Genomic DNA, 56,180 nt, shown 5'->3' on the forward strand with positions numbered 1-56,180 from the left:
AGCGTTGCCGACCAGAGCGTCGTCGGGACGCTGCTGCAGGACGAGGACGATCCGGCACTGGCGGCGGCAGGCAAGCGCATGCTCGCCTGCGCGGCAGCGGCCATGCGGTCGCCGCGCTAACGCGGCAGCAGCGGCGGGCCGCCGTCGCCCAGCCGGAAGGCGTCGACCACGCGCAATAAATCATGCGCCTGGTCCTGCATGCTTTGCGCGGCGGCGGCCGATTGCTCGACCAGGGCGGCATTGCGCTGGGTCAATTCGTCCATTTCCGTGATGGCATTGTTGACTTCCTCGATGCCCTTGCTCTGGCGCTGGCTGGCCGCCGTGATGTCGTTCATGATTTCCGTCACCTGCTGAACGGAGGCGACGATATCGCCCATGGTGCGCCCGGCGCTGTCGGCCAGCTCGCTGCCCGTTTCTATCCTGGCAACGGAATCCTCGATCAGCTGCTTGATTTCGCGCGCCGCCGTGGCCGAGCGCTGCGCCAGGCCCCGCACTTCCGTGGCGACGACGGCGAAGCCGCGCCCCTGTTCGCCCGCGCGCGCCGCTTCCACGGCCGCGTTCAAGGCGAGGATATTGGTCTGGAAGGCAATGCCGTCGATGACGGCGATGATGTCGACGATGCGCCCGGAACTGGCCTTGATCGACCCCATCGTCTCGACCACCTGGCCCACGACGCGGCCGCCTTCCAGCGCCACGTTCGAGGTCGACAGCACCATCTGGTTGGCCTGATGCGCATGGCTGGCGTTTTCCTTCACGGTATCGGTCAGCGCATGCATGGACGAGGCTGTTTCCTGCAAGGAATGCGCTTGCGACTCCGTACGGGCCGACAAGTCCGCATTGCCGAGGGCGATTTCGCTCGCTTCCACCGTGATGGTGGAGCCCGCCTGGCGTATCTCGCCCAATAAAGTGTTCCAGTTTTTCAAGACGGTAGCCAGCGCCCGCGACAGCTTGCCCACCTCATCGTCGCTCCGGGCGTCGATGTGCGTGGTCAGGTCGCCGGCCGCCAGGCTTTCAGCGGCGCGGCACGCCTCGTCGATGGGGCGCACGACGGAGCGCGCCACCCAGGTGGCAATCAGGGCCAGCAGGGCAAAGCCGACAGCCATGGTGCCCAGCGACAGCCAGCCGGCGCGCTGGCCCGCATTTTTTGTCTCTTGCAGCGCGTCGACCGTGCGGTGGTCGAGGTTGAGCAGCACCTGGCGCAGTTGCCCGCTCACTTGCTGGTAGTGCCCGGCGGCATTTTGCATCGCCGCCACGCCCGTATTCGGGTCCATCGAGGCCAGGTCCAGCGCCTGCGCCACGCTGGCACGGTAGCGCTCGACACCGGGCAGCGCCTGGCCCGCTTCCGTGGCGGCGCCCGAGAATTGCTTGAGTTCCTTCAAGCCTTGCGCGATGGCATTGAGCTGGCGATCCGTTTGCGCGCCGAACTGCTTGAACTGTTCGTCCGACAGGCTGGCGGCGATGGCGATCTTCGCATACACGTCGGCGTGTACCTGACCCAGGGCAATGGCTTGCTGGTTGGCAAGCCGCTCGGCCGTCAAGGTCACGTCTTTCAAGTCGCGCATGCGGCTTTCGTTTTGCTGCATGGCGAAATAGGACAAGGCCCCCATGGCCAGCAGGCAAGCCAGCGCGACCACCGGGACGATCAACATCTTCTGTGCGATTTTCACATGAGGCCCATATCGTTGAGAAATTCGTTGAGAGATCGGTGTGCCATCCCGGCGCTGGCGGCGCGGCGGCAGGCTACAGGTAGATGCCGCCGCAGACGACGGTCTCGGCGAGTTTCTCGCAATACATCACCTTCGGCTCGATCTTCTTGGTTTCCGGATTCGTGAATTTGTATTCCTGCCAGAACGTGCCCTTGCTCTTGGCCAGGTCGACTCGTTCCTTCACAAAAGCCTTGCCATCAATATCCTTCAGCTCGATCAAGTTCTTGCCGACCATTTTCGGATTGGCGCCATGCGCAACCACCGTCCCGTCGAGTTTATAGACGACCAGGTACAGGTCGTGCAGGATGAATTGCGGCGACTTGGCCGTGATGTCGCCATACGCCTTGGCGTCGCCGGCGCTCTTGATGTAGGACACGCCTTTCTTGACCATGGCTTCCGCGTCGGCGCGCGTGGCGCCGCCTTCGGCAGCGCTGGCGATACAGGGCAGCATGCCGGCGGCAAGCATGACCGACAGGCAAATGGCAGGGGCGAACTTGGGCATGAGAATCTCCTTCACATTGCGGCAGGGGAAAGCCGGCGGGGAACCGGTGCGGTGAGGCGGCGCCTATCGAAGTGCCGACGTTTCATAGTAGCGCGATGCCAGCAGACATGCGCTGGTGCAACAGATTTTTTTTGAATGGGGCGTTTTTGCAACGTTGCGTGCACACGGCCGCAATCGCATCCACAGAGGGAAAGTGAGAGCGCAGACTAGCGTATCGATAGTGTGGTGCGGGCGCCGCGTTACCAGCTGGCCGGGTCTTCCGCCGCCGCGCGCGCCAGGTCGTCGTGCCAATCTTGCTGCACCAGGCGGTAGATATCGGCAAAGAAGGCGCGCGGATCGGCCATTTCATCCCACAAGGCAGGCAGGGCATTCGTGCTTTCCGGGTCATGTTCGAGGATGGCCTGGAAATCATAGCCGGGGTCTTGCAGCGCCTGCGCCAGCACGGCCACCAGCGCATGGCGGTGGCGATAGCTGAGTTCCTTGTATTGCGACGTGATGTCGCGCCGTATCAGGGCAGCGCGCTGCGCCGGGTCGTTCATGTCCCAGCGGTCCAGTTCCACGCCCAAGGTTTCTTCACGATCATACACGTCGAAGGGGCCGAGAAAATGGTGGAGCGTAGGAATGTAGGGAGCATCGCTCCAGGGGCCGCGCAGCATGGGACTCTTTCGTTTGATTGCTAAATGATCACGCGCATTCGGGCAAGGCCCAACTTTCGTCGCCCATGTCCGTCGGGTAGATGGCGCGCGTCTGGTTCTGGCCCCAGCGGGCATGGTCGAGGATGCCGTCTTCATGCATGTCCAGCACCCATTCCGTGCTTTCCAGCAAGGTGCCATCCTTGTGGTAGACGCGAAAGAAGGTGGAAGTGCTCAGGGCGCGCACGATGTTCTGCGGCACGCCGTTGCCGTAGTGGGGTACGTAGGTATTGATCACGCACGTGCGCTGATCGTTCCATTCCTGGGCATACACGGTGGCATTGCGCGCCGCGCTGACTTTGATGAAGAGCCAGCCTGCCAGCATGAGGATGAGCAGGAAGGCGGCGGCGATCAGACCGGTTTTCTTGAGTAGCTGCATGAGGTCATGGCATGGCCAAAAAACGAAGTTGCCGCATTGTATGTCAAGAGCAGATATGCTTGCCGTACGGCACGTACAGCAAGCATATCCCCGCTAATTGCCGGTAACTTGGCTATTTCCCCACCGCCGTGTGCAGGGTATTGGCCATGTCCAGATGATGTTGCAACGCTGGCAAGGTCTTCGCGGCAAAGGCCTTGATGTCGGGATCGCTCGCCTTCTGGCTGGCATCCGTAAACAGTTTCACCGCCTCCTTGTGCGCCGCCACGCCGATGGTGGCCGCATATTCCTTGTCAAACTGCGCGCCTTCCAGGCGGCTCAGCTTGTCGATCTGCGCCTGGTGCTTCTTGCCGGGCTGGTCGCTGACCTCAATTTGCTTGCTGCTGGCCAACTGTTTCAGCTCGTCCGCCACTTTCGTGTGATCGGTGACCATGGCATCGGCGAATTTCTTCACTTCCGCATTGCTGCTCTTGCTTTGCGCGACTTTGCTGGCGGCAATTTCCGTGCTGCCTGCGTCGGCGGCCTTGCTGAGGAATTGCTTGTCATACGCGCCCGGCGCCGCGGCGGCGATGCTGTTGATGGCGATGCCGCTCAATAAGGCAACGGCGGCGCCGATGGCCACGCTTTTGAAGGACGGGGCACGGGAGCTGGTGGTCGGGATAGGCATGGGAAATCCTTTCGAGTGTGGTTTTTTCTACAAGCTGATGACAATGTTAAGCCAGCAGCCTGCGCACACCCATAGGACAGTCGCGATCATGCCCGTAGGATTAGTCCTGTTCGTTAGCGCACAGTTCGACTTGCTTCAGGGCAAATAAGGCGGCAATGCCGGCATCGCGGCGCCACGCGGGCATGCCGATATCGAGCCATTCCGCCATCGCGTCCAGGTGCGACGGTTCCGAGACGCTGTGTTCGAGTTCGTCAAGCACCGTGTCGCGGTCGATATACAGGCTGTCCAGCCACGCGTCGAATGAAGGCGCCAGTTCCATCAGGCCATGGGCGCGCTTGCCTGTCCAGTCCGGTAACTCCTGCACATACGCCAGCACGCGGCCGCCGCCTTCCTCCGTCAGATCCAGATAAACCATGGAATTGCCGCCATCGCGGGCGAACGGCAGGATGCGCACCGGCATGTCCGTATGCTTGCGCGCCGCGCGGATTTCGCCGACCAAGGTTTCGTCGCAGAAATCGCCTTCGTCGGCGCTGAAAAAGGTATTGAAGCCCATTTTTTCCACGCCGCCATTGCCGTCCGGCACATCGCAGGTGTAATCAAACCAGGCGCCGTTGGCCGCTTGCAAGAACGCCAGGAAGGCGGGCGGCAACGGCGCTTCCAGCAAGGCTTCGATGGCGGCGAGCTGCTGCGCCGTGGGGGCGGGCTTGGCGCCCTCGAGCGCCAGGTGGCGGTATTGCGTGTAATAAGTCATTGATTATCCTTGTAGTTTCCTGCGGCCGCCACGCCATCCTCGCAGCCCGTCTCCACCTTGGCCAGCGCATCGACGAGTCCGGCCCGCAGCACGGCCATCGAGCGGGCCTTATCATCGATCTGGGCGATTTTCGTTTCCAGCATGGCCCGCTTGGTTTGCGCATCGAGCGCATTTTCCTGCCAGACGGCAATGACCTCGGCAATTTCCTTCAAGGTAAAGCCCAGCGCCTTGGCGTGGCCGATCAGCTCGATCCGGCGCAAGGCTTGCGCCGAATATTCCTTGTAGTTATTCGTCAAACCCGGCTGTGGCGCTTCATCCAGCAGCCCCTGGCGCTCGTAAAAGCGCACCGTGTCCTTGCTGACGCCCGTCAGGCGGGTGATTTCTCCGATACGCATCGATTCCCCTTGACCGTGGACTAAAGTCTACAGTTTACAGTAGAAACACTTTCAACTACACACCGCTGCCATGACCGCCATCAACTACACCAACCAGACCGTGCTGATCACGGGCGCCTCGTCCGGCATCGGCCGCGTCTTTGCGGAAACCCTGGCCGCGCGCGGCGCGCATTTGCTGCTGCTGGCCCGCTCCGGCGCCGTGCTCGACAGCCTGGCCAAGGAACTGTCCCAGCGCCACGGCATCCGCGCGCACGCGCTGGTGGCGGACTTGAGTCTGCCAGGCGCGGCCGCGCAGGCCCATGCGCAGGCTTGCGCGCTGGGCATGCCGCCCGACGTACTGATCAATAACGCGGGTTTCGCCACGCACGGCCGCTTCGAAAGCATCGATCTGGCGCGCCAGGCGGCTGAAGTCACCGTCAATTGCACGGCCCTGATGGAAATGACGCACTGCGCCTTGCCGCACATGCTGACCCAGGGACGGGGCGCCATCATCAACGTGGCGTCCACGGCGGCCCTGCAGCCCGATCCCTACATGGCGGTCTACGGCGCCAGCAAGGCTTTCGTGCTGTCGTTCTCGGAAGCGCTGTGGGCGGAAAACCGCAGCCGCGGCGTGCGCGTGCTGGGCTTGTGCCCGGGCGCCACGGAAACGGCTTTCTTTGACGTCGTGGCCGCGCCCGAAGCGGCCGTGGGCAAGCGCATGGCGCCGCAAGCCGTCGTCGACGAAGCGCTGCGCGCGCTGGACCGGGGCCGCAGCAGCCACGTGGCGGGCCGCCCGAACCGGCTGCTGGCCTGGTTGCCGCGCTTGCTGCCGCGCCAGACCGTGCTGGGCATCGTGGAAGGCATGCTCAAGCCGAAGGCGGCCTAGGCATCAAAAGATCATGGTGGCGAACATGGCCAGCACGGCCGTCGCCATGACGATGGTCGACAGCCAGCCCAGCGCCCGCAGGCGGCGCGAAATGGTCAATGTGCCCATGATGGCGGGGCGCGAGGCCATCACCATCATCAGGGCCATGATCGGCACGGAAATGACGCCGTTGATGACGGCGCTCCAGTACAGGGCCTTGATGGGGTCGAGTGGCGAAAAGCACAGGGCCGCGCCGATCACGGTGGCCGTGACGATGATGCCGTAGAACTTCTTGGCGGCCCGGGGCGCCAGTTCCAGGCTGTTTTTCCAGTGAAAGGCGCCGGCCATGGCGTAGGCGGCCGAGCCGGCCAGCACGGGAATGGCCAGCAAGCCCGTGCCGATGATGCCCAGGCTGAACAGGGCAAACGCGAAGTCGCCCGCGATGGGGCGCAGGGCGGAAGCGGCTTGGGCGGATGTATCGATGTGCGTGATGCCTTGCGCGCCCAGGGTCACGGCCGTCGTCAGCATGATGAAGAAGGCCACCAGGTTGGAAAAGCCCATGCCGATGGCCGTGTCCATCTTGATGCGCTGGAATTGCCGTGGCGCCTGTTCCGGCGCGCGGCGCAAGGCTTGCGCGCTGGCATCGGCCTGCAAGTCTTCTACTTCCTGCGAGGCTTGCCAGAAAAACAGGTAAGGGCTGATCGTGGTGCCGAACACGGCCACGATCATGGTGACCGAGGCGGCCGACCAGGCGAACTGTGGCCAGACCGTGCGCAGCGCCACTTCGCCCCAGGGAATGTGTACGGTCAGCACGGTGGCCACATAGGCCAGCAAGCCCAGGGTCAGCCATTTCAGGATGCGCACGTACTGTTGATACGGAATAAAGACTTGCAGCAGCAGCGACAGCAGGCCAAAGCCGGCGGCATACAGATGCGTGGGGCCGCCGATGATCAGGGTCAGGGCATCGCCCATGGCGGCCACGTCGGCGGCGATATTGATGACATTGGCCAGCAGCAACAAGCTGACGATGGCGTACAGCAAGGATTTCGGATAGTGGCGGCGGATGTTCGTTGCCAGCCCATGCCCGCTGACCCGCCCGATCTTGGCGCTGATGACCTGGATGCCCAGCATCAGGGGAAACGTCAGGCACACCGTCCACAGCATGCCGAAACCGAACTGGGCGCCCGCCTGCGAATACGTGGCGATGCCGCTGGGGTCGTCATCGGCCGCGCCCGTAATCAGGCCGGGGCCCAGCTTGCCCAGCCAGGTGTCGGATGGGTCGGCCTGGCCGCTGTCGGTCTGCATGCGTCGCTCCTGCGTGATGGAGCGAGCAGCGTATCACAGGCGGGCGGCGTGCAGAAGGGGCGCCGCCCGGGAAACTCGCGTCTCAGTAGCGCGCATCCTTGGGCTTGCCGCCCTTGGGCCAATCCTTGACCTTGTCGGGGAAGTCCGGACGGGGCATGTGCGTAAAATATTCGGCCACGTCAACGGCGTCCTGGTCGGACAGGTTTCCTTGGCCCAGGGGAAACTTCTGGCCATGGCCCATCACCATATTGGCCTTGACGAAGCCGGCCGCCGTGTAGGTGCGGGCCATGCCGGCGCCAATGTTGAAGGAACGCTCGCCCCACAGCGGCGGGAAGGCGACGACGCCGTTGGCGCCCTTGATGCCTTCGCCATTCGCGCCATGGCAAACGGCGCATTGCTCGGCATACACTTTTTTGCCATGCACGGGATCGGGCAGCAGAGCCCGGTCGATCTTCGCCACGCCGCGTCCCGCCACCTTGTCGCCCGCCTGCGTGGCGCCCTTCATCCAGTCGATGTAGGCGACCATCGCCTGCAAGTCGGGGCCGTCCACGGGCAGAGGCTTGCCGTGCATGGAGCGGCGGAAGCAGCCGTTGATGCGCTCTCCCAGGCTGATGACCTTGCCGGCGCGCGGCGCTTCCGACGGGAAGAAGGCGGAAATGCCGAGGAAGGGCGAACCGCCGGCCACCGTGCCGCCATTCAGGTGGCAGCTGCTGCAATTGAGGTCGTTGCCCACGTTTTGCGGCAGGCGGGCGCGCGTTTCCGTCATCAGTTGCATGCCGTGGATTAACTGACTGGCATTCGGATCGGCCGTCAGGGCGGCGAAGCGGGGCGTGACGAAGCCGCCCGCGTCCGGCGCCTTGAGCTTAAGCTCCTTGCGCACTGTGGCGATCTGCGCGGGTGTCACCGGTGCGCCCTGGTTGCCCCACTTGCCGCGCACAAAGGTGAGGATTTCCGCCAGTTCCGTGTCCGACAGGCGGTCATACGCGGGCATGCCGAAGGAGCGTGGCGAGTGCTGCGTGACGGCCGACTGCCAGCCCGTCAGCGCGATATGGATGACGGTGGTGGCGTCCTTCGACTGCACCGAGTCGTTCTGCGCCAGCGGCGGGAAGATGTTGTCCACGCCACGGCCGTCGCGGCGGTGGCAGGTGGCGCAAAACTGCAGGTAGCCCAGGCCGCCCCGCGTGTTGTACAGCGCATCGTTGCTGGCCGCCACGACGGGCGCCGTTTTCTTCGGCGGCGCGGCCGCCCCGTCCTTGGCTGGCAAGCCGTGCAGGTAGTGCGCCAGCGCGTCGAGGTCGGCATCCGTGAAGTATTGCGTGCTGTGCGTGATGACTTCCGTCATGCTGCCGGCCGCCGTGCCGAAACTGTTGCGGCCCGTTTTCAGCAATTGCACGATGTCGCCCGGCGTCCACAGATTGCGCAGGTTCACCGCATGCCAGCCGTCGAAGGTAAAACCGGACAGGTAATGCTTGCCGCTGCCGCCATCCTGGCCCATGGTTTTTTCCTGGAAAGCCACGCCGCGCGGCGTGTGGCAGGAGCCGCAATGGCCCAACCCTTGGGCCAGGTAGCTGCCCCGGTTCCACTGGGCCGACTTGGCGCTGTCGGGCTTGAACGGCGCGTCTTCGAGGAAGACGGCATTCCACAGCGACAAGCCCCAGCGCATGCTGAACGGCCATTTCATGTCCGTTTCGCGGTTTTGCTGCGCCACGGGCACCACGCCCCGCTGCAGGTAGGCGTACAGCGCCTGCATGTCGTCGGGCGTGATCTTCGCGTAGGAAGGGTAGGGCATGGCCGGGTACAGATTGTGGCCGTCCGCCGCCACGCCCTTGCGCATGGCGCGGTCGAACTGGGCAAACGTGTACGTGCCCAGGCCCGTCTTCGCGTCCGGCGTGATATTCGTGCTGTAGATGGTGCCGAACGGCGTTTTCAGTTCCAGGCCGCCGGCCATGGCGGCGCCGTTCGGGCTGGTGTGGCAGGCCACGCAGTCGCCAAGGCGGGCGACATATTCGCCGCGCTTGATCAGCTCGGCCGAGGCTGCGGGCATCCTGGCGGGCGCGGCGGCGGGTGCCGCACTGGCGTTGGCGCAGAAGCCCAGCATGCCCAGAAGCATTGCCGCCAGCCAGGCAGTGATCGAAAAGGAAAAAGCGGGAGGGCGGCGCAAACCGCGGTGCAGGATGGAAATGGCGTTCATGGTGACCCTTTATTATTACGCGCAAGCTTACGCAGTCGTCACCACGGCGAACATTGGGAATTTCTTTCGAGCAACTAGGTAATCTTCCCTAGTGTTTTATAGCGGGAAATCGTGTAGCGGCGCCTGCAAGCTGGCCAGGATGCGTTCGCGCAGCCAGCGGTGCGCCGGGTCCAGGTGCATGCGTTCGTGCCAGACCATGGCCATTTCGTAGTCGGGCAGGGCGACGGGCGGCTCCCATGTGCGCAGCGCGCCCAGCGCATTCTTCAGCAGGCGCGACGGCAGCAGGGCCACCATGTCGGACGCTGTCAGCAAGGGCGGCACGATCAGGAAATGCGGCACGGACAGCACCACCTTGCGCGTGCGCCCCAGCTTTTCCAGTGCCGTATCGACGTTGCTGCGGAAACCGCCGCCGTTGGGCGAGACGACGATGAATTCCAGCGCGCAGAACTGGTCGAGGTTGGGCGGCGATTGCAGCAACGGGTGGTCGTGGCGGCCCGCCAGCACATAGTGTTCAGTGAACAGCGTGCGGTGGCGCAAGCCGGGCGGCGCTTCTTCCTGCGCCAGGAAACCCAAGTCGACCTGGCCCGTTTCCAGGTCGTGCGCCATGCGCGCCGGCACGGCTTCGAACACGGCCATGCGCGACAACGGCGCCTGCGCGCGCAGGGCGGGCAGCATGGGCAGCAGGATCGCATATTCGGCGGCGTCGGCCGCCGCCAGGTTCCAGCGCACCTGGGCCGTGGCCGGATCGAAGGCCGCTTCGGGTTGCAAGACTTGCTCCAGCTGGGCCAGCACGGCTTGCAACGGTGCCAGCAGGGCCAGCGCCCGCGCCGTGGGCAGCATGCCGCGCGGACCGGGCAAGAGCAGCGGATCGTCGAAGGCCGCGCGCAGCTTGCCCAGTTGCACGCTGACGGAGGGCTGGCTCAGGTGCAGTCGCGCGGCCGCCCGCGTGACGTTGCGCTCGATCAGCAGGGCGTTGAGGGTCAGCAGCAGGTTCAGGTCCAGCTTGCGCAAATTGTCCATGACTATACCTTGTATATCAACTATTCATTTCCGCTATGATAGCGCAAGCCCTACAGTGGTTCCTGTGACTTTTACTCTTCACCTTTTACAGGAACTAACTGATGCAACTCCATGAATATACAAGCTTTGATGGATTAGGACTGGCCCAGCTGCTGCGCGAGGGCGCCGTTTCCGCTGCCGAATTGCACGACGCAGCCCTGCGCGCCTGCGCCGCCGTCAATCCGCAGATCAATGCCGTGGTCGAGCTGTGGCCGGCCGATGTATCACAGGTGGACGGCACCGCGCCATTCGCCGGTGTGCCATTCCTGATCAAGGATGTGGCCGTCACGATGGCGGGCCAGCGCAGCGAAGCGGGCAGCCGCCTGGGTGCCGGCCATGTCGCCGCGCTGGACTCCCACCTGATGACGCAGTTCCGCGTCGCCGGCCTGGCGACGTTCGGCCGCACGAGCACGCCGGAAATGGCCTTTGCCACCACCACGGAACCTGTGCTCTACGGCGCCACGCGCAATCCGTGGAATGTCCACCTGAGCGCGGGCGGCTCCAGCGGCGGCGCGGCGGCGGCCGTGGCGGCCGGCATCGTACCGCTGGCCCACGCGACGGATGCGGCCGGGTCCATCCGCGTGCCGGCCGCCTCGACGGGCCTGTTCGGCTTCAAGCCCAGCCGTGGCAGGGTATCGAACGGCCCCGCCATGGACGAAATCTTCAGCGGCCTGGGCGTGCAGCTGGGCGTGAGCCGCAGCGTGCGCGACAGCGCCGCCTTGCTCGACTGCGTGCAGGCAATCATGCCGGGCGAACCGTATGTGACGAGCGCGCACAATTTCACCTGGCTGTCGCAGGTAAGCGTGGCGCCCGGCAAGCTGCGCATCGCCGTGCAGCGGACCGCCAGCAATGGCGCCCGGCCCGTACCCGCTGTCGATGCCGCGCTGCAAGACACCGTGCGCCTGCTGGAAAGCCTGGGCCACCACGTGGAAGAAGTGTCGCCCGCGCTGGGCGTGTCGTGGCAAGCCTTCGTACACGCCAATGCCGGCATCTGGTGCGCCAACCTGGTGCCGTGGATCGATGGACTGGCGCACGAGAGCGGGCGGACCGTGTCGCTCGATACGCTGGAACCGGCCACGTTGGCCTGCTACCGCTACGGGCAGACGGTGTCGGCCGTCGATTTCGTGGCCGCCCTCGACGTGCGCAACACCGTCACGCGTCAGGCCGGCGCCTTGTTTGAGCAGTACGACGTGCTGCTCACGCCTACCATGCCGGATATGCCGTGGCAACTGGGGCGCTATGGAGAAAAGGAGGAACAGCTCGATGGGCTGGGCTGGACGGCGCGTCTGTTCGAGCATTCGCCGTACACGCCGCTGGCCAACGTGGCGGGCTTGCCGGCCATGTCCGTGCCGCTGGGCATGTCCATTGATGGCTTGCCGATCGGCATGCAGTTCATGGCCGGGTATGGTCAGGATGGAACCTTGCTGCGCCTGGCGGGCCAACTGGAGCGGACGGCGCCATGGCTTCCAAGGCGGCCGCCTGTGTGGGCAGGCAAGGTGCAAGCACGCCTTGCGGACGGCTGAAACCGGCCACCATAGCGGCTTTGGACAGCGACAAGAAGCCGGGGTCGGACCCGCCGGGTCCCACCCCAGTCCTTGTTCTTGGGTGAAAGGTATCAGGTGGGCATCGTAGTCAGCTGCGCCGCGCCCCGGCCTTCCATACGGAAACGAAATCGTTCCCACAGCCGGTCGTGGAAGGGCAGCACGATCACGTTGCAGATGGGCTCGACCACGGCCAGCAAGCCGCCGAAGGCCATGGAACCCGTGGCCCAGTACATGACGCTGAAAGCGACGCCCATGTGCATGGCCGTCTGGCTCAGCTTTTCACCGGCCAGGGCGGCAAAGCCCAGGCGGCTGGCCGCATAGCGGCGGCGGATCGCGTGCCAGGCTTTTTCATGCCACGGCAGCAGGCCCACATTGATGATCGGTTCGATGATTGCGGCCAGGCCACCGAGTGCCAGCGAGCCCGTCAGCAAATAGGCAAGGCCGAAGGCGATCGACATGTGCGTGCACACCTGGCTGAATGTTTTGATGGCTGTGAACAAGGGACGCTCCTTTCTGTTGAATTCGCTTATCCTTGATTTGGATAGTAACGATTCTCATTTACAAAAGGAAGTGAAATATTTCAACCGGATCGATAGATTTCATCTATTGATTTGGAAATATCAATTACCCATGCTGCAGGAGTATCCCGCTGCAGGCATCGCCGTCAGCGTATAGCCGTCGCCTGCGACCAGACGGCTTGCCAGCGCCCATCGCGCCACTCATAGCTATCCATATGCCAGTAGCGGGCGCGCGGCACGGCGTGTCCGCCAAAGACGATTTCCAGTTGCGCCGAGTAACGCAGGATGGCGGCCGTGCCGTACAGGCGCACGCTGATCGCGTCCGGCTCCCAGCTCAGATAGCGCATGTGGCCGGAGGCGATGGCGCCCAGGTAGTGTTCCCGTGACAGCATGCTGCCGATGGGCGTGATCAGCTGGAAGTCGTCGGCATGCAGGGCGCGCGCCGCCTGCGTATCGGCGGCCACGAGGGCGCGCAAACGGCAGCGTTCCGTATGGCGCAGCAGGTCCATCTGCTGTTCTTCAGTCGGTGCGGCATTGAAATCGTGCATGGCAGTCCTGTTCGGGTAGGTAATTGACATTTTGACGGTTTTTGTCCAAAAGTCATGTTGACACTATATGCTCAAAGTGTCAACATGACTGGATGACGACCGATACCCTGAAAAGCCAGCTCATCCTCGATGCGGCCCTGGCCGTGTTTTGCCGCTACGGCTACCGCAAGACGTCCATGCTCGACATCGCGCAGGCGGCCGGCATATCACGCGCGGCGCTGTATTTGCACTTCAAGAACAAGGAAGACGTGTTCCGCGCCGGCTCCGAACGGGCCCATGCCACCGTGATGGCGCACGTGGCGGCGGCGATGGCCGAGCCCGCTCCCGTTCTTGCGCGCATCGAAACGGCCTTGCTGGCATTCCAGCAAGGCTTGATGGCGGAAATTTCCGCCAGCGCCCACGGACAGGAATTGTTCGACGCCAACATGACCCTGGCCGCCGGCATCACCTTGACGGCGCGGGCAACCTTGGTGGCGGCGCTGGCCAGCGCGCTGGAACAGGCCGAAGCGGCGGGCGACATCGCGCTGCGCCGGGTGGACGCGACTGCCGCGCAAGTGGCCGCCTTGCTGGTGGCCACCATGGATGGCATCAAGCACACGCAGGGGGGAGGGGAGGCGTTTCGCCACGGCATTGCGCTGCAGGTGCGCGTGCTGGGCGCGGCGCTGCTGCGCATGTGAGCGGCAAAGCCCGCATGCGCAGTCGGGCAATGCCGCTTACGGCAAGGTTTTCAGGACATTCTTCGTCGGCACGGAGAAGTTATAGCCGTCGTGGCGGTCCCAGTTGATTGACCACGTCATCACGCCGCGGAAGTCCGGATACGCCTGCAGAGGCTTGATGGTGCCGCAGTTGAGCAGGCGCGTCAGGCAATTCAGGGCGTTGCTGACGTCGGCATTCGTCGTGAAACCGGAACCAGCCGAGCTGCGGCCCGATGGCACGCCGAAGCCCACCTGGTCCGGACGCAAGCCGGCGAAGGTGTTGCCGCCATAGTTAAAACCCTCGATCAGCATGCGCGCCGTGGCTACCAGCTGGTCGGCCGAGCCCGCCTTGATGGCACCCGTGGCGTACGGCGTGTAGATGTCGCCATTGTTGTAGTACTGCGGGTGCAGCACCGTCAGCTCGCTGCGCAAGGCATTGATGATGGGAATGTAGGCGCCCCAGATGCTGCCGTAGCTCGTGTAGCCCCCTTCCACGTACACCCATTCCGGCGCCATCGACAAATAAAAGCTGCTGCCGACCTTGGCTTTCAGGTTTTTCACGGCGATCGGCAGATAGGTCTGGATGGCCGCGCCCTGCGCCACGCCGTTTTCCAGGTCCAGGTCGATGCCGTCGAAGCCGTACTTGGTGATGATGGCGTACAGACTGTTGGTGAAATTCGTCGCTTCGGCCGTGTTGCCGACGGAAACGGAACCGTTTTGCCCGCCCAGTGACAGGATGACTTTCTTGCCTTTCGCGCGCTTGGCGGCCACGTCGGCGATGAACTGCGCTTCCGTGCCCGCGCCCGGATCGATGGTCAGGCTGACATTGCCGCCGCCCGCGTTGTCGCCGAACGAGACGACGATCACGTCCCAGTCGTCGCTGACCTGGCTGATCGGATACGTGGCGCCGCTGGGGTTGGTGAAGTTGTGCCAGTAGCCGATCAGCGCGTGCTTGGCCAGGCCGGTAGGCGTCGGTGTCGGCGTTGGAGTTGGAGTCGGCGTTGGAGTTGGAGTCGGCGTTGGAGTCGGGGTAGGTGTTGGCGTCGGTGTTGGGGTTGGTGTCGGGGTGGGCGTTGGGGTAGGAGTCGGTGTCGGCGTACCGCAGTCTCCCACCACCGTCCATGGCTGGCCGCTGCCGGCGCCGCCGCTGCTGGTCGACGGGTTATTGCCTTGCGTCCACCAGTTGGCCGTGTAATTGACGTTGTTGTAGCTGGCCTTGCCGCCGCCATTGTAGGCGGTGCCGCTGTTCCATGGCGTGTAGCAGGCGACCGCTTCGGTGGCGCCGGCCAGCAGCTGGCTTGCGCCGGCGCTGGAGCCGTCGCCCCCGCCGCAAGCGGCCAACGTCCCGCCGAAGAGGGTAAGGATGAGGGTATTCATGACTGTCCGGTTCATTGCGTCTCCTTGTGTATTTTTTTCATGGCCGAGCCGGTTTATCACCGTCCGATTTTTCAGAGTGCAAGCATTGCAGGTGGTAGTCAACTGGTTTTATTGTTTGTGCAAGATCACAATACCAGTTGCGGACTTTCCCCTTCGGATGGGCGATGCGGGCCATACCAGTGCCTATTTTCCTGTGCGCTGGTATGGTGCCAGGAATGGTGCCGGGAGCAGGGCGGGGAAGGGAGGATGACTCTCTCAGCGGCTGCGGTATTGTTTCCTGGCGCAAATCGGCATGCGGCACGCGACACGTCCAGCAGCGACAGAAAGCGGCGGCAATGCGCTAAAAGAAGCGCCGGGCGTGGATGCGAATGGGTCATACGGGTCTCCTGATCGCTTATCCTATGTTGAGACTTCTCATTCAACATAGTCGGCAAGCACCTGATTTCATTGAAATTACAAGGCCAGCAATCTACCGCTGGACAAGGCGATGGGCTGGCGTTCATGGCGCGTTTTTGTCCTTTTTTCAAGCGCACCGTGTTCCTTTCGTTAAAGAAAGCCTGTAACTTCCTGCATGGCAGCGTGCAATGACGAAAGCGATAACGATGAAAAAGATATTGATACTGGGTGCAGGCGGACAGGTGGCGCAGTGGGTCATCCGCGCCTTTGCGAGCCGTAAAGACTTCGCCTTGACGCTGTTGCTGCGCAATCCCGGCAAGCAGCCAACGCCAGTCCCGGCCAACGGCAACGTGCTGGCCGGTGACGTGCTGGACCAGGCTTTGCTGCGGCAAACGATGCCCGGTCACGACGTGGTCTACGCCAATCTGGTGGGCGACGACATGGAACAGCAGGCCAACAGCATCATTGCCGCCATGCGGGCCTCGGGCGTCGAACGCCTGATTTTCGTCCTGTCGATGGGCATCTACGATGAAGTTCCCGGCAAATTCGGCGAGTGGAACAACGCCATGCTGGCCGAAGACCTGAAACCATTCCGCCGCGCCGCCGACGCCATCGAAGCGTCGGGCCTGGCATACACCATCGTGCGTCCAGCCTGGATGACGAACGAAGACGAAGTCGACTACGAACTGACCACGCGCCACGCGCCATTCAAAGGCACCGTGGTCTCGCGCCGGAGCGTGGCAGACCTGATCGCCAGCATCATCGAAACGCCAGACCTGCACCGGCACGCCAACCTGGGCGTGAACAAACCGAACACGGACGGGGACAAGCCGTATTTTATGTAGCTGGTGAGCCACCGGCGACAGCGACGCGCAAAGGGCCAAAATCGCATTTGCGATTGTATAAGTTGCAAAACGGGGGATTTGACAAATTCATCCATAACTTCGCATAATTTATATTATGTAAAACGAAGGAAAGAGGCGGAACATACTTTTAGTAGTTCTAACCTACCAATGTGATTTATCACACGCTCGTCAGCAGGTCGCAATTTTTGCTAAGACCACAATCTGCTGACGCTACCTCCTGGATGCCCTAACTAGCAAAAACTATTAGTTTTGAAAAAAGTTCAGTCAATTCAGATTTTTCAACATCTCCCTCGCGATACTGCGACCGCCTAATAATCTGTTCAGCCGTCATGCTAGGCCAGAACCGATCAATAACATCATCTGGCTTCATGCCTACAGCATTTCCAATTATTTTTTTAGCGTCACAAGTGTCTGTAAAAAATACTCTATGACCAGTTTCTGAAAAAATCATATCCGCACATAGGTAATTTTCGACCTCACGCTTCCGTGTTGAATGAAAAGTTCTTCCTTTGCTTTCAACCTCTTCTTGGCGCTTTTTTATAGATTTCACTTGACTGGGATCACCACCAATATCTGAATCTAAAAATACGCACCACGGCAATCCAAGATCATCTGCCAGATTTAAGGTAACCCAATGCTTCACACTGCCGCAACCACCAATTAAAATAGGTACAATTCCAACTTCTTCCAAATTGGCAGGTATGTGACCTGCATCTTTTAAAATCCTAGCAGCATGACGCAAAAATGTCACATCTGACTTGCCTTCCACTAAGACTATTGCCTTCGCACGTTCCATACCAGTTTCTGGTAGAATTCCCAGACTTTCGGCAGCGGATTTTAAGACCTCGGGTGAAGGCATTTTTATTATAGGAACCCCATTGCTATCCTTTGTTACATATCTAATTCCCTCCGTCGGCATTAAGCCAGCAAGTGCCGGAACGTGGGTTGTAACTATAATTTGCCGGTTTGGCTGATTAGCAAGCGTTAAAAGAGCTTTCATCAACATCATTTGATAATTAGGATGCTGAGAGGTTTCTGGCTCCTCGATTGCATAGATAACGTTACGCTGAGAGCCGATCGCCAATTTTTCTGCTTCCGCACGGAAGAAATTTAACAAAATTAGTCGACGCACACCGCTTCCACGTTTATTTATTGGAATTCCATTTTCTCCGTCCAGAGTAAAATTAAAAGTCCATTTAGGCTTTTCCTTAAAACGAGGGGTAAGTTCATTCGCTAATTCTGGTGCCATTTCCCTTAATTTATCTAGTGTCCGAGATGCTACATCTAGTACGCTTGCCTCAACCTGTTGTTCTAATGCGGCAATTTGAACGTTGAGTGCACCGAGAGCATCTTTCACAGCCTGTTGTAATGGATTTTTAGCCTCAGCATCACCATCACTGCTTTCTCGATCAGCCTTAAAAAGTGCAAATGTCGGCAAATGATCTTGAATTTTTCCCCAAATCGATTTGCTATCAGTAGAAAGAGATTTTTCCACATCTAGAAGAGTTTGCTTACATTCCAACATAGGTTCACTTGCACGAATCGCCAGTCGCCATAATGAAGCAACACGCTTGTCTTCCACTGCATCAGCGACGCCGAGTGCCTCAGCAATCTTTTTTAAATCCGCAATTTTTAGACTTAAAAGCGTGCTGATAACCTTATCTGCTGGATGGTTACACAAAATCGATGTGCGCTCAATTTTTCCTGTATTTGCTTTAAAAGACTTTACTATTTCCAAATCGCCATCGGCATTAAGCAAATATTCTTGAGCAAGGGATGTCTTAACTTTTTCATCCAGAACAAGCAATTCAGGAAGTTCATTAAAGGTACAAGCTATTTCAAATTGTTCCATCCCTTCTTGAAGACTAAAGCAATTCATATCATTTTTGTCTGCCTTCGCACCATCTGTATCAAAAAAAATGGCGAGTGCTTCCAAAATAGTTGATTTTCCATAATCATTTCTTCCAACTATGCCGGTCATAGCTTCATCTATTGGAATAATAGTGGCAGCGCGGTACCCTCGGAAATGACTTAACTTTATTGACTTTAAACGCATTTCTCTCCCCATTCCTATAATTTAAAAACTTAGCCAAATTAGCGATCGTACACTGAGTAAACTAAACGATGAATCTACTTAGTTGTTTTTTTAAAAAAGTCTCTTTTCCGCAACAAGTGACATATTTATAGAAATTCACATCATATTATGTTGCAGCAACTCAAAAATTAAGATACCGATCATTATTTATTAAAGTCGCCACGTTTGGCGCGCTCACAGAAACCATGACACCGAATTGCATCTTTAAAGCAACGCTCACATACACGTTGTCGCAAACAGTACCGAGCCTGTTGTATAGCCCATTTTGGAACACCAAGCATATACATAAAGTCGCCTAGAACACTGGTTCGGTTGACTGCCCGCCAGTTTGTCCGCCTGGAGTTACGAATAATCCAGTACTGATTGCGAAACTCATCCTCAATTTGCTCCAGTATCCGCAGTGTATTAGCGTCAAAATTTGCCATATCACTTCCCTCCTCCCCGTCTATCAAGGTGGAGTAACTTTCAGAACGGACAATCGCCCAGCGCTTGGGCAATCCGGGTGCAGTCGCCAGGTACACGACGCCGAGATTGTTGTTGCACCAGGTCTGCAGGCCGTCCATGCAATGACCTGATAGCGCCTGGAATGCGACTTGCGCAGCGCGCAGCATGTTTGTACAAGACGGCACCCGCCATACATCCACTTCAGGCACCACGATGCCCCTGGAGCGGAAGTAGCGTTTCTGGTCGAGCGCCCTGCACTGCGTTTCCTTGTCGCAATACTTTGTCGCGCTCATTGAAGAACAGGCTCTTGGCGCTTTGCATTTTCATGTGGCCGTCAAGTTCGTGGCACAGCATGTTTTCTCTGTAGGTGACTGTGGAGTGTGGCCATGCGATCAGTACCGGCTGGAAGCCGCCCGCCCGATGCTGCCTAATTTTTTATACAACACATTGCGCAATATATTGTATTCTTGAGTCTCATCGGGGAGAAACATCAGAATGCGCTATCACTCATGTCTGCTTCAAGCGCTGTCGGCGCTGTCCGTCATTTGCGCATCGGGCGCTTTTGCCGAGGTGCCGGGCATCTCGCGAGACGAAAAAGACGCGATCATCGCCTCCCTCAACAGCACCTTGAATACGAACTACGCGTTTCCGGACATCGCGCGAAAAATTGCGCCGGTGCTTCAGGAGCGTCTGAAAAAGGGAGATTATGACTCGGCGGCGACGAAGGCAGAGTTTGCGAGCAAGCTGACCGACGATCTCATCAAAGTCAGCGGCGACCTGCATTTCTTCGTGGGTGCCGACGCAAAATGGATCGCGGAATTCAAGGCGAAAGCCAACCCGGCGCTCAAGGCCAAGATACGAAAAGAAGAATTGAGCAGGTTGGAAGAGACCAATTTCGGTTTCGACGAGGTCGCTCGCCTGAAGGGCAATATCGGTTATATACGGTTCAGCTATTTTGCCGATCCCGAGCTTGCCTATGATACGGCCGCGTCCGTTATGCGCTTCGTCGGCAATACGGATGCCGTCATCATCGATTTGCGATATAACAATGGCGGACATCTGGAAATGGCGCAATTCCTGGCCAGCTATTTCTTCTCCAGCGAGAAAGACCAGCTGCTCTTCGACTATTATTACAATGAGGATGGCAAGCGTATCCAGCGAGGGCAATGGGTGCTGCCGGGCCTGCCGGGCAAGCGCATGGTGGACAAGCCCGTCTATATCCTGACCGGCTCCACGTCGTTTTCCTCCGCAGAATGGTTTTCCTATGCGATGAAAAAGCTCGGGCGGGCGACGCTGATCGGGGAGCGGACCGCCGGCGGTGCGCATCCGGTTGCGCGCAAGCCGCTCAACGACGATTTTTTCGTGCAAGTGCCAATCGGCCAGATCCAGGACTCCGTGGACCATGGCGATTTCGAAGGTGTTGGCGTGCAACCCGATATCCCTAGCCCCTCTATTCGCGCCCTTCCTCTGGCGCACAAGCTGGCGCTTGAACATCTGTCCAAGACCGATGACGCCAGGCGAACCGAACTTGCCTGGCTGCTCCCGACCCTGACGGCAGCGATCGAGCGCCCGCACGTCGATGCCGCGATGTTGGCGAAAGCCGCCGGAAAATACGAAGGCCGCCAGATCATCCTGGACAATGGCACGCTTTACTATCTCTGGCGCGAACGGTTCCGGGTCGCGCTTGAGCCGATCGGTCCCAACCTGTTTGCGGTGGAAGGCGTGTCGGATTTTCGATACCGCCTGACTACCTTGCGCGGAAAAGTGACGGAGCTGGAACGCGTGAACAAGGATGGCAGCATCCAGAGGTACAAGCGCCTTGACTAAAAAAACCCATCAACCGGCCCCGATCGATGACGCCGTGTTTCTCGGCCGCGCTGTCGAACGGCTGAGCGTCCTGATCGCCGAGCAATCCAAGACTGTCTTCGATACGATGGGGATCGTCATCCCGGTTCGTTCGTGTTCGCTGATGACTGTCCTGGCAACGCTCGGCACGGCCTCCGCTGCGGATCTGGCGCGCGAACTCGGACATTCGCACCAGCTGGTCATGCAAAAGATACCAAAGCTGCTCCGCCTGGGCCTCGTACGGTATCGGAACGATGACAATGATGCCCGGCGACGACTATTGGAGCCCACGGAGGAAGGCTTGTCGCAGCTCGCGAAATTCGAGCAGTGCACGGTGCTGATACGGGCGGCCTATGCCGACCTGTTTGCCGAGGTGGGAGACGTCAGGCAATTCGTGGACCGGGCCGCCGATGCGCTCAACGAGAGGCCGCTGGACAAGCGCATCCATTCCCCGGCGCGTTTGACCTGACGCACAAGCAGTTTTGTCTTCAGTTTTTGCTGGCTATCCCCATGCTTTCCATGATCCTGGCCGTATTATCCTTGCAGTCCAGCTCATCGGGTTTTGCCTCGATCATCTGAATCAGCGACAGCAGATGGGCCTTGTTCTGCGCCAGCCGCACTTCCAGCGACTCGATATCGGCGATCTTCTTCTTGAGCGCCACCATCAGCTCATCATGTTTCCATGATGAAATATCCTCCGGCAAGACCTGCCTGATTTCGTCCAGGGAAAAGCCCGCCTGCTGGGCGTCGGTGATGATGGACAGTACCGCCACCGCTTCCAGCGGATAGTCGCGGTAGCCGTTCGATTGCCGGTCCACGGCTTTCAGCAAGCCCTTGGCTTCATAGAAGCGTATCGTGGACGCCGCCAGGCCGCTGCGCTTGGCCAGTTCGCCGATTTTCATCTTTTTTCCTGCTCCCTTATTGTGGTGTGTTATTCCGCAGGGCCGCGAGCAGCGCTTGCGCCACTTCCTTGCTCGATCCGGGGTTCTGGCCCGTGACGAGGCGGCCATCGGTCATGACGAAGCTGCCGAACGGGATGAAGCCTTTATCATATAGCGCTCCCCTGCCCTCGAGCTCGCTTTGCAGCAGATAGGGTACCTGATCCTTGATGCCGGCCAGCGATTCCTCCGTATTCGAAAACCCCGTCACGCGGCGCCCTTGTATCAGCGGCTTGCCGTTGTCGTCCTGCAGGTCGAGCAGGCCGGCGGCGCCATGGCAGACGGAAGAAACGATGCCGCCGTTGCGGTAGATCGCCTCGGCAATGCGCTTGAGGTCCTGGTTGCCCTTGAAATCCCACATCGTGCCATGGCCGCCCGTGTAGAAAATAGCCCGGTAGCCAGCAGGATCGATGTCGGCCGCCGCTCGTGTCGACGCCAAAGCCGCCATGAAAGCGCGATCTTTCAAGTGGCTTTTTGCGGCGGCATCCATATACAGCCATCCCAGGCTGCGCTCATCGAGCGGCACGGCGCCGCCGTTCGGGCTGACGAAGTCGACGCCATAGCCGGCGTCCTTCAGCGCGTCATACACATGCGTCAGCTCCGTGAGCCAGAGCCCGGTATGGTCGTTTCTGCTCGGATACTGGGAATGATTGGTCATGACCACGAGTACCGTACCTGGTTCCCGCTTTGGCGACGCCGGTTCGGCAGCGACGATCTGCATGAACAGCAAGGGCATGAGCGCGAGGAAAAGCTGCTTGAAAACTGACATGGGATCGTCCTCCTGATGATTGAGTGGCCTGCGCCATGTGATCCACTATAAGCTTAAAGCCAACTTGAATGTCAAGTGACAGATGGGCGGTGACAGGATTTTGTTGTCTCAGGCTGCTGCGTTTCTTCCAGCCCGTGTTGCGAACGGTACACAGGCAAAAAAAGTGCGTTTTAGAGCTTGACCTTCAAGTTAGCTTAAAGCTTATCGTGAGGTCATCGCAACCCTGGAGATAAGCATGAAGCCTTTTACCCCACTGACGCTGCCCAATGGAAGCGTCATTCCGAACCGCCTCGCCAAAGCCGCCATGGAAGAGAACATGGCTGACAACGATCACGCGCCCTCACAGGAGCTGATCCGCCTGTACCAGTCGTGGGCCGACGGTGGCGTTGGCTTGATGATCACTGGAAATGTGATGATTGACCGCCGCGCCATGACGGGACCGGGCGGCGTAGTGCTCGATTCTGCGCAATTTGGCGCCCGCTTCGGGCAATGGTCGCGCACTGCCCGTTCACGCGGGGCGCAGATCTGGATGCAGATTAACCATCCCGGACGCCAGATGCCGGCCGCCATGGGACAGGAAACCATCGCGCCTTCGGCCGTGCCCATGGATATGGGCAACTTTTCCAAGCAGTTTTCCGCGCCGCGGGCAATGACGGAAGCCGACATTGCCGACGTCAAGCAGCGCTTCATCGATACCGCCAAGCTGGCGGAGCAGTTCGGCTTTACGGGCGTGCAAATCCATGCCGCGCACGGCTACCTGCTCAGCCAGTTCCTCTCCCCTATTACAAATAAACGCACGGACCGCTGGGGCGGCTCGCTCGAGAACCGGGCACGGCTGCTGGTGGACGTCGTCAACGGGGTGCGGCAAGCCGTGGGCAAAGGCTTTGCCGTCGCCGTGAAGCTCAACTCGGCGGATTTCCAGAAAGGCGGCTTCAGCTCGGAGGACGCCAGGCAGGTGGTTTCCATGCTCAACAGCCTGGGCGTGGACCTGATCGAATTGTCCGGCGGCAGTTACGAAGCCCCTGCCATGCACGGCCAGACCCGCGACGGCCGCACCTTGGCCCGCGAAGCGTATTTCCTGGAGTTTGCCAAGGACATCGCCACCGTGGCCACGATGCCCATCATGGTGACGGGCGGCATACGCCGCTACCCGGTGGTCGAGCAAGTGCTGGGCAGCGGCATCGCCATGGCAGGGATGGGAACGGCGCTGGCCATCGACCCGCACTTGCCGAAAGCATGGCGTGCCGATCAATCGGCCAGCCCCTTGCTCAGGGCAATTACCTGGAAAAACAAGGTGCTGTCGTCGATCGGCTACATGGCGATGGTCAAGTATCAGTTGCGGCGCCTGAGCCAGGGCAAGCCAACGAAGCCCAATGTGGCACCGGCCCTGGCGCTGGCGATGCAGCAATGGGAAACCGCCATCAGGAACCGGCAGTATCGCCGCCGCATGAATAGCGGCGTGTGAATTGAATTTTTTAAATCCAACATAAAAGGTGCAAGCAATGAACATGAAAATTGCCGCGGCGGTATCCGCATTGATATGGAGTGCCGCCGCCGTCCCGTCGCGGGCCGACAGTCCTGCCGAAAACAAGCAGGTCATCATCAATATCGCCGGCCATGACGTGCCGGTGGCGGCCGGCGGCCTGTATGACCGCTATCGCTCGAACCCGCCCTTGTCGGTGATTGCGGCGGAAGCGCCAGACGTGGACTTGAGCTGGTTCAAGGGAATCAAAAAAGAAAAGGTCGCCATCGGCTTTGACTCGTATTCACCGAATTTTTATTATAAAAACAGCAAAATCACGGCCGTCTTCACGGCCGACCTGGCAAGGCTGAAGGAACTGATGCCGGAAGATATACTGAAGCAGGTGCAGCCATTGCAAGTGTGGCCGGGCCGGGGCGCGGTGGCGTTGACGGCCTACGCGTATGAATACTGCGACAACGACAGCTACAATGAAATTTCCCTGGCGATCGTGACGAACAAGCCCGGCACGTCCAGTTTCGGCCCTTTCACCTTGCTGGGACAATCGCTGTCCAACGATTTCTGGGGCTATGTGCTCAAGCTGCCCGTGAACACGGAACTGGCCAGGGTGCGCGGCGTCGTAGGCTACAACCTGCCCAAGTGGCTGACCGGCATCGAGCGCAAGGAAACGGACGCCGCCGTCTCCTTTGAAGTCATGGATAGCGCAACGGGCAAGCTCGATTTTGTCTTCGCGGGGAAAAAGCTGGACGGCCTGTCGCACCAGGCCGAGCTGGTGACGAACAGCTTCACCAACCAGGATGACGCCGGCCAGCTCACTTATGGCTATGCCGTTTCGCGCCAGCTCAGCCATGCAACGAGCACGAGCGCGGAAGCGGTCGGCCTGACACTGGGCGACGGCAGCTTCTCCAGCTATCTCAAGTCATTGAAGCTGGGGAAGATGATGAAATATGAATATGTGCCGGAATTTCAAAATGCGCTGTATGCGCCGAAACCATTAACAGAGCTCGGTGCCGAAAAATGATTTTTTGAAATGGCGCCAGGCGGGCAGCAACGGGACGCTTACTCCTCCTGTAGCTGCAATTCCCAATACCCCACGTCGATCCACCGGCCGAATTTACGGCCGACCCGCTTGAACATGGCCGCCTTCTCGAATCCCAGGCGCTCATGCAAGGCGACGCTGGCGTCGTTGGGCTGTGCGATGCCGCCGATGACCACCTGCAGTTGTCGCCGGCGCAAGTCCTCGATGAGCGCGCTGTACAGCTGCCGGCCGATGCCCTGCCCCACGCATTCGTGCGCTAGGTACACCGTCGATTCGACGGAAAAACGATAGGCGCTGCGGGCGCGCCAAGGCGTCGCGTAGGCGTAGCCGAGTATCCTGCCGTCGCGCTCGAAGACATACCACGGCAACTGTGCCCCCACAGAGGCGATACGCTGGGCCATTTCGTCGGTGTCCACCACCCGTTCTTCGAAGGTGATGGTGGAGTTGCTGACGTAATGGTTGTAGATTTCTATGATCGCGGCGGCGTCGGCGGTGGTGGCAAGTCGTATCATCAGGCCAATCCTGGTCGAAGGGTGGCAAAGACAGTTTATTTGCGCGGCATCTCGTGCGCCATGGCCGCCGCGGCAAGGGCGCGCGCATCGAGCGGCATGGATTCCTTGCGCTCGCTGTAGCGGCTGGTCAGGTAATCGGAGCGGTCGCGCACGACCAGGGTGAATTTATACAATTCTTCCATGACGTCGACCAGGCGGTCGTAGTACGGCGACGGTTTCATGCGGTCGTTGTCGTCGAACTCCTGGTAGGCCTTGGCGACGGACGACTGGTTCGGGATCGTCACCATGCGCATCCAGCGGCCCAGCACGCGCAAGCCGTTGACGGCGTTGAACGATTGCGAGCCACCCGACACCTGCATCACCGCCAGGGTGCGCCCTTGCGTGGGACGCACGCTGCCCATTTCCAGCGGCAGCCAATCGATCTGCGACTTGAACACGCCCGTCACGGCGCCATGGCGTTCCGGACTGCACCAGACCTGGCCTTCCGACCACAGCGACAAGGCGCGCAGCTCCTGCACCTTGGGATGGTCGGGGCTGACGCTGTCGACCATGGGCAAGCCATGCGGGTCGAAGACCCGTGTCTCGGCGCCGAAATGCTGGAGCAGCCGCTGCGCCTCCAGGGTCAGCAAGCGGCTGAATGAACGTTCACGCAGCGATCCGTACAGCAGCAGGATGCGTGGCGGATGCGTGGCCACCGCCGGCGGCGCCAGTTTATCGAGGGTCGGCGTATCGAGGTGGGCTGCGCTGATGTTGGGCAAGTCATGCATGGTGGTTTCCTTGTTTAATAATTCCATGATAGTCGAATTATGGAATTAATGTAAGCCTGTTTTATAGCAGAACGGATTCCCCTCTCCCCGTATAAGTTGATGTATATCAATCATTTTTTGTATCGTGTGCAGCAGAATATGACCATGCGCAAGTCGCTATCCAATAGACGATTGGTCCGCGTCTGCGCCCCGCACTACTCCGTACATACTTCAAAGGAATACCATGATCCCCACTACCATGAAAGCCGCCGTTGTCGAGCAACTGGGCCAGCCGCTGGTGCTGCGCGACGTACCCGTGCCTGTGCCCGGTCCCGGCCAGATCCTCGTCAAGACGGAAGCATGCGGCGTCTGCCACACGGACTTGCATGCGGCGCGCGGCGACTGGCCCGTCAAGCCGACGCCGCCATTCATTCCCGGCCACGAAGGCATCGGCGTGGTGGTGGAGTTGGGCACGGGCGTGACCGAGGTGCGGCTGGGCGACCGGGTCGGCGTGCCCTGGCTCTATTCCGCTTGCGGCCATTGCGAACATTGCCTGGCAGCCTGGGAAACCGTGTGCGCCGAGGCGCAGTTCGGCGGCTACACGAAAAATGGCGGCTTCGCCGAATACATCCTGGCCGACCCGCGCTACGTCGCGCATATTCCGGCCGGTCTTTCCGCCGTGCAGGCGGCGCCCATCATCTGCGCCGGCGTAACGAGCTACAAGGGCATCAAGGAAACGGGCGCGCGGCCGGGCCAATGGCTGGCCGTGTCCGGCATCGGCGGACTGGGCCACCTGGCCATCGAATATGCGGTGGCGATGGGCTTGCGCGTGGCGGCCGTTGACATCGATGAAGGCAAGCTCGAGCACGCACGCGCCCTCGGCGCCGAAGTGACGATCAATGCGCGCCAGGGCGACCCCGTGGCAGCCTTGCGCGAAGCGACGGGCGGCGGCGCCCATGGCGTACTCATCACGGCGCCGTCGATCGATGCCTTCCAGCAAGGCGTGGCGATGACGCGCAAGCGCGGCACCTGCGTATTGGTGGGCTTGCCGCCGGGCGACTTCCCTACGCCGCTGTTCGACGTCGTCGCCAACTGCGTAACGATACGCGGCTCTTTTGTCGGCACCCGCCAGGACATGGCCGAGGCGTTGGCGTTTGCCGCCACAGGCAAGGTCACGGCCGGCATCGAATTGCAGCCGCTGTCGGCCATCAACGAAGTCTTCAGCCGCCTGGAACATGGCAAGGTTGCCTCGCGCGTGGTGCTCGATTTCAGCAGCAGCTGAGCGCGACTCCCGCCGCGCGGCCGGTGTGTCCTATGGTGCGACGGCAAGCAATTGCCGTTGTTATCATGGCATTTCATAAAAGACACAACAAGGACACCGCGATGAAAAAAACCCTCTCCGGCCTGCTGGCCTGCGCCGCCCTCGCCTGGCCGCTTGCGGCCGGCGCGGCCGACCAGGCTCCATCCGCGCTGCCCGGACATTATTACCTGCAAGGCGTGATGGAAACGGGTTCCGAGCTGCTGCTGAAAAAGGACGGCACCTTCGAATGGGTGCTCAGCTACGGCAATACCGACCAGCAAGCCAGCGGCGAGTGGCGCGTTGCCGGCGACACGGTGACCCTGGTGACGGGCAACAGCGGCAAGGAGCCGCAGTTCCGCGTGTTCGAGGAAGCGGAAATGCGCATCCAGAAACCGGCCGAAGCGGGCCTGTGGGTGGCCATCGTCGGCTTCCCCAAAGTGGGGCCGATGGCCGGCGTGGAGGTAAAATTCGAGGCGCAAAGCGGGAAGACGGCCACGGCGGTAAGCGTGGCGAACGGCGACGCCATCGTCCGCATGCCGGCGTCGGAACGCTGGGTGCGCGCCGGCTTGCGCCGCCAGGGTTCAACAGCCGACTATCAATGGCTGGCCGTGCCGGCGGCGCGCGCGCAGGAACGCATCGCCGCGTTCGCCGTCACCGACGCGCAGTGGCTGCGGGGCCAGGCATTCCAGAAGCTGGCCTTGCGCGTCGTCGATGGCGGTCTGAAAGTCGACGATGCGGACAATGGCCTGTCCAGGGGCTTGTACGCCAAACCGGCATCGAAGCAGTAGCCCTCAATCTACCTCATTCCATTGCGCAAACGCCTTGCACCTGGCCAGCAATATCGGCCAGGGCAGCGCTGTTTTGCGCCCACGCACGCCCGTGCGCCGTTGACACCCTGCGCCGTCTGTCCTATAGTCGCCGGGTTAACGACAAATGAGAATGAGAATCATGTTCACTTCTATCAAGAGATGGCTGGTCTGCTATCCGCTCGTGGCTGCCAGCCTCAGCCTGTTACTGGCCGGAGGCGCGCAGGCGCAGGCGGCCGATCCTGGCGCCGGCGCCAAGCAATTGTGGCAATTGATTGACTACGTTGCCGTCGATTACAGCGGCGCCGTCGAGCACGGCAAGGTGGTCAGCGAGGCGGAATACGCGGAAATGCTCGACTTTACCGACAACGCAACGACGCAGATCGCCGCCCTGCCCGCCCACGCATCGCAGGCGGCCATCGCCGCCGCCATCGCCGACCTGCGCAAAGCCGTCGTGGCCAAGGCCGATGGCGTGGAAGTCAAGCGCCTGGCGCACCACGCGAATGACTTGCTGATTGCCGCCTACCCGATACCCGTGGCGCCGAAAGTGCTGCCGAACCTGGCGCGCGGCGCGGCCCTGTATGCGGCCCAGTGCGCCTCTTGCCACGGCGTGGCCGGCGGCGGCGATGGTCCGCTGGCGGCAAGCCTGGAGCCGAAACCGATCGCCTTCACGGATGGCGAACGGGCGCAGTCGCGCAGCCTGATGGCCCTGTACCAGGTCATTTCGCAAGGCGTGGCGGGCACCTCGATGGCCAGTTTCGGCCAGTTGTCCGAAAACGAGCGCTGGGACCTGGCTTTCTATATCGGCGGCATGTCGCACGATGCGGCGGCAAGCGCGCGCGGCGAAAAACTGTGGCAGGACGATCCGCGCAGCAAAAAACTGTACGCGGACCTGGCCGCCGTGACGACCGTGACGCAGGAAGCTGCGGCCGCCAAGCTGGGCGCGGACGAGGCGCAAGCCTTGACGGCATACCTGCGCAGCCATCCTGACAAGGCCGAGGCGCACAAGCCTGCCGGCCTGGCCCTGTCGCGTATGCGCCTGGAAGAAAGCCTCGCCGCCATGCATGCGGGCGACCGCGCGGCCGCCACGCGCCTGGGCCTGTCCGCCTACCTGGACGGTTTCGAGCCGATCGAGCCGATGGTCGGCGCGCGCAACAAATCCCTGCTGCTGGCCGTGGAAAACGCCATGCTGGCCTACCGCTCCGCCGTTGCCAAGGGCACGGTGGCCGACGCCGAGGCGGCCGGCGACAAGCTGCAGCAACTGTTTACCCACGTGGAAGCGGAACTGGGCGACGCCAAGGCCGATCCGATGACGACTTTTGTCGGCGCCCTGACGATCCTGCTGCGCGAAGGCGTGGAAGCGCTGCTGATCGTCATCGGCATCATCGCCTTCCTGCGCAAGGCCAAGCGCAACGACGTGTTGCCCTACGTGCATGCGGGCTGGGCCAGCGCCCTGGTGGCGGGCGGCCTGACGTGGGTGGCGGCAACCTATCTGGTGACCATCAGCGGCGCCAGCCGCGAGGTGAGCGAGGGTCTCGGTTCCGTGTTCGCGGCCCTGGTCCTGCTCAGCGTGGGCTTGTGGATGCACCAGAAGAGCAGCGCCGGGCGCTGGCAGGAATATTTGCACGAGAAACTCACGGCGGCGATGACGCGGCGCTCGGCCTGGGGCCTGTTCGCCCTGGCCTTCATCGCCGTCTACCGCGAAGTGTTTGAAACCGTGCTGTTCTATTCCGCCCTGGCGGCGGACGGCAACGGCGGCGCCCTTCTGGGCGGCTTCCTGGTGGCCATCGTGCTGCTGGTCGTCATCGCCTGGGCCTTGCTGCGCACCAGCGCCCGCATGCCGATCGGCAAGTTCTTCTCGTGGACGTCGGCCTTCGTGGCCGTGCTGGCCGTGATTTTGATGGGCAAAGGCGTGGCCGCGCTGCAGGAAGCGGGCTGGGTCGGCGTCACCCCCGTCGACTTCATGCGCATCGACTTGCTGGGCATCCTGCCGACGGCGGAAACCCTGCTGGCGCAGGCGTCCATCGTGGCCATCATCATCGCCGGCTATGGCTGGAACCGCGTCTCCGCAGGCAAGCGCAAGCTGGCCTGACCTTGCAATAGCCGGCATGGGCAAGCCGCCCGTGCCGGCACTTCCGCACTTTTTCCCCATTCACCTGTTGCCATGCCGCTCAAGGAGCGGCATGGCGCGCATCCACGTAGGCCCAGGCTTGCAGGCCCGACGCCAGGGTCACGCGTTCGCGCCGGTAGTCGGCCACCTCGTAACCATCCGCCTGCCGCAATTCCTCGAGCGAGACGGCCAGTACGGCGCCCGGCACGCTATCCGTCGGTTCGCCGCGCGAGGCGATCGGATGATGCGTCTTGCCGCTGGTCGCCACCACCTGCGCATCGTCGATGGCCAGCAGCGCCAGACGGTAGCCGGGTAACTGGTCGGGCCCGCTGTCGAGCAGGCGCCCGAAGGTGGCCAGTTGCACCCCGGGCTGCTGCAAGGTGCCGTAGGAAAACAGGTGTTCCATCGTTGCCGTTGAAATAGTTGCCATCTGTCGCTCCTGGTCGCATGTCGATAGCATGCATCGTAACGCCTTTTGGCGGCACAAGCCCTGCACGGTTTTGAAAACTGCGATATGATGACCATCATGCAGAACTCATCCAACAAATCATCTGACAAGCAACCCTCGGCGCAAAGCCGCAAGGAAGCCACCCACGAACGCATCGTCGAGGTGGCCACGCGCGCCATCCGCCGCAGCGGCTATGCGGGCACGGGCGTGGCCGATATCATGAAGGAAGCGGGCCTGACGCACGGCGGCTTTTATGCGCACTTCGCCTCGCGCGACGCGCTGCTGGCCGAAGCGGGCGACCGCGCGGGCGCCGAAGCGGTGGCGCTGGCGGCCAGGGTGGCGGCCGCCGCCCCGCCCGGCCAGGCGCTGCAGGCGATGCTGGCCGCCTATCTGTCACCCGAACACATCGCCGCCATCGAGGTCGGCTGCCCCGTCTCGGCGCTGGGTTCGGAAATGCCGCGCCAGGCGCCCGAGGTGCGGCGCGCCGCCACCATCCACATCAAGGAAATGATCGACCTGTTCGCGCGCCAGCTGCCGAACTGGGGCCAGCCCGAAGCGCACGCGCAAGCCATGGCGACGGTGTGCGCCATGATCGGCACCACCATCCTGGCGCGCGCCGTCGACGAACCGGCGCTGTCGGACGCCCTGTGCGCCGCCACCCTGGCGCAGTTCCAGGACACAAACCAGCCGTAACACCCATGGCCCGGGTCCGTCCCGGGCTTTTTTCAAACAACAATATGACGATCATCATATTCAACACTATCAACCACTGAAGGACTGCCATGAACGATAACAAGATTGCCCTGGTCACCGGCGCCTCGTCCGGCATCGGCGCGGCCACGGCCCAGCGCCTGGCGCAAGCGGGCTACACGGTGTACGGCACCAGCCGCCGCGGCGCGCAAGCCGATGCGGTCGGCTACACGATGCTGGCGCTCGACGTCACCAGCGACGCTTCTGTCGCTGGCGCCGTGGCCGAGCTGATGCGGCGCGAAGGCCGCATCGACCTGCTGGTGAACAACGCCGGTTTCGGCGTGGCCCCGGCGGGCGCCGAGGAAAGCAGCGTGGCGCAGGCACAAGCCATCTTCGACACGAATTTCCATGGCGTCGTGCGCATGACCCTGGCCGTGCTGCCGCACATGCGGGCCCAGGGCGGCGGGCGCATCCTCAACATCGGTTCCGTCGTGGGCTTTTTGCCCATGCCCTACGGCGCGCTGTATTCGGCCACCAAGCATGCGATCGAGGGCTACACTGAATCGCTCGACCATGAAGTGCGCGGCTGGGGCATCCGCGCCAGCGTCATCGAACCGGCCTATACGAAAACCACGTTCGAAGCCAATCTGCTGGCGCCCGATACGCCGCTGTCCGCCTACCGGCAAGTGAGCGCGGCCGTCACAAGCCGGCTGCAAGCGCTGATGGCCGGCGCCGATGACCCTGGCGTCGTGGCCGATACCGTCCTGGCGGCGGCCCAGGCAAGCGAGCCGACATTGCGCTACACGGCCGGGCCGCTGGCGGCGCGCTTGCGCCTGATGCGCCGTTTCCTGCCCGCCGCGCTGATGGACGCGGGCTTGCGCAAGGACCTGCGCCTGGCCTGAACGCCAGCATTTTTTCCCGCATTCAGAGAGAACATCATGCAAGCATTGCAACTTAAAAAATACGGCGGCCTCGATCACGTGGCGTTTGCCGACCTGCCCCGCCCCACGCCCGGCCCCGGCGAACTGCTGGTGCGGGTGCACGCCGTCGGCCTGAACCCCATCGATAACCTGATTCCCAGGGGCGACTTCAAGCCCATATTAAAACTGCGCTTGCCGGCCACCCTGGGCAGCGACCTGGCCGGCGTGGTGATGGAAGTCGGCAGCGGCGTCACGCGCTTCAAGGTCGGCGACGCCGTGTATGCGAGCATTTTCGACACGCCGCACGGCAGCCTGGCCGAATTTGCCGTCGTGCCGGAACAGGCGGCCGCCCTGAAACCGGCCAGCCTCGATTTCGTGCAGGCGGCGTCGATCCCCATGGTGGGCTTGACGGCGTGGCAAGCGATGCACGAGCGCATGCAGCTGCGGCCTGGCCAGAAAGTGTTCATCCCGGCCGGTTCCGGCGGCATCGGCACGTTCGCCATCCAGCTGGCCAGGCACCTGGGCGCCCGCGTGGGCACCACCACCAGCACGGCCAACGTGGAACTGGTGCGCGGCCTGGGCGCCGATGAGGTGGTCGATTACAAGAAACAGCCGTTCGAGGACGTGCTGCGCGATTACGACGCCGTGCTGGGCACGGTGCGCGGCGACGGGCTGGAAAAAGCCTTGCGCATCGTCAAGCCAGGCAGCCGCGTCGTCTCGCTGGTCGGCCCGCCGGATGCGGCCTTTGCCCGCGCGCGCGGCATGCACGTGGTGCTGAAACTGGTGTTCGGCTTACTCAGCCGCAAGATCATCGGCCAGGCGCGGCGGCGCGGCGCCAGCTACGCCTTCCACTTCGTGCGTCCCGACGGCGGCCAGCTGGCGCAGATCGCCGCCCTGCTCGAAGCGGGCACCATCCGCCCCGTCATCGACCGGGTGTTTCCTTTTCTGGAGGCGAAACAGGCGCTGGCCTACCTGGCGCAGGGACGCGCGCGCGGCAAGGTGGTAGTACAGCTGACCGTGCCTTAAACAAGCTGCGCCGCAACGGCTTCGGGCGCCGTGACTATGTGTGAGTTTTTTGTTGGCAATTTCCTCCATACTCGTTGTCAACCCCATGCCTATTGATACCGGTCAACCTCAATAAAGGTAGCTCATGCGCTTTTCCCCGGAATGCTGCTGGCTCGCTCTCACCCTCGCGGCGGGCATAGTCCATGCCGCCGAACCGGGCGTCACCGATACGCACATCCGGCTGGGCATGGTCAATGCCCAGACGGGCGCGGCCTCGGGGCTGGGCCGGGCCATGCTCGACGGCGCGACGGCCGTGTTCCAGGAAGCGAACCGGAGCGGCGGCATCCACGGCCGCAGCATCGAGCTGGTGGTGGCCGACGATGGCTACGATCCGGACCGTGCCATCAGCGAAACGCTCAGTCTGGTCGAGGAAAAACAGGTATTCGCCCTGTTCGGCAACGTGGGCACGCCCACCACCAACGCCGTCATCCCGATTGTGCAGGAAATGAAGGTGCCGCTGGTGGGCGCGTTTACGGGCGCGATGACCTTGCGCCGTCCCGTGGTGCATGAAATCATCAACTTCCGCGCCAGTTACGACGATGAGTCCGATGCCCTGGTGCAGTACTTCGCCAGCCGCGGCATCCAGCGCTTTGGCGTGCTGTACCAGGACGACGGTTTCGGCAATGCCGTGCTCGACGGCACCGTGCGCGCCCTGCAGCGGCGCGGCATGGAACTCGTTGCCAAGGGATCGTTCCAGCGCGGCACGACGGCCGTCAAGGCGGGCCTGGCGGCCCTGATCGGCCACGACCTGCAAGCGGTGATCATGGCCGGCCCCTACACGCCCGTGGCCGCATTCGTGCGCGAGGCGGGCCAGGCCGGGCTGAAGGCGGACTTGGCCACGGTATCGTTTGTCGGTACCGACAGCCTGCTCCAGCTGCTGGGCACGGAAGGCAACAACATCGTGATTTCGCAAGTGGTGCCCCTGCCGGAAGACCGCCAGTTGCCGATCGCCGCCGACTGCGCCGCCCTGCTGGCCCGGCACGTGCCGGCGGCCAGGCTGTCTTTCGTCAGTTTCGAAGGCTGCATCTCGGCCACCCTGATGGTGGCGGCGCTACGCCGCACGGGCGCCGACCTCACGCGCGAGCGCCTGATCCGGAGTTTCGAGACGTTCGACCGGCTCGATCTGGGCGGCTTGCGGGTAACGCTGCGGCCGGACAATCACCAGGCGTCGACGGCCGTTTTCCTGACCCGTATCGCCGACGGCAAAATCGTTCCGGCGGACCTGGCGCCTGGCGCGAAGTGATGCGCGCCCATTTTTGCGGCCCGCCCTGGAGCCTGGCATGAAAATCAGGACCAAGCTGATCATCAGTACCACCGTCCTGCTGGCCGGCGTGGCGGCCATGGCGGCGGCCGGCCTGCTGCTGGTGAAAGGCATCGAAACCCATGTCCATGGCTTGACCGACGAAACGGTGCCGCTGTACACGGACGTGTTGCGCCTGCGCTATACCGTGCAGGATATGGCGTCGGACTTTTTCGAGCTGGGCAAGGCGGAAGACCTGGCGCAGCTGGAGCAGGTATCGAACAAGATCGGCGCCAATATCGAGGCCGCCGAGAGCATCAGCGACGATTTGCGGCGCCATGGCGAATCGCAGGCGCCCCGCTACCACGCGGCCTTCGAACGGGAATTCCAGCGCATGCGCGTCGCCGTGCGCAAGCGCCTGGAAAACGAGGCCTATTACAAGGCGCAGGCAACGGAGATGCGGCAAGTGCTGGCGCGGATCAAGGCCGCCGCCAAGGGCGCGCGCAGCAAGATCCGCGTGGTCGACAGCCAGGCCCAGGCCACGGCCGCCGAAGTGCAGCTGCAAAGCCAGCGCCTGAACCAGAATGCCCGCTACCTGACCGACCTGCGCAAGAGCATCCACGACATGCAGATTGCGCTGGCCGAAACGGAAGCCGTGAAGAACCGTTTCCGCATCGCTCCCCTGCGCGAGCGGCTGACGGCGGCCGTCGCGCACCTGGCGGGAACCAGCGAGCGCGACATCAGCCCCGCCCAGCAGACGCTACGGGCGACCCTGCTGGCCACGGCGCGCCAGATGCTCGATCCCGCCGCCGGCTTGCTGGCCCTGCGCGCCGGCCTGCTGGCCGAAGGCGGCGCCAGCGCGGCGCAGCAGGCGCAATATGCGGCGCTCAAGGAACAGACCAGCACCGCCCTGGCCGCTGCCCACCTGCGCCTGGCCGAGGAGCTCGATCCCATCGAACTGCAGCTGGCCATCGGACGCGCCCGGATGGCCGAGGCCGGCCGCTACATGCGCACCTCGGCCCGCATCGAGGATGCCAGCGGCGAAATCAACCTTGCCGTCGACGCCATCAGCATCGACGTGGGCGAAGTCATGCTCGCCACGGCCGCCGCCGACGTCACCCGGCTGGGCCAGGATATCGCCCGGCGCATCAGCGCCCTGCACCGCGACATGGCCACCATGCAGGCCCTACAGCAAAGCATAGGCCAGCTGGGCTTGCTGGCCGAAACGAGGGTCGTCAACACCTACCTGGACGCCGTGGAGCGCTCGGGACAGCGGCTGGTGCAGGCCAAGGGCAGCGTGCTGGACAGCCAGACGGCGCTCGACGAGGTCATCGACCATGTGCGCGCCTTCGAGCGCGAACAGGCCGCCTATTCCGCGCAGCAAGTGGCGCGCATCACGGGGCAGCAGCAGGATGCGGTGGCCAAGGTGCGCGACGGCGTGCGGCATGCCTTCGTGCTGATCCTCGGCATCGCGCTGGTCCTGCTGCTGGCCTGCGTGGCCATCACGGGCCTGATCAGCGCATCGATCGCCAGGCCGCTGGCGCGTTTGTCCTACGCCATCGCGCATATCCGCGACGGCAAGGCCCTGTCGGTGCGCGTGGCGCAGCACGGCAGCGACGAACTGGGGCAGCTGATCACGGGCTTCAACGGCATGCTCGAGCACGTCGAACAGCGCGACCTGGCGCTGACGCAGGCCAAGGCCGAGGCCGATGCCGCCAACCGCGCCAAATCGGAATTCCTGGCCAAGATGAGCCACGAGATCCGCACGCCGATGAATGGCGTGCTGGGCATGACGGAATTGCTGCAACGCACGGAACTGAGTCCCAAGCAGCAGCGTTTCGTGCACACGGTGCACCGTTCGGGTGAAAGCCTGCTCAGCATCATCGACGACATCCTCGATTTTTCCAAGATCGAGGCGGGCAAGCTGGTACTCGAACACATCCCTTTCGACCTGCGCCAGGTGATCGACGACGTGGTGGCGCTGTTTGCCAACGGCATCCAGCGCAAGGTCATCGAATTTACCTGCCGCGTTGCCTCCGACGTGCCGCAGCACGTGCGCGGCGACCCCGTGCGCCTGCGCCAGATCCTCACCAACCTGCTCAATAACGCCACCAAGTTCACGGAACGGGGCGAAATTTCCGTCGATGTCAGCTGCCCCGCTGCCGGCCGGATCCGCCTGGAAGTGCGCGACACGGGCATCGGCATGGCGCCGGAAGCGGCCGCAGCCGTCTTCCAGCCGTTCCGCCAGGCCGACAGCACCACCTCGCGCAAGTACGGCGGCACGGGACTGGGCCTGGCCATCATCAAGCAGCTGGCGGAAATGATGGGCGGCAACATCGTGCTCCAATCCGTGGCGGGACAGGGTTCCAGCTTCGCCGTCACCGTCGTCGTGGGCGAAGTGGCGCCCGAGGATGCGCCGCCGGCGCCGCCGCCGCGCGTGTCGCTCGATGCCTTGAACGTGCTGATCGTGGACGACCATGCCACCAACCGCAGTATCCTGCTGCAGCACGCGATCGAGTGGCAGATGGCCGCCGCCAGCGCCGCCGACGGCGCCGAAGCGCTGGACCTGCTGCAAGGCGCGCTGCGCAGCGGGCGCCCGTTCGACCTGGCGATCATCGACATGCGCATGCCCGTCATGGATGGCGCCGAGCTGGTGCGGGCGATCAAGGGCGACGCGCGCATGGCGGCGCTGAAAATCATCATGCTCAGTTCGATCGACGCCTCGGCCGAGCTGCGCCAGGTGACGGCGCTGGGCGTGGAATACTGCCTGACCAAGCCCGTGCGGGCGCTGGAATTGCGCCACTGCATCGAGGCCGTCGGCGGCTTCGGCACCCTGGCGCCAGCGACGGCTGCGATACCTGCCACTTCGGCCCCGCCCGCCGCGCCGGATACGGCTGGCGCAGCTCCGGGCCAGGCGCCGCTGCGCATGCTGCTGGTGGAAGACAACGCGATCAACCAGGAAATCGCCCTGGCCATGCTGGAAGACACGGGCTACGAGGCCACGCCGGCCGACAACGGGCGGCGCGCGCTGGCCCTGTGGGAACGCTATCCGTTCGATGTGATCCTGATGGATTGCCAGATGCCGGAAATGGACGGCTTCGAAGCGACGCGGCGCCTGCGCCGCATGGAAGCCCAGCAAGGCCGCAGCCGCACGCCCATCATTGCCCTGACGGCCAACGCCATCCTGGGCGACCGCGAACTGTGCCTGGAGGCGGGCATGGATGACTACCTCGCCAAGCCGTATACGCGCGCCGCCCTGCTGGCCATGCTGGCCCGCTGGCGCCCGCCGGCGGCAGCGGAGACGGCGGCGGAAGCCGTCCCGGCGCAGGCTGCCCCGGCGGCGCCGGCTGAAACAAGCTCCATCCTCGACGCGGCCGCCCTGCAAAACCTGCGCGCCATGCGGCGTCCCGGCCGTCCCGACGTGCTCGGCCGCATCATCGATTTGTTTTACAGCGATGCCCCGCGCCTGCTGGGCCAGCTGGAAGTGGCGGCCGGGGCCAGCGACGCCGCGGCGCTGCAGCTGGCGGCGCACACGCTCAAGTCGAGCTGCGCCAACGTGGGCGCGCTGGGCTTGTCGGCCACCTGCCGTGAAATCGAACAATATGCGCGCGGCAATGACGTCGGCAGCGCGCTGCAGCATATCCGCGGCATCCAGCAAGAACTCGACCGTGTCCTCGCCGCCCTGGCCATTGAGAAGGAAACCCCATGAATACCGCACAGCCCCCGCAAGCCCTGGTCCTGGTGGTCGATGACGACACCATGACGCGCATCCTCGTGACGGAAGCGCTGGAGCCGGAAGGCTTCCGCATCGAGGAAGCGGCCAGCGGCCTGGAAGCGCTGGCCGCCTTCCAGCGCGGCGTGCCCGACCTGATCCTGCTCGACGTCGCCATGCCCGGCATGAGCGGCTTCGAATGCTGCGCACAGCTGCGCCGGCTGCCCGGCGGCGCGCACGTGCCCATCGTCGTACTGACAGGCAACGACGACGATGACTCCATCAAGCAGGCGCTGGAAGCGGGCGCCAGCGATTTCATCTCCAAGCCGATGCAATGGCGGCTGCTGGCGCACCGCTTGCGCTACCTGCTGCGGGCCAGCAGCGCATTAACCGAGCTGAGCCGCATTCAGGAAAGCCTCAGCCACGCGCAGGCGCTGGCCCGCCTCGGCAACTGGGAATACCGGGGCACCGGCGACGACGGCTACTGGTCGCCGGAACTGCTGCGCATCCTGGGCCTGGCCGCCGATTCCGGCCCCACCAGCTTCGACCGTTTGCTGCAATGCCTGCCCGAAGACCAGCGGCCCCTGCTGCTCGAAGCCTTCATGGAACTGCATGCCAACGGCACCAGCTACAGCCTGGAGCACAAGCTGCTGCAGCCCGATGGCGGCGAGTGCATCGTCTTTCACCAGGCCGAAGCCGTGCGCGAAGGCCATCAGGTGCTGCTGATGCGCGGTACCGTGCAGGACATCACGGAACGCAAGCTGCAGCAAAGGCGCATCGAATACCTGGCCAACCACGATGCGCTGACGGACTTGCCCAACCGCCAGTTGCTGAACGACCGCATCGGCCAGGCCATCGCCCACGCGCGCCGCACCCGTTTGCACCTGGCGACCCTGATGCTGGACCTCGACCGTTTCAAGTTCGTCAACGACAGCTATGGCCACCCCGTGGGCGATGCGCTGCTGCAGGAAGTGGCCCGCCGGCTCAAGCTGGCCGTGCGCGAAGGCGACACCGTGGCCCGCCAGGGCGGCGACGAATTCGTCGTCCTGCTGACGGACCTGCCCGACATCGGGACGGCCGAAGAGATCGTGAAAAAAGTGCTCGAGCTGTTCGCCGATCCGGTCGTGCTGGGCGAACATACCTTGCACGTCAGCACCAGTATCGGCGCCAGCGTCTTTCCCTCCGACGGCGACAGCGCCGACATGCTGCTCAAGACGGCCGACGCGGCCCTGTACAGCGCCAAGGACAAGGGCCGCAATGGCTGCCAGTTCTACAACCACAAGATGGGCGTGCTGGTGGAAGAGCGGGCCGAAATCGAACACGCGCTGCACCAGGCGCTGGCGCTGGGCGAGCTGGAATTGCATTACCAACCCAAGGTCGACCTCACCAGCGGCAAGATTTATGGCATGGAAGCCCTGCTGCGCTGGCGCCGCGACGGCATCGGGCTGGTGCCGCCGGACCGCTTCATTCCCCTCGCCGAGGAAACGGGCATGATCGTGCCCATCGGCGAATGGGTGCTGCGCACGGCCTGCGCGCAGCTGGGCGTCTGGCATGCCTACGGCTTTACGCACCTGACGATGGCCGTCAACGTGTCGGCACGCCAGTTCCGCCAGGTCGACATGCCGGAACTGGTGCGCGCAGTGCTGGATGACAGCGGCCTGCCGGCCCATTGCCTGGAACTGGAGCTGACGGAGAGCGTGCTGATGCAGAACCGCGACCTCGTGGTGCGGGCGCTGGAGCAGCTGAAGGAAATCGGCGTCACCCTGTCGCTGGACGACTTCGGCACCGGCTATTCCAGCCTGTCCTATCTGAAGCAATTCCCCATCGACGTGGTCAAGATCGACCAATCGTTCATCCGCGACGTGACCGACAGCGTGGATGGCGCTTCGCTGACCCGCTCCATCATCGCCATGGCCAAGTCCCTGCACCTGACCACGGTGGCCGAGGGCGTGGAAACGGAGGGTCAATTGGGTTTTCTCAATACCAACCGCTGCGACGCCATGCAAGGCTATTACTTCAGCCGCCCCCTGCCCGGCGCCGAGATGGATCTGATGCTGCATGCAGGTACCCATTTGCCGCCCGAGAGCTGCCATGCCGTGGCGCCCCAGCGCGTGCTGCTGCTGGTCGACGACGAGGAGCATATCCTGTCCGCCCTGCGCCGCTCGCTGCGCAAGGAAGGCTACCAGATACTCAGCACCACCAATCCGCAGGAAGCGCTGGAACTGGTCGCCTCGCACGCGGTGGGCGTGATCCTCACGGATGCGCGCATGCCGGGCATGTCGGGCAACGAACTATTGCGCCGCATCAAGGGCGTCTATCCCGAGATCGTGCGCGTGATGCTGTCCGGCTACCCTGAATTGCATTCGGTCACGGCGGCCATCAACGAAGGCTCGGTGTACAAATTCATCACCAAGCCGTGGGACGAAACCCTGCTGAAAGACCACTTGCTGGAAGCCTTCCAGCGTTTCGAATCGGGCGTGCAGCGGCCGCCGCGGGGCCCCCATGGCATCGAGATCAGCAACCGCGCCGCCTAGCGCGCCGCCAGGAGCCATCATGCAGGAGCAGCTGTTCTTCGAAGGCTTGCGCGCCCTGGCCGAAGCGGCCTTTCCCAAGCATTGCGCCTGCTGCAGGCGCGTCTTCGCCACGGCGCACGAGTTCATCGGGCAGACACGGGCGATGCGCCAGAATGTCTCGGGGCTCAAGCAAAGTTTCGATGACAACAACGTGGCCATCGTCGAGGTCTATCGCAATTGCCTGTGCGGCTCGACCCTGATGGATTTCTTTTCGGACCGGCGCGACAAGTCCGAACCATCGCTGCGGCGGCGCCAGCTGTTTGAGCGCCTGCTGCCGCTGCTGCAGGAAAAAGGCATGGAACAGGCCGCGGCGCGCGACTATCTGCTGCAAGTCGTGCGCGGCCAGTTGCCTTACCAGTAGCCGAGCACCTTCCACCACGTCGTGCCGACGACGGCAAAGATCAGCAGTTCCACCACGCACATGATGAAGCCGACCCGCCACCAGTTGCCCATCGTCACGAAGCCGCTGCCGAAGATGATGGGCGAGGTACCCGTCGCGTAGTGGGTCAGGGTCATCATGATGGCCGAGCCGGCCGTCATCATCAGCATGAACGGCACGTGGTATTCGGCGGGAATCAGGTGCAGGCCCACCGTCAGGAAGGCCAGCAGCATGGCGCTGATGTGCGCCGTCGTGCTGGCAAAGAAGTAATGCGAAAAGACAAACACCAGCACGAGGACGCCGGCGATCGGCAGCCAATCCATGCCGCTGGCGACAATCGCCGCCTTCATGCCGGCCGAAAACCAGGCGATCACGCCCGTCTTGTTCAGCTGCTCGGCCATCATGACCAGGGCGCCGAACCACACCAGAGTGTCCCAGGCGCTCTTTTCCGACAGCACGTCGTCCCAGTCGATGGTGCCGGTAATGATCAGCACGAACAAGCCGACAAACGCGACCACCGTCGCATCGAGCGAAAAGGCGGGGCCGAACAGCATGGCGGGCACGTTGGCCCACAGCAGCAGCAACAGGGCGAAGGTGCCCAGCATGACTTTTTCCGGCGGCGACAGCGGGCCCATGCCTTTCAATTGCGCCTTGGCGTAGGTGACGGCGTCGGGCGTGGCTTTCAGTTCCGGCGGCGACAGCCAATAGATGATCAAAGGCATCACCAGCAGGCAGACCAGGCCCGGCAGCAGCATGCACAGGGCCCAGGTGGTCCACGTCAGGTGGAAACTCTGGCCGCTGGCCTTGGCGACGAAATCGACCACCAGCGGGTTCGGCGCCGTGGCCGTCAGGAACATGGCCGACGTGATCGGGTTGGCATGGTAGTTGACGAGGGCCAGATACGTGCCCACCTTCTTTTCCGTGCCCTTGGCCGGGTCCGAATCGAAGGCGTTGGCGATCGATTTCATGACGGGGTGGACGATACCGCCGCCGCGTGCCGTATTACTGGGCGTAAATGGTGCCAGCACCAGTTCGCAAATCGCCAGGCCATAGCCGATGCCCATGGTGCGTTTGCCCAGCAGCGAGATGAACAGCAGGCCGATGCGGCTGCCCAGCCCCGTCTTCTTCAGGCCGCGCGATATCAGAATCGCCACGACGATCAGCCAGATCAGAGGATTCGAGAAACTGCTGAGCGCATCCGTGATGGCGCCCTTGGACGAAGTCGACGTCACCTGCGACAAGGACACGATGACGATGGCCATCATCGCCATCACGCCGATCGGCATGACTTTTAATATGATCGCCAGTATCGTGGTGAGGAAGATCGCCACCAGGCCCCAAGCCTTGGGCGTCAAGCCTTCGGGCGCCGGCAGCAATAGCATGCCGACAAGCAAGGCGGTGCAGATCAGGGCGGGGACAAGGCGGAATGGGACGGCTTCCTTGAAATGCAGGAACAGGTCGCGCACTGTTTTATACATCATGATTTCCTTTACTGGACAGGCATCCGGACGGGCAGTGGCGCCCGCTCGGCTTGTGATAATTCTTTTTAGCAACATCATACAAGCTCATACGCAACCGCCCCGCTCCATTACGCGTGCGCGTGCCAGGAAATTCCCGAATCGTTGACTTGAGCGCTATCACAGGAGCGGAATATATTGACGGCCAGTGACAATGGGTGACTTTTTTGGCAATTTTTCTCTGTATCTTTCCCCGTAGCTGCCGCCAGATATGCCACCAGGATTGCCAACCTTTCAGGGGAAAACTTGATGAATAGCACGGAACAGTATTCGATCCACCCATCCATCGGCATCGCCCGCGTGGGCAACAGCCATGATTCGTTCTATCTGGCGCCGGAAACCATCGGCGGGCTGCCGGTCGAAGCGGACGGCAACAACGATCCGCTGCTGGCCGATGGCAAGCCGGTCCACGTTGCCCAGTTCAAGGATGCGGCCGGCCGCGTGCGGCGCCAGGCGGCCAGTTTCCGCATCTACAAGTCCGTGGCGGGACGTCCCGGGGAAAAAGTCCTGGTCGACCTGCAAGACCCGAGCATTGCCAAAATCGAGTGGACAGTGCACGTGGCTAACAAGAAGGCGGCCTGGTGGAACTTCATCCCCCTGCTGGGCGACCTGATGTTTGGCCCGTACAACAGCTATGAAACCTGGGAAAATACGCCGCCCGCCTGGAACCTCACGCCCACGTCCTGGACCAATCTGCGCAACAGCGACGTCACGGGAGAGGCGGCACGGCAAAAACTGATCGTCGATCCGGGACCGCGCACCCTCGACGCGCCGCTGGGCAAGGCCCAGTTCGACAAGGACGGCGCCGGTTCCTATGCGCACGTGTCCTTCCCCGATCCGCAAGCCATCACGCAAGGCTATCCGGTGCGCACCCTGGGCGAAATGCGCACGGATTCGCGCGGCAACTTGCTGGTGATCGGCGCCTATGGCCGCGCCGGCGGCTCGGAAAGCATCACGGGCTTCGGCGGCGGCGATACGTGGAATGACGACGTGGCCGACGGCCCCGTCAGCGCAACCATCCATTTCAAGGATGGCAGCCCCTCCGTGGAGCTGAAAGCCTGGGTGGTCATCGGCTCGCCGAAGTTCGCGCCAGAACTGGTGAATATTTCCACCTGGGATGACGTCGTGGCCGACATGGCCATCAAATACAAGAACGCGCTGCCCGAGGCCTACGATGCGGCCCGCTGGAGCGGCAGCGATGGCTGGAACCCCGACTATGTCGTCAATTACGCGCAGGACATTCAGCCATTCCTCGCCAGGATAGGCGATTACCAGTGGGTGGCAACGGTGCCGTCGATGACGGCCTTCATCCGCCCCGCCTTCGACGTGGCCGATGCCTCGGAAGCAAACCGGCCCCAGCGGGAGAAATTCCTCAGTTACTTCAGGAAGCCATCGGCCATCCGGCCAGGGACAAAGGAACAGGTGCCGGGTTTTACCGGCGGCCAGGGCGGGCAATTGTTCAGCGCCGCCACCACGGACAATGCCGGCGCGGGCATACCGCTCGTGCCCCTGAATTCGGGCAGCAATTCCGTGCGCAACAACGTCATCAGCAAGTTTTCGGTATTGACGGATACGCAATACTTTGCCTTGCAGCAATGGGCGGCCGGCAAATTCGCCCCCGACGCGCCGGGCCTGGCCTTGCCGGGCATCGACCCGCTCGACCACGCGACCATCGGCAATTGCGTCGGCGAACCCATGTGCCCTGGCATCGAAGTGACGTGGAGCGTGCGCAACCCCATCATCTATGAAAAACCGTACGCCATCCTGCACCGCGTGGATGCCGACTACGCCAAAAACGGCCTCTCGCCGGGCCGCGACGAATGCGAACCGCTGGACTGGAGCGATCCGACCGTCGGCACCGGCTGCGAACCGGGCGACCTGACCAAGCGCATGGCGATTCCATGGCAGGCCGACTTCTATGACTGCTCCGTGCAGATGATCAACTTCGACAATCCGGACATCGTCAAGAATCCCGATACGATGATCCCCGTGCCGCCCACCTACTACGCCTACTGGTGGCCGCCGCAAAGCCCGTGGAACGTGATCAATGGCGCCACCACCAAGGAAGAACAGGCGCTCGCCGGCGTGCCGGCCGGCATGCAGGTGATGTACAGCCGCGGCATGAACAGTTTTTCGCAGATGATCAGCTCCTGGCACTACCTGGGTTTCATCGTGAACCAGAACGAGGATGCAGAATCGGGCCGCCAGTATCCGTACTTTGTCGAAAAGGAGCGCAATCACGCGAAATTCGTGGCTGCCAGCGTGGGGGTCGGCAATGCCAGCAGTTTCATCACGGGCGACGATGCCAACTACCTGCCCGCGTGGTTCCTCAAGGATGAAGATCCGCAGACGGCGCCCGAGAAGGCCTCGCAGCTGTTTGCCAGCGGCGGCGCGCAAGTGGCCCTGCATGACACGCCGAAGAAAATCATGCCGGCCAACCGGCGCCGGTTTTCCCATTGAGCATGTCTTCATCGCCCGACTACGACGTCGTCATTGTCGGCGGCGGTGCCGCCGGCACGGCCGCCGCCCTGACCCTGGCCCGCTACACGGGCTTGCGCATCGCCTTGCTGGAAAAGCAGCTGTTCGACGATTACCGGGCCGGCGAAACGGTCTCGTCGTCCATCTTCTCGATGCTCGACTTTCTGGGCGTGGGCCGCGACCTGCTGGACGGCGCCCAACTGCCCGCGTTTTCCCACGCGGCCGCCTGGGGCAGCGCGGAACTGATGTCGCGCGACGCCGTCTTCAGCAGCCATGGCCACGGCCTGCACCTGGACCGCCGGCATTACGACGCCATCCTGCTGGAGCAGGCGCGCCAGGCGGGCGTGGAGCTGTGGCGTCCCGCCCAACTGGTGCAGCTGGAACACGGCGACCCATGGCGTTTGCGCGTGGCGGCCGGCGGGCAGGAAGTGGACCTGACGGCCCGTTACCTGATCGATTGCAGCGGCAAGCAGGCGGCCATCGTGCGCCAGCGCAAGCGCCCCATCCACACGCAAGACGCGCTGGTGGCGCTGTACGCCTATTATCAGTTGCAAGAACCGCAATTCCTGCCGCACCGCACCCTGGTGGAAACGACGCAGCACGGCTGGTATTATGCGGCGCCCCTGCCCGGCGACCGCGTGGCGCTGGCCTTCATCACGGATGCCGACATCCTCAAGCGCCTGCGGCTGAAAGAGGAAGCGCCCTGGCGCGATGCCGCCATGGGCACGCAGCACGTGCGCGATATCATGCCGCGCCTGCCCGCGCCGAACGCCCTGCGCCACTATGCGATCCACAGCCGCGTGGCCTCGCTGCCGGCGGACGACAACTGGACGGCGGCGGGCGACGCGGCCGCCTGCTTCGACCCCATCTCCTCACTGGGCATCGGTCAGGCCATGGCGTCGGGCATCCATGCGGCGCGGGTCGCGGAAGCCTGCCTGGCGGGCGACCGGGGCATGGCGGCGGGTTACCGGCGCAGCGTCTTCGCCTCGTTTGAAACCTATCTGCAGATGCGGCGCGGCTTCTACGGCGCCGAACAGCGCTGGCCGGAGGCGCCATTCTGGCAGCGCCGGGCCGCGTCCTGATGCCGCCGGCGAAAAACTGAGCCAGGTCAAGAGACCGCATGCCCACCGCCCGTTTCCGGGCGAATTTCAGCCCCGCCTTGCCGTTCGCACTATAATGTCGGCACCGCGTGCGGCAGCATTGGCGGCGATAGACGGTAACAATTTCGTGTGGAGGCCAGTACAATAGCGTCTGGGCCTACACAGGGTTTCACTTTTGCCAGCAGTTGCCAGCAACTAACCATTTTTTTGACCAGCCAACAAATACTATGAGTTCGATGAATGAAGAGCGCGTTTTAAGCGTGCACCACTGGACGGATACCCTGTTCTCCTTTACCACCACGCGCGACCCGTCGCTGCGTTTCTCGAATGGCCACTTCACCATGATCGGCCTGCGCGTCGACGGCAAGCCATTGCTGCGCGCCTACAGTATCGCCAGCGCCAATTACGAAGACCACCTGGAATTCTTCAGCATCAAGGTGCCGGGCGGCCCCCTGACGTCGCGTCTGCAACACTTGCAAGTGGGAGACACCGTCATCGTCGGCCGCAAGCCGACCGGCACCCTGGTCTCCGACTACCTGCTGCCGGGCAAGCGCCTGTACATGCTGTCGACGGGCACGGGCCTGGCGCCTTTCCTCAGCATCGTGCGCGATCCGGACATCTACGAACGCTTCGACGAATTGATCCTCGTGCACGGCGTGCGCCAGGTCGACGAACTGGCTTACCACGACTTGCTGGAAGAACATCTGCCGAAGCATGAGTTCCTGGGCGAAATGGTCAGCGACAAGCTGCGCTACTACCCGACCGTGACGCGCGAAGACTTCCGCAACATGGGCCGCATCACGGAACTGATCGAGAACGGCAAGCTGGCCAAAGACCTGGGCGTGCCGGAACTCAATCCTGCCGAAGACCGCGTGATGATTTGCGGCAGCTCCGAGATGCTGCGCGACCTGAAAGACATGCTGGAAGCGCGTGGCTTCAAGGAAGGCAATACCTCGACGCCTGGCGACTTCGTTGTCGAGCGCGCATTCGCCGAGAAGTAATCGAGAGCAAATCCGCAGCAAATGCAGGGGCCCGGCCCCGCCGCTTCCCGCGGCGGCGCCGGGCCTTTTCATTGCCGGCTCAGCGGCGCAGCCCCGCGCTGGTACTGCAAGCCATTCATGAAGCGCTGCACGGGCGTAAAGGCACTGCTGAGGATATCGTCATGCGCGGCGTAATAGCGCGTCTCGATCTTCAGCAGGCCCAGCACGGTCGCATCAAGCTTGTCCGTCTGATACGGCCGGCTTTCCAGCGCGGCGCGCGCGGCCGTCGACTGCGGCGCTTGCTGGTTATCCCAGATCAACATGGGGATTTCATAGCCGCTCTTGTCCGACGCGGAATGGCCCGCGTGATTGCGGCTGTAGCCCACTTCCTGCCCATGGTCGGAGACGAACAGCAAGGAGGCGGCCCGGCCGGTCTTGGCCGTTTCCGCCATGCCGATCAGGGTGCCCAGCACGTAATCGCCATAGCGGATGGCGTTATCGTATTCGTCGCGCTGGTTGCGTATCCAGCTGGACCTGCCCTGGCTGGCCATCTGCGCGCTGACGGCGTCCTGTGCCCGGTCGAAATGGGCGAAGCGGCTGGGATAGCGCATGTCATAGCTGGGATGCGCGCCCAGCAAGTGCACGACGATGAGCTTTTTCGGCGCCGCGTCGCGCAGCGCGTGGGCGAATGGCTGGAACAGGTTGCCGTCAAAATTGTTTTCTCCACGACCGGTGCCGTAGTTGATGAAGTCGCTTTCATCGGCCTCGCCCGCCAGCAGCCCGATCCAGCCATCGTTACGCGTCTGGTTCGAAACCCAGAACGTCTTGTAGCCGGCCGCCTCGGCCAGCATCAGCAGATTCGGCTTGGCCATCCACGCATCGGGGTTGCCGATATCGGCCGGCGTGAGCATGGTCATCATCGATTCCACCGTGCTGGACGCGGGCGAAATCACATCGTTAAAAACCAGCAGCTTCGCGCGCATGGCGTCGAGCTGGGGCGTGGTCGCGCGCGGATAGCCGTACAGCGACATCGAGGCGCGGTTGGTGCTCTCGCCGATCACCAGGATGACGGTGCGCGCCTCCTCGCCCGCATAGCGCACATTCCAGTCGCGCGGCGCGGCCATGGCCGCCGTCAGCGCATGCTGCATCGATTTCATCGCGTCCAGCTGCGCGCTGTACTGCTGGTAGCGCAGCGGCCAGAACAGGGCCGGATTTTCGCGCCGCATGGTGGTATTGACGTGCAGCAGCACGAGAAACACGGCCATACCGGCGGCAAAGGCTTTGTGCGGCCAGCCCGGCGCGGTACCGGCGCGCGACGCCTGCCAGCGCTGCAGCTGGTGGTCGGCCAGCAGCACGGCCGCCGTCACGAGCACAAACCAGCCGGCCGCTTGCGCCAGGGCGACGCTGTTGTGCAGGAGAAATTCTCCCGTTTCCGCTTGATCTGTCGCAAACATGGCCTGCAAAACCGCATTCGGGTTCGGGCGCATGCCAAAATAGCCACGCAAGAAGCCTTTTACGGCGGCGTCCAGGTAAAACACGGGCACGACGACGCGCACCAGCACGGTGATCGCGCCGGAACTGCCACGCCATGCGTGCAGCACGCCGCCCACGCCCAGCAGGAAGGCCGCCAGCAACACGCTCAATTTCAGACATTCATTCGCGCTTAACTGATCGAAGAGGAAGAAAACCAGCAGGCCAGCAATGCTGAACAGGACACGGCAAAACAGAATCAGCATGGAGGCGATGGAGAGTAAGCATTGAACAAGGACAAGCCCGCGCGGACGGGCAAGCGATTGTAGCGCAGTCTGTTGCAACTTGTACCATCGTTTCCTGCGCGCTGCTGATTCACGCATGCTACTGACAGAAATTGTCAGTGCTTTTTATTATGATTTCGGCACCAGCTGGCCAGCCAGCCAGTACTATTGATATCTCCACCTGCGACAGGACTTTTCATGACACGTGCCATTACCATACTGACCGAAAACTTTGCCGATTGGGAAACCGCCCTGCTCAATTCCACGGCGCGCCTGTACTACGGTTTTTACACGCAGTTCGCCACGCCGGGCGGCTTGCCCGTCACCTCGTCCGGCGGCATGCTGGTCACGCCGCAGCTGGCGCTGGAAGATATCGTGCTCGAGGAACTCGATTTGCTGATGGTGTGCGGCGGCAGCCATTGGCAAAGCGGCAAGGCGCCCGACCTGGGCCCGTTGCTGCGCGCGGCGCGCGACAAGGGCGTCGTGCTGGCCGGCATTTGCGACGGCACGCGCGTGCTGGCGCAGGCGGGCGTGCTCGACACCGTGCGCCATACGTCCAACAGCGCGGGCAACTTGCTGGAAACGGGCTATGCTGGCGCCGCCCTGTACCAGGCCGTACCGTGGGCCGTGGCCGACCAGCGCATCATCACGGCGCCCGGCACGGCGCCCGTCACCTTCACCAAGGAAGTCTTGCGCGCCCTGGGCATCGCCGACGACAACCTGACGGCCTACCTGGCCATGCATGGCGCCGAGCACGGCCAGGCCGCGGCGGCGCGCTAATCCGGGGAAAGCACGCGCAAACGCGCCACGGCGTGCGTGTTGCCCGGGTCCAGCTCCAGCGAACGGCGGTAATGCGTGACGGCCAGCGCCGTGGCGCCATCGGCCTCGTACGCTTCGGCCAGGCTGTCGTGGCCATTCGCCCCTTGCGGATACAGCTGCACGCCCAGCTGGAAGACGGCCACCGCCTGCTTCGGCTGCTGCCGGCCCAGCAGGCGGTAGCCCCAGGCATTCAGGTCGTCGTCAGCGGGTGCAGGCAGCCCATGCTGGCGCCGGATGGCCGCCAGTTTCTGCTCCAGCCCTTCAAAGCCCGTGCCGGCCGCCTTGTTGCGCAATAGATGCGCGGCATACGCGCCGCCCCGCTGCTGGCGCAGGGCGGGAACATAAAAAGCGGCAATGGTATCGATCAGCTGTTCCGGCTGGCCGCCGGCCAGGTTGCTCAGAATAATGACGGCCAGGCCGTCGTCCGGATACACATAGAAGGCCGAGCGGCGGCCGCCGATGCCGGCCACGGCGCGGTGGCCATCGCGGCCGATGGTGGGCCAGCCCAGCGCCCACGGCGCCGGCTTGCCGTCGTTCAAACTGGTCGGCTGCCACAGCCGTTCCACACTGGCGGGCGCCAGCAAGCGCCCCGACTGCAGGGCGATGAGCCAGTTGGCCAGTTCGCCCGCATTGCTGTTGATGCCGGCCCCGGCGCGCATGAAGACGGGAAAGTCCTCGATCACGTTGCGGTAGCCGTTGCCGCCCCGGTCCAGCACGTAGGAACTGGCCTTGCCCACGACCACGTCCTTCGCATCGCCAAAGCCGCTGTGCCGCATGCCCGCCACGTCGAACTGCCGGTGCCGGATGAAGTCGGTAAAGGGCTGGCCGCTCTGGCGCTCGATCAATTGCGCCAGCAACACGTAATTGGTCTGGTTGTAGCGGTAGCGCTGGCCTGGCGGGGCTTCCACGGGCAGCGCCTGCACGGCGCTCCACGCCGCAGCGGCGTCGTCCGGTTGCGGCCCCACCAGCTTGCCGCTGCGCTGGTCGAGCACGTCGGGCAAGCCCGAGGTATGGTTGAGCAATTGCGTTACCGTCACGGCTTGCCAGGCTGCAGGCAGCCCCGTCAGGTATTGGCCGATGGGCGCGGCCAGGTCGATCTTGCCCTCCTGCACCAGCTGCATCACGGCCACGCCCGCAAACGCCTTGGTGGCCGAGTTGATGGAAAACAGGCTGGCGTCCGTCACGGGCACCTGATATTGCAGGCTGGCCAGGCCGAAATTGCGCTTTAGCAGGACCTTGCCGTGCCGGATCACGGCCAGTTGCAGCCCGGGAATCTGGCGCTCCCGCATTTCGCTGCGCACAAAGGAGGCAATTTCCTGTTCCGCGCGCGATGCCTGCGATGGGCTGGCGGGGGCGGCAGTGGCGATCGAGGTGACGGGAGCTGCCACGGCGGCAAGCGCCATGACGAGCAGGACGGACGGGAGGCGTGGCTTCAAGATGCGGCTTTCGACAGTTGAAAACGGAACCGCAGCATCCCATACCTATTTGTCAACGTCAACGACAATCTTGCCTGCTAGAAAGCTACTCTTCCAGCCACACATCTTCATACCCTTGCCGGTCGAGAATGAACTTGGCGCCGCTGGGCAAGGCCAGGTAATCGACCACCTGCGGCAGCATCTCGTGCAGGTGCTCCGCATGCAGGGGCTGGTAAAAGCCGCTGGCGTCGTCGTGTTCGCCGCAGTGGATGAACCAGCTGATGGTGCCGTTTTCCGGCAGCACGATGCGCGTGCCATAGATGGGCGACTGCGCCAGGCTGCCGATGGCCAGGGCCACCATGGGTTCGGGCGCCTGCGCCGGCAAGCCGAATTTGTCGCAGATGCGTTGCTGTGTTTCGCTGATCAGTTCAGTCATGGTGCTCTCAGGATCCGATGTAGCGGTAATGGAGGCGCAGCGCGCCATCGTGGCCGGACATTTCCAGGTGCAAAATCGCTTCACCCGGCTTGCCGTCGGCCAGCAACAGGCATTCCAGGCCCAACGGGCCGTCGCCGGTGGCGTACACATCGACGCCGGGCCGGCCGCCCTTGTCCGGCACAAAGGCGTGCGCCAGCGGCGTCAGGGACAGCGCCTCGTTGGCGGCAAAGTAGCTGTCGAGCATGTCGACGATCTCCGCGGCCACGGCCGGCGACAGACCCCAGTCGCGTTGCAGCGCAACAGGATCGCGCCCGTTCAGCGTCTGCACGAACGCTGCGGCCTGCGCGTACGCCAGCTCTCGCAGGCTGTCAGTAACTGTCATTTCCATATAGCGACTCCCGCCTTCTCCATTCAACAGGCGACATTATAGTGCGTGGCCGGGCGCATAGTCGATCCGTTTGCCATCCATAACCAAACGGCTTGCAGCTCATTTAAAACGCCGCCCTTATTATTTATCGCACTGCAATAACATAAATGGCCGGCGTGATATTTGGTGAGTATCTCGGACATAGAATCGCGAATACGGTTGATTTCCAATTGACGCTTATTTATTCCGGCGCTAATATCGAATGGCCATATACCATGGCACACAGCGCAAGCAGTACTTAACCATCACAAGAGGATAGTACAATGCAAAACCAATCCAAATTGTTCGCATTCAAACTGGCTGAAAAACAGGTACAAAAACAGGCGGCGCCCGCCACCGCCTGGAAAGTGCGCGACGGCGTCGCCGTGGCCGGCTGCACCGCCGTCGGCACCAATGATCAATATCGCGACTCTTCGCGTCTCAAGCCGAACGACAGCGGCCAGTATTGCTGATTTCCGGCACGCCATAACCCCGCCCGGCGCGGGGTTGCATATATTCCCCATATTCAAACCGGCGCCGTGCGGCGCGGATTTTTCGCGCGCAATGAATATATGAACCCCTCTCAATTGGAGATTCCATTCTTTAAAGCAGTTATCGGTAAAAATCGAAACATAACCATTAACAGAGGATCTCATGCACGATAAAACCAAGCTGTTCGCATTCAAACTTGCGAAAAAAAAGGAAGAGGAAAAACCGGCGCGTCCTGCGCCCTGGAAAGTACGCGACGGTGTCGCCGTGGCCGGCTGCACGGCGGTCGACAGCGAGGAACAATACCGCTATTCGCGCGTCGGCTCGAGTGACGGCGGAGAATTCTGCTGATCGTCGCGCCAACTGAAAGCCTTGCCGCGGCAAGGCTTTTTCATCTTCCCGATTTTCCGCTACTGCAGGCTCCCCGACATGCATAAAAAGGTTTTGATTATCAGCCATAGCGGCGACCTGCACGCCGACCTGGTGGCATCGATTCTCGCCGACCGCGGTCATGCCCCCTTCCGTATCGATCTCGACGCCTTTCCCCGCGATTACCAGCTGTGCCAGCGCATGCTGGGCGGCCAGGCCAGCACGCGGCTGCGCCGCCTGCCCGACGGCGACTGGCTGGACCTGCGCCAGGTAGGCGCCGTCTGGCTGCGCAAGGCGGCCGACTACGCCTATGCCAGCGCCGACCTGACGCCGCAGGAACGCGCCTATGCGCGGCTGGAAACGGAACAAGCCATCTTCAGCGTGCTGTACAGCCTCGATTGCTACTGGCTCAGCCATCCGCTGGCCCTGCGCGGCGCCCAATGGAAAGGCGAGCAGCTGGCACGGGCCGCGCGCATGGGCTTTCGCGTGCCCGCCACCGTGATCAGCAACGTGCCCGACGACGTGCGCGCTTTCCGCGCGGCCATCGGCGGACCCATCATTTTCAAGAGCATGTCCACGCCCAGCCTGGCGGCCGAAACGGTCGGGGATGCAGACAGGGTCAGCGGCGGCATCGGCACCACCATCGTCGACGACGCCATGCTCGACAGCCTGGACGCCGTCAGCGAACTGAGCTGCCAGTTCCAGGAATATATCGCCAAGCAATATGAACTACGGATCACCGTGATCGGCAAGCAGCTGTTTGCCGCCCGCCTGTATTCGCAGGACGATGCGCGCACGGCCATCGATTCGCGCGACATGTCGGCGCCCATCCGCTACGAAGCGGCGACCTTGCCGGACGACATACACGAGCGCTGCCTCGCTTTCGTGCACAGCTATGGTCTCGAGTATGGTGCGCTGGACCTGATCGTCACGCCCGAGGGCGAGTATGTTTTCCTGGAAAACAATCCTGTTGGTCAATTTTTATATGTGCAACAACTGGTGCCCGCCTTGCCCCTGCTGGAAAGCGTCGCCGATATCCTGATCGAAGGAGCGTTATGCCACAGCCAGACCTGACCCTGCTGCCTTCGCAGCTGCGCGCACTGGAGCAGGCGCGCGACAGCCGCGCCATCGTCCTGGCCGCCTCGCACCTGGACATGGAATTGCTGCCCGCCCTGTACGAGCTGTGCCAGGGCATCGGCCCTGTGGCGCGCCTCGACGTGGTGCTGCACGGACGGGGCGGCATCGTCAACGCGGCGCGCCGCATCGCCCTGCTGCTGCGCCAGCATGCACGCCACCTGAGCTTTATCGTACCTTTCCACTGCCAGTCGGCCGCCACCCTGCTGGCCCTGGGCGCCGATGAAATCATCGCCGGCGACCTGGCCCTGTTCTCGCCCATCGACCCGCAGCTCGACGGCGTGGACGGCGGCGCCATTTCCAGCCTCGACATCAAGGTCTTCGGCGACATGGCGCAGCAGTGGTTCGGCGTCGATGCCGGCGAAGCGCGCCAGCAATCCTTGTCCCTGCTGTGCGGCAGCATCTTTCCCCCGTCCCTGACGGCCTTTTACCGCACCACGCTGGAACTGGCGCAAATCGGCGAGGAATTGCTGGCGTGGCAATTGCCCGATGCCACGCAGGAGGCGCGGCGCGCCATCGTCGCGCAATTGGTGACCGGATACCACTCGCATAACTATGCCTTGACGCGCGAAGAGCTGGCCCGGCTGGGCTTGAACATGGCGCGCGATGCCCAGGCTGAACGGCTGGGCTGGGCCATCTCGACCCAGTTGCAGGCGCACATAGGCGGCGCCCTGCGCAGCGCCCCCGACGAACCGTGGAACGATGCGCTGCTGGCCTCGCGCGACGGCGTGCAGCTGCGGCGCCAGCGTCCGGGCGGCTTCGCGCCGCTGTGGACCGCGCAAACGGGGGCAGCATGCTGACGGCATTACTGTCTGATATTGCGCGCTGCTGCATCGCCTTGCTGCTGCTGGCGGCCAGCGTGGGCAAGCTGCGCAGCTACGGGGAATTTCGCGGCAACCTGACCGACTCGTTCGGCCTGCCGCCCGCCCCCGCTGCCTGGGCCGCGCCAGCCCTGGTGGCGGCAGAACTGCTGCTGGCCGGCTGGCTGCTGGCCGGCGGCGCCCGGCTGCCGATGCTGCTGTCGTTATTGCTATTGAGCTCCCTCACTGCCGTGCTGGCCTGGCGCTACTTCACGCACAGCGTGGTGCGCTGCAGCTGCTTCGGCGAAGCGGCGCGGCCCGTCTCGCAGTACGACTTGCTGCGCAACGCGCTGGCGGTGGGCATCAACGGCAGCTACTGTGCGCTGGCGCAAGATGCGGCCTTGCCCGTCGCCACCACTGTATTGGCGGCCGGCTTGGCGGCCATCGCCTGCGTGGCCATCATTTCCCTGCACGACATCGCCAACCTGGCAAAGGCCGGATGATGGATGCCGCGACCTTGCAACTGGTGCTGGCGGTGCTGGCGTTTGCCATCGCCGGCAATCTCTGGCTGACTCTGGCCGTGCTGCGCGCCAGCCGCCGCGAAAGGCTGGCGCCCACGGCACTGGAGCCGGGCGAGCCCCTGCCTGCCGTGCCAGCCCGTCCGCTGGCTGGCGGCGCGCGTTTCCAGCCGGGCGCCCCCGGCCAGGCGGCCGTGCTGCTGTTCCTGGCCAGCCGCTGCCCGAAATGCGCGGATAAGCTGGCCGGCATCGAACGGCTGCTGCCGCTGGCGCGCAATGCGGGCCTGGCCGTGTGGCTGCTCAGCGAGGAAGCGCCGCGCCGCCTGCGCGCCTTCCTGCCCGGCGACGCCTTGCGTGCGGCGGCGGCGCGCGTCAGTCTGCGCGACTACCGGCGCGTCAATCCCCAAATGAGCTCGCCGTCC

General features: G+C 62.7%; 54 protein-coding genes (2 of these 54 only partly in view). 29 read left to right on the top strand and 25 right to left on the bottom strand.

Annotation, left to right across the window (positions count from 1 at the left end):
* On the top strand, nt 1–120 hold the 3' end of the coding sequence (locus tag JAB4_RS15985) for a hypothetical protein (protein WP_139143677.1). The gene continues 924 nt to the left of window position 1, outside the view; 120 of the gene's 1,044 nt are visible here — the last part of the coding sequence; its start codon lies off the left edge, out of view; the stop codon is at nt 118–120.
* Here JAB4_RS15985 and JAB4_RS15990 read toward each other — a convergent pair.
* The 7 genes from JAB4_RS15990 to JAB4_RS16020 form a co-directional block, all read right to left on the bottom strand.
* A complete protein-coding gene (locus JAB4_RS15990) occupies nt 117–1,649 on the bottom strand; it encodes a methyl-accepting chemotaxis protein (protein ID WP_070218782.1) in 1,533 nt (510 codons plus the stop codon). The two genes, JAB4_RS15985 and JAB4_RS15990, sit on opposite strands and share 4 nt — an antisense overlap.
* Nucleotides 1,650–1,740: 91 nt before the next feature.
* Nucleotides 1,741–2,208: a cache domain-containing protein gene (locus JAB4_RS15995; RefSeq protein WP_083287192.1), complete on the bottom strand. Its 468-nt coding sequence runs from the start codon at nt 2,206–2,208 to the stop codon at nt 1,741–1,743.
* 239 nt (nt 2,209–2,447) lie between these two features.
* Nucleotides 2,448–2,864, bottom strand: a complete 417-nt coding sequence (locus JAB4_RS16000) for a hypothetical protein (protein WP_070218783.1) — start codon at nt 2,862–2,864, stop codon at nt 2,448–2,450.
* 28 nt (nt 2,865–2,892) lie between these two features.
* Nucleotides 2,893–3,279: a hypothetical protein gene (locus JAB4_RS16005; RefSeq protein WP_070218784.1), complete on the bottom strand. Its 387-nt coding sequence runs from the start codon at nt 3,277–3,279 to the stop codon at nt 2,893–2,895.
* A gap of 112 nt (nt 3,280–3,391) precedes the next feature.
* Nucleotides 3,392–3,943 (bottom strand): DUF4142 domain-containing protein, encoded by a 552-nt coding sequence (locus tag JAB4_RS16010; protein ID WP_070218785.1) that lies wholly within the window; start codon nt 3,941–3,943, stop codon nt 3,392–3,394.
* Between the two features lie 100 nt (nt 3,944–4,043).
* A complete protein-coding gene (locus JAB4_RS16015) occupies nt 4,044–4,694 on the bottom strand; it encodes an SMI1/KNR4 family protein (protein WP_070218786.1) in 651 nt (216 codons plus the stop codon).
* The gene (locus JAB4_RS16020; protein ID WP_070218787.1) at nt 4,691–5,089 is read right to left on the bottom strand and encodes a MerR family transcriptional regulator; all 399 of its coding nucleotides are present in this window, start codon (nt 5,087–5,089) and stop codon (nt 4,691–4,693) included. Before JAB4_RS16020 ends, JAB4_RS16015 begins: the two co-directional genes overlap by 4 nt.
* Before the next feature lie 70 nt (nt 5,090–5,159).
* On the opposite strand from JAB4_RS16020, the gene JAB4_RS16025 reads away from it, so the two are divergent.
* The gene (locus tag JAB4_RS16025; RefSeq protein WP_070218788.1) at nt 5,160–5,954 is read left to right on the top strand and encodes an SDR family oxidoreductase; all 795 of its coding nucleotides are present in this window, start codon (nt 5,160–5,162) and stop codon (nt 5,952–5,954) included.
* 3 nt (nt 5,955–5,957) lie between these two features.
* Here the strand turns inward: JAB4_RS16025 and JAB4_RS16030 are convergent, their stop codons facing one another.
* The 3 genes from JAB4_RS16030 to JAB4_RS16040 all read right to left on the bottom strand — a co-directional run bounded on the left by JAB4_RS16030 (nt 5,958) and on the right by JAB4_RS16040 (nt 10,449).
* A complete protein-coding gene (locus JAB4_RS16030; RefSeq protein ID WP_070218789.1) occupies nt 5,958–7,238 on the bottom strand; it encodes a divalent metal cation transporter in 1,281 nt (426 codons plus the stop codon).
* A gap of 82 nt (nt 7,239–7,320) precedes the next feature.
* Nucleotides 7,321–9,282, bottom strand: a complete 1,962-nt coding sequence (locus tag JAB4_RS16035) for a c-type cytochrome (RefSeq protein ID WP_227742177.1) — start codon at nt 9,280–9,282, stop codon at nt 7,321–7,323.
* A 243-nt stretch (nt 9,283–9,525) separates the two neighbouring features.
* The gene (locus JAB4_RS16040) at nt 9,526–10,449 is read right to left on the bottom strand and encodes a LysR family transcriptional regulator (protein WP_070218790.1); all 924 of its coding nucleotides are present in this window, start codon (nt 10,447–10,449) and stop codon (nt 9,526–9,528) included.
* A gap of 101 nt (nt 10,450–10,550) precedes the next feature.
* On the opposite strand from JAB4_RS16040, the gene JAB4_RS16045 reads away from it, so the two are divergent.
* Nucleotides 10,551–12,011 (top strand): amidase, encoded by a 1,461-nt coding sequence (locus tag JAB4_RS16045; protein WP_070218791.1) that lies wholly within the window; start codon nt 10,551–10,553, stop codon nt 12,009–12,011.
* A gap of 92 nt (nt 12,012–12,103) precedes the next feature.
* Here the strand turns inward: JAB4_RS16045 and JAB4_RS16050 are convergent, their stop codons facing one another.
* Nucleotides 12,104–12,532 carry a DUF2061 domain-containing protein gene (locus JAB4_RS16050; RefSeq protein WP_071650152.1) on the bottom strand — a complete coding sequence of 143 codons (429 nt, stop codon included), beginning with the start codon at nt 12,530–12,532 and terminating at the stop codon, nt 12,104–12,106.
* Between the two features lie 164 nt (nt 12,533–12,696).
* Nucleotides 12,697–13,098: a nuclear transport factor 2 family protein gene (locus tag JAB4_RS16055; protein ID WP_070218792.1), complete on the bottom strand. Its 402-nt coding sequence runs from the start codon at nt 13,096–13,098 to the stop codon at nt 12,697–12,699.
* Nucleotides 13,099–13,190: 92 nt separating this feature from the next.
* On the opposite strand from JAB4_RS16055, the gene JAB4_RS16060 reads away from it, so the two are divergent.
* Complete coding sequence (locus JAB4_RS16060) at nt 13,191–13,775, top strand: TetR/AcrR family transcriptional regulator (protein WP_070218793.1); 585 nt, start codon at nt 13,191–13,193, stop codon at nt 13,773–13,775.
* Nucleotides 13,776–13,811: 36 nt separating this feature from the next.
* Here JAB4_RS16060 and JAB4_RS16065 read toward each other — a convergent pair whose 3' ends face one another.
* Nucleotides 13,812–15,170: a glycosyl hydrolase family 18 protein gene (locus tag JAB4_RS16065; RefSeq protein ID WP_227741967.1), complete on the bottom strand. Its 1,359-nt coding sequence runs from the start codon at nt 15,168–15,170 to the stop codon at nt 13,812–13,814.
* Between the two features lie 602 nt (nt 15,171–15,772).
* Between JAB4_RS16065 and JAB4_RS16070 the strand changes: the two genes are divergently transcribed.
* Nucleotides 15,773–16,411 carry an SDR family oxidoreductase gene (locus JAB4_RS16070; protein WP_070218875.1) on the top strand — a complete coding sequence of 213 codons (639 nt, stop codon included), beginning with the start codon at nt 15,773–15,775 and terminating at the stop codon, nt 16,409–16,411.
* 247 nt (nt 16,412–16,658) lie between these two features.
* Here JAB4_RS16070 and JAB4_RS16075 read toward each other — a convergent pair whose 3' ends face one another.
* Nucleotides 16,659–18,488, bottom strand: coding sequence for an AAA family ATPase (locus JAB4_RS16075; RefSeq protein WP_071650153.1), 1,830 nt, complete (start codon nt 18,486–18,488; stop codon nt 16,659–16,661).
* Between the two features lie 182 nt (nt 18,489–18,670).
* On the bottom strand, nt 18,671–19,264 hold the full coding sequence (locus tag JAB4_RS16080) for a hypothetical protein (RefSeq protein WP_070218795.1): 594 nt from the start codon (nt 19,262–19,264) through the stop codon (nt 18,671–18,673).
* A 202-nt stretch (nt 19,265–19,466) separates the two neighbouring features.
* Here JAB4_RS16080 and JAB4_RS16085 point away from each other — a divergent pair, with 202 nt between their 5' ends.
* Nucleotides 19,467–20,798, top strand: a complete 1,332-nt coding sequence (locus JAB4_RS16085; protein WP_070218796.1) for a S41 family peptidase — start codon at nt 19,467–19,469, stop codon at nt 20,796–20,798.
* A complete protein-coding gene (locus tag JAB4_RS16090) occupies nt 20,791–21,285 on the top strand; it encodes a MarR family transcriptional regulator (protein ID WP_217494519.1) in 495 nt (164 codons plus the stop codon). Before JAB4_RS16085 ends, JAB4_RS16090 begins: the two co-directional genes overlap by 8 nt.
* Nucleotides 21,286–21,304: 19 nt before the next feature.
* On the opposite strand, the gene JAB4_RS16095 is transcribed toward JAB4_RS16090, so the two are convergent.
* Nucleotides 21,305–21,718 (bottom strand): MerR family transcriptional regulator, encoded by a 414-nt coding sequence (locus tag JAB4_RS16095; protein ID WP_070218797.1) that lies wholly within the window; start codon nt 21,716–21,718, stop codon nt 21,305–21,307.
* A 16-nt stretch (nt 21,719–21,734) separates the two neighbouring features.
* Nucleotides 21,735–22,523 carry a type 1 glutamine amidotransferase domain-containing protein gene (locus tag JAB4_RS16100; RefSeq protein WP_070218798.1) on the bottom strand — a complete coding sequence of 263 codons (789 nt, stop codon included), beginning with the start codon at nt 22,521–22,523 and terminating at the stop codon, nt 21,735–21,737.
* 235 nt (nt 22,524–22,758) lie between these two features.
* Here JAB4_RS16100 and JAB4_RS16105 point away from each other — a divergent pair, with 235 nt between their 5' ends.
* Nucleotides 22,759–23,988 carry an NADH:flavin oxidoreductase/NADH oxidase family protein gene (locus JAB4_RS16105; protein ID WP_070218799.1) on the top strand — a complete coding sequence of 410 codons (1,230 nt, stop codon included), beginning with the start codon at nt 22,759–22,761 and terminating at the stop codon, nt 23,986–23,988.
* Nucleotides 23,989–24,031: 43 nt separating this feature from the next.
* Nucleotides 24,032–25,024: an acetoacetate decarboxylase (ADC) gene (locus JAB4_RS16110; protein WP_070218877.1), complete on the top strand. Its 993-nt coding sequence runs from the start codon at nt 24,032–24,034 to the stop codon at nt 25,022–25,024.
* Between the two features lie 38 nt (nt 25,025–25,062).
* Here the strand turns inward: JAB4_RS16110 and JAB4_RS16115 are convergent, their stop codons facing one another.
* Both JAB4_RS16115 and arsH read right to left on the bottom strand, forming a co-directional pair.
* Nucleotides 25,063–25,554, bottom strand: a complete 492-nt coding sequence (locus JAB4_RS16115; RefSeq protein ID WP_070218800.1) for an arsinothricin resistance N-acetyltransferase ArsN1 family B — start codon at nt 25,552–25,554, stop codon at nt 25,063–25,065.
* 35 nt (nt 25,555–25,589) lie between these two features.
* Nucleotides 25,590–26,348, bottom strand: a complete 759-nt coding sequence (gene arsH / locus JAB4_RS16120; protein ID WP_227741968.1) for an arsenical resistance protein ArsH — start codon at nt 26,346–26,348, stop codon at nt 25,590–25,592.
* Nucleotides 26,349–26,547: 199 nt separating this feature from the next.
* Between arsH and JAB4_RS16125 the strand changes: the two genes are divergently transcribed.
* The 3 genes from JAB4_RS16125 (at nt 26,548) to JAB4_RS16135 (ending at nt 30,498) form a co-directional block, all read left to right on the top strand.
* Nucleotides 26,548–27,582 (top strand): zinc-dependent alcohol dehydrogenase, encoded by a 1,035-nt coding sequence (locus JAB4_RS16125; protein WP_217494522.1) that lies wholly within the window; start codon nt 26,548–26,550, stop codon nt 27,580–27,582.
* Nucleotides 27,583–27,683: 101 nt separating this feature from the next.
* A complete protein-coding gene (locus JAB4_RS16130; RefSeq protein ID WP_070218803.1) occupies nt 27,684–28,388 on the top strand; it encodes a hypothetical protein in 705 nt (234 codons plus the stop codon).
* A gap of 160 nt (nt 28,389–28,548) precedes the next feature.
* Nucleotides 28,549–30,498: a cytochrome c/FTR1 family iron permease gene (locus JAB4_RS16135; protein WP_139143678.1), complete on the top strand. Its 1,950-nt coding sequence runs from the start codon at nt 28,549–28,551 to the stop codon at nt 30,496–30,498.
* Between the two features lie 79 nt (nt 30,499–30,577).
* Here the strand turns inward: JAB4_RS16135 and JAB4_RS16140 are convergent, their stop codons facing one another.
* Nucleotides 30,578–30,946 (bottom strand): gamma-glutamylcyclotransferase family protein, encoded by a 369-nt coding sequence (locus JAB4_RS16140; RefSeq protein ID WP_070218805.1) that lies wholly within the window; start codon nt 30,944–30,946, stop codon nt 30,578–30,580.
* A gap of 84 nt (nt 30,947–31,030) precedes the next feature.
* On the opposite strand from JAB4_RS16140, the gene JAB4_RS16145 reads away from it, so the two are divergent.
* From JAB4_RS16145 to JAB4_RS16175, 7 genes are all read left to right on the top strand, one after another.
* Nucleotides 31,031–31,657 (top strand): TetR/AcrR family transcriptional regulator, encoded by a 627-nt coding sequence (locus tag JAB4_RS16145; RefSeq protein WP_070218878.1) that lies wholly within the window; start codon nt 31,031–31,033, stop codon nt 31,655–31,657.
* A gap of 89 nt (nt 31,658–31,746) precedes the next feature.
* A complete protein-coding gene (locus tag JAB4_RS16150) occupies nt 31,747–32,556 on the top strand; it encodes an oxidoreductase (protein ID WP_070218806.1) in 810 nt (269 codons plus the stop codon).
* A gap of 36 nt (nt 32,557–32,592) precedes the next feature.
* Nucleotides 32,593–33,600: an NADP-dependent oxidoreductase gene (locus JAB4_RS16155; RefSeq protein ID WP_070218807.1), complete on the top strand. Its 1,008-nt coding sequence runs from the start codon at nt 32,593–32,595 to the stop codon at nt 33,598–33,600.
* A 124-nt stretch (nt 33,601–33,724) separates the two neighbouring features.
* Nucleotides 33,725–34,882: an ABC transporter substrate-binding protein gene (locus JAB4_RS16160; RefSeq protein ID WP_070218808.1), complete on the top strand. Its 1,158-nt coding sequence runs from the start codon at nt 33,725–33,727 to the stop codon at nt 34,880–34,882.
* A gap of 37 nt (nt 34,883–34,919) precedes the next feature.
* The gene (locus tag JAB4_RS16165; RefSeq protein WP_070300251.1) at nt 34,920–38,588 is read left to right on the top strand and encodes a response regulator; all 3,669 of its coding nucleotides are present in this window, start codon (nt 34,920–34,922) and stop codon (nt 38,586–38,588) included.
* Nucleotides 38,585–41,125 (top strand): EAL domain-containing protein, encoded by a 2,541-nt coding sequence (locus JAB4_RS16170; protein WP_070218810.1) that lies wholly within the window; start codon nt 38,585–38,587, stop codon nt 41,123–41,125. The genes JAB4_RS16165 and JAB4_RS16170 overlap by 4 nt, the downstream gene beginning before the upstream one ends.
* Nucleotides 41,126–41,144: 19 nt before the next feature.
* On the top strand, nt 41,145–41,525 hold the full coding sequence (locus tag JAB4_RS16175; RefSeq protein ID WP_070218811.1) for a hypothetical protein: 381 nt from the start codon (nt 41,145–41,147) through the stop codon (nt 41,523–41,525).
* Here JAB4_RS16175 and JAB4_RS16180 read toward each other — a convergent pair.
* Entirely contained in the window at nt 41,516–43,021 is a 1,506-nt protein-coding gene (locus JAB4_RS16180) for an anion permease (RefSeq protein ID WP_070218812.1), read from the bottom strand. The genes JAB4_RS16175 and JAB4_RS16180 overlap by 10 nt on opposite strands.
* A gap of 288 nt (nt 43,022–43,309) precedes the next feature.
* Here JAB4_RS16180 and lodA point away from each other — a divergent pair, with 288 nt between their 5' ends.
* The 3 genes from lodA to JAB4_RS16195 all read left to right on the top strand — a co-directional run bounded on the left by lodA (nt 43,310) and on the right by JAB4_RS16195 (nt 47,639).
* Nucleotides 43,310–45,520 carry a CTQ-dependent lysine 6-oxidase LodA gene (lodA, locus tag JAB4_RS16185; RefSeq protein WP_070218813.1) on the top strand — a complete coding sequence of 737 codons (2,211 nt, stop codon included), beginning with the start codon at nt 43,310–43,312 and terminating at the stop codon, nt 45,518–45,520.
* Nucleotides 45,521–45,522: 2 nt separating this feature from the next.
* Nucleotides 45,523–46,620, top strand: coding sequence for a tryptophan 7-halogenase (locus JAB4_RS16190; protein WP_070218814.1), 1,098 nt, complete (start codon nt 45,523–45,525; stop codon nt 46,618–46,620).
* A gap of 245 nt (nt 46,621–46,865) precedes the next feature.
* The gene (locus JAB4_RS16195; protein WP_070218815.1) at nt 46,866–47,639 is read left to right on the top strand and encodes a ferredoxin--NADP reductase; all 774 of its coding nucleotides are present in this window, start codon (nt 46,866–46,868) and stop codon (nt 47,637–47,639) included.
* Between the two features lie 68 nt (nt 47,640–47,707).
* Here the strand turns inward: JAB4_RS16195 and JAB4_RS16200 are convergent, their stop codons facing one another.
* A complete protein-coding gene (locus JAB4_RS16200; RefSeq protein WP_227742178.1) occupies nt 47,708–49,255 on the bottom strand; it encodes a phosphoethanolamine transferase in 1,548 nt (515 codons plus the stop codon).
* A gap of 315 nt (nt 49,256–49,570) precedes the next feature.
* Here JAB4_RS16200 and JAB4_RS16205 point away from each other — a divergent pair, with 315 nt between their 5' ends.
* A complete protein-coding gene (locus JAB4_RS16205; protein WP_070218817.1) occupies nt 49,571–50,152 on the top strand; it encodes a type 1 glutamine amidotransferase family protein in 582 nt (193 codons plus the stop codon).
* Here JAB4_RS16205 and JAB4_RS16210 read toward each other — a convergent pair.
* From JAB4_RS16210 to JAB4_RS16220, 3 genes are all read right to left on the bottom strand, one after another.
* The gene (locus tag JAB4_RS16210; protein ID WP_217494518.1) at nt 50,149–51,627 is read right to left on the bottom strand and encodes a serine hydrolase domain-containing protein; all 1,479 of its coding nucleotides are present in this window, start codon (nt 51,625–51,627) and stop codon (nt 50,149–50,151) included. The genes JAB4_RS16205 and JAB4_RS16210 overlap by 4 nt on opposite strands.
* A gap of 85 nt (nt 51,628–51,712) precedes the next feature.
* Nucleotides 51,713–52,042, bottom strand: coding sequence for a hypothetical protein (locus tag JAB4_RS16215; protein WP_070218818.1), 330 nt, complete (start codon nt 52,040–52,042; stop codon nt 51,713–51,715).
* Between the two features lie 7 nt (nt 52,043–52,049).
* The gene (locus JAB4_RS16220) at nt 52,050–52,424 is read right to left on the bottom strand and encodes a hypothetical protein (protein ID WP_070218880.1); all 375 of its coding nucleotides are present in this window, start codon (nt 52,422–52,424) and stop codon (nt 52,050–52,052) included.
* 308 nt (nt 52,425–52,732) lie between these two features.
* Between JAB4_RS16220 and JAB4_RS16225 the strand changes: the two genes are divergently transcribed.
* From JAB4_RS16225 to JAB4_RS16250, 6 genes are all read left to right on the top strand, one after another.
* A complete protein-coding gene (locus JAB4_RS16225) occupies nt 52,733–52,921 on the top strand; it encodes a hypothetical protein (RefSeq protein WP_070218819.1) in 189 nt (62 codons plus the stop codon).
* A 181-nt stretch (nt 52,922–53,102) separates the two neighbouring features.
* Complete coding sequence (locus JAB4_RS16230; protein ID WP_070218820.1) at nt 53,103–53,288, top strand: hypothetical protein; 186 nt, start codon at nt 53,103–53,105, stop codon at nt 53,286–53,288.
* Between the two features lie 78 nt (nt 53,289–53,366).
* Complete coding sequence (locus JAB4_RS16235; RefSeq protein ID WP_070218881.1) at nt 53,367–54,380, top strand: MvdC/MvdD family ATP grasp protein; 1,014 nt, start codon at nt 53,367–53,369, stop codon at nt 54,378–54,380.
* Nucleotides 54,362–55,240, top strand: a complete 879-nt coding sequence (locus JAB4_RS16240; RefSeq protein WP_070218821.1) for a hypothetical protein — start codon at nt 54,362–54,364, stop codon at nt 55,238–55,240. The genes JAB4_RS16235 and JAB4_RS16240 overlap by 19 nt, the downstream gene beginning before the upstream one ends.
* Nucleotides 55,234–55,743: a MauE/DoxX family redox-associated membrane protein gene (locus JAB4_RS16245; RefSeq protein ID WP_070218822.1), complete on the top strand. Its 510-nt coding sequence runs from the start codon at nt 55,234–55,236 to the stop codon at nt 55,741–55,743. The genes JAB4_RS16240 and JAB4_RS16245 overlap by 7 nt, the downstream gene beginning before the upstream one ends.
* On the top strand, nt 55,740–56,180 hold the 5' portion of the coding sequence (locus JAB4_RS16250; protein WP_070218823.1) for a hypothetical protein. It continues 117 nt past the right edge of the window; only the first 441 of its 558 coding nucleotides appear in the window; the start codon lies at nt 55,740–55,742; its stop codon lies beyond the right edge, outside the window. The genes JAB4_RS16245 and JAB4_RS16250 overlap by 4 nt, the downstream gene beginning before the upstream one ends.

Source organism: Janthinobacterium sp. HH102 (genome assembly GCF_001758625.2).
GTDB lineage: Bacteria > Pseudomonadota > Gammaproteobacteria > Burkholderiales > Burkholderiaceae_D > Janthinobacterium.

What these genes read in the sequence shown, in the direction of transcription:
- JAB4_RS16165 (WP_070300251.1), top strand. Translation starts at nt 34,920, where the DNA reads ATGAAAATCAGGACCAAGCTGATCATCAGTACCACCGTCCTGCTGGCC.
- JAB4_RS16040 (WP_070218790.1), bottom strand. Translation starts at nt 10,449, where the DNA reads ATGGACAATTTGCGCAAGCTGGACCTGAACCTGCTGCTGACCCTCAAC.
- JAB4_RS16175 (WP_070218811.1), top strand. Translation starts at nt 41,145, where the DNA reads ATGCAGGAGCAGCTGTTCTTCGAAGGCTTGCGCGCCCTGGCCGAAGCG.
- JAB4_RS16115 (WP_070218800.1), bottom strand. Translation starts at nt 25,554, where the DNA reads ATGATACGACTTGCCACCACCGCCGACGCCGCCGCGATCATAGAAATC.
- JAB4_RS16155 (WP_070218807.1), top strand. Translation starts at nt 32,593, where the DNA reads ATGCAAGCATTGCAACTTAAAAAATACGGCGGCCTCGATCACGTGGCG.
- JAB4_RS16015 (WP_070218786.1), bottom strand. Translation starts at nt 4,694, where the DNA reads ATGACTTATTACACGCAATACCGCCACCTGGCGCTCGAGGGCGCCAAG.
- JAB4_RS16065 (WP_227741967.1), bottom strand. Translation starts at nt 15,170, where the DNA reads ATGAATACCCTCATCCTTACCCTCTTCGGCGGGACGTTGGCCGCTTGC.
- JAB4_RS16225 (WP_070218819.1), top strand. Translation starts at nt 52,733, where the DNA reads ATGCAAAACCAATCCAAATTGTTCGCATTCAAACTGGCTGAAAAACAG.
- JAB4_RS16085 (WP_070218796.1), top strand. Translation starts at nt 19,467, where the DNA reads ATGCGCTATCACTCATGTCTGCTTCAAGCGCTGTCGGCGCTGTCCGTC.
- JAB4_RS16180 (WP_070218812.1), bottom strand. Translation starts at nt 43,021, where the DNA reads ATGTATAAAACAGTGCGCGACCTGTTCCTGCATTTCAAGGAAGCCGTC.
- lodA (WP_070218813.1), top strand. Translation starts at nt 43,310, where the DNA reads ATGAATAGCACGGAACAGTATTCGATCCACCCATCCATCGGCATCGCC.
- JAB4_RS16100 (WP_070218798.1), bottom strand. Translation starts at nt 22,523, where the DNA reads ATGTCAGTTTTCAAGCAGCTTTTCCTCGCGCTCATGCCCTTGCTGTTC.
- JAB4_RS16235 (WP_070218881.1), top strand. Translation starts at nt 53,367, where the DNA reads ATGCATAAAAAGGTTTTGATTATCAGCCATAGCGGCGACCTGCACGCC.
- JAB4_RS16190 (WP_070218814.1), top strand. Translation starts at nt 45,523, where the DNA reads ATGTCTTCATCGCCCGACTACGACGTCGTCATTGTCGGCGGCGGTGCC.
- JAB4_RS16070 (WP_070218875.1), top strand. Translation starts at nt 15,773, where the DNA reads ATGAAAAAGATATTGATACTGGGTGCAGGCGGACAGGTGGCGCAGTGG.
- JAB4_RS16230 (WP_070218820.1), top strand. Translation starts at nt 53,103, where the DNA reads ATGCACGATAAAACCAAGCTGTTCGCATTCAAACTTGCGAAAAAAAAG.
- JAB4_RS16000 (WP_070218783.1), bottom strand. Translation starts at nt 2,864, where the DNA reads ATGCTGCGCGGCCCCTGGAGCGATGCTCCCTACATTCCTACGCTCCAC.
- JAB4_RS16170 (WP_070218810.1), top strand. Translation starts at nt 38,585, where the DNA reads ATGAATACCGCACAGCCCCCGCAAGCCCTGGTCCTGGTGGTCGATGAC.
- JAB4_RS16035 (WP_227742177.1), bottom strand. Translation starts at nt 9,282, where the DNA reads ATGCCCGCAGCCTCGGCCGAGCTGATCAAGCGCGGCGAATATGTCGCC.
- JAB4_RS16045 (WP_070218791.1), top strand. Translation starts at nt 10,551, where the DNA reads ATGCAACTCCATGAATATACAAGCTTTGATGGATTAGGACTGGCCCAG.
- JAB4_RS16215 (WP_070218818.1), bottom strand. Translation starts at nt 52,042, where the DNA reads ATGACTGAACTGATCAGCGAAACACAGCAACGCATCTGCGACAAATTC.
- JAB4_RS16160 (WP_070218808.1), top strand. Translation starts at nt 33,725, where the DNA reads ATGCGCTTTTCCCCGGAATGCTGCTGGCTCGCTCTCACCCTCGCGGCG.
- JAB4_RS16080 (WP_070218795.1), bottom strand. Translation starts at nt 19,264, where the DNA reads ATGAGCGCGACAAAGTATTGCGACAAGGAAACGCAGTGCAGGGCGCTC.
- JAB4_RS16020 (WP_070218787.1), bottom strand. Translation starts at nt 5,089, where the DNA reads ATGCGTATCGGAGAAATCACCCGCCTGACGGGCGTCAGCAAGGACACG.
- JAB4_RS16075 (WP_071650153.1), bottom strand. Translation starts at nt 18,488, where the DNA reads ATGCGTTTAAAGTCAATAAAGTTAAGTCATTTCCGAGGGTACCGCGCT.
- JAB4_RS16240 (WP_070218821.1), top strand. Translation starts at nt 54,362, where the DNA reads ATGCCACAGCCAGACCTGACCCTGCTGCCTTCGCAGCTGCGCGCACTG.
- JAB4_RS16245 (WP_070218822.1), top strand. Translation starts at nt 55,234, where the DNA reads ATGCTGACGGCATTACTGTCTGATATTGCGCGCTGCTGCATCGCCTTG.
- JAB4_RS16010 (WP_070218785.1), bottom strand. Translation starts at nt 3,943, where the DNA reads ATGCCTATCCCGACCACCAGCTCCCGTGCCCCGTCCTTCAAAAGCGTG.
- JAB4_RS16005 (WP_070218784.1), bottom strand. Translation starts at nt 3,279, where the DNA reads ATGCAGCTACTCAAGAAAACCGGTCTGATCGCCGCCGCCTTCCTGCTC.
- JAB4_RS16025 (WP_070218788.1), top strand. Translation starts at nt 5,160, where the DNA reads ATGACCGCCATCAACTACACCAACCAGACCGTGCTGATCACGGGCGCC.
- JAB4_RS16135 (WP_139143678.1), top strand. Translation starts at nt 28,549, where the DNA reads ATGTTCACTTCTATCAAGAGATGGCTGGTCTGCTATCCGCTCGTGGCT.
- JAB4_RS16060 (WP_070218793.1), top strand. Translation starts at nt 13,191, where the DNA reads ATGACGACCGATACCCTGAAAAGCCAGCTCATCCTCGATGCGGCCCTG.
- JAB4_RS15990 (WP_070218782.1), bottom strand. Translation starts at nt 1,649, where the DNA reads ATGTTGATCGTCCCGGTGGTCGCGCTGGCTTGCCTGCTGGCCATGGGG.
- JAB4_RS16150 (WP_070218806.1), top strand. Translation starts at nt 31,747, where the DNA reads ATGAACGATAACAAGATTGCCCTGGTCACCGGCGCCTCGTCCGGCATC.
- JAB4_RS16195 (WP_070218815.1), top strand. Translation starts at nt 46,866, where the DNA reads ATGAGTTCGATGAATGAAGAGCGCGTTTTAAGCGTGCACCACTGGACG.
- JAB4_RS16055 (WP_070218792.1), bottom strand. Translation starts at nt 13,098, where the DNA reads ATGCACGATTTCAATGCCGCACCGACTGAAGAACAGCAGATGGACCTG.
- JAB4_RS16110 (WP_070218877.1), top strand. Translation starts at nt 24,032, where the DNA reads ATGAAAATTGCCGCGGCGGTATCCGCATTGATATGGAGTGCCGCCGCC.
- JAB4_RS16205 (WP_070218817.1), top strand. Translation starts at nt 49,571, where the DNA reads ATGACACGTGCCATTACCATACTGACCGAAAACTTTGCCGATTGGGAA.
- JAB4_RS16095 (WP_070218797.1), bottom strand. Translation starts at nt 21,718, where the DNA reads ATGAAAATCGGCGAACTGGCCAAGCGCAGCGGCCTGGCGGCGTCCACG.
- JAB4_RS16220 (WP_070218880.1), bottom strand. Translation starts at nt 52,424, where the DNA reads ATGACAGTTACTGACAGCCTGCGAGAGCTGGCGTACGCGCAGGCCGCA.
- JAB4_RS16030 (WP_070218789.1), bottom strand. Translation starts at nt 7,238, where the DNA reads ATGCAGACCGACAGCGGCCAGGCCGACCCATCCGACACCTGGCTGGGC.
- JAB4_RS16140 (WP_070218805.1), bottom strand. Translation starts at nt 30,946, where the DNA reads ATGGCAACTATTTCAACGGCAACGATGGAACACCTGTTTTCCTACGGC.
- JAB4_RS15995 (WP_083287192.1), bottom strand. Translation starts at nt 2,208, where the DNA reads ATGCCCAAGTTCGCCCCTGCCATTTGCCTGTCGGTCATGCTTGCCGCC.
- JAB4_RS16145 (WP_070218878.1), top strand. Translation starts at nt 31,031, where the DNA reads ATGATGACCATCATGCAGAACTCATCCAACAAATCATCTGACAAGCAA.
- arsH (WP_227741968.1), bottom strand. Translation starts at nt 26,348, where the DNA reads ATGGAATTATTAAACAAGGAAACCACCATGCATGACTTGCCCAACATC.
- JAB4_RS16130 (WP_070218803.1), top strand. Translation starts at nt 27,684, where the DNA reads ATGAAAAAAACCCTCTCCGGCCTGCTGGCCTGCGCCGCCCTCGCCTGG.
- JAB4_RS16105 (WP_070218799.1), top strand. Translation starts at nt 22,759, where the DNA reads ATGAAGCCTTTTACCCCACTGACGCTGCCCAATGGAAGCGTCATTCCG.